This window comes from Nocardioides sp. NPDC047086 (assembly GCF_040643685.1).
In the GTDB taxonomy this organism is placed as follows: domain Bacteria; phylum Actinomycetota; class Actinomycetes; order Propionibacteriales; family Nocardioidaceae; genus Nocardioides.
This window is the reverse complement of sequence record NZ_JBEYUV010000030.1, coordinates 1-56,514: the sequence shown is the minus strand read 5'-3', so window position 1 is coordinate 56,514 and position 56,514 is coordinate 1. Positions and strand designations below refer to the sequence as shown.

Below are 56,514 nucleotides of genomic sequence, written 5' to 3'. Positions count from 1 at the left end.
CGGCGCCGGACGACGTCGTAGCGGTGTCCGAGGAAGACCTCGAGCAGCTCCTTGAGGCCGAGCGTGCGCGGCTGCCCGTCGACGAGCGCGACGTTGTTGATGCCGAAGGAGTCCTCCAGCGGCGTCATCTTGTAGAGCTGCTCGAGGACGGCCTCGGGCACGAACCCGTTCTTGACCTCGATGACGAGGCGGGTGCCGTGCTCGCGGTCGGTGAGGTCCTTGAGGTCGGCGATGCCCTGGATCTTCTTGGACTGCACCAGCGTCTTGACACGCTCGATGATCTTCTCGGTGCCGATGTTGAACGGCAGCTCGGTGATCACGATGCCCTTGCGGCGCCCGAACGGCTCGATCCGCGTGGTCGCGCGGATCTTGAAGGAGCCACGGCCGGTCTCGTACGCATCCCGGATCCCGTCGAGGCCGACGATGGTGCCGCCGGTGGGGAGGTCGGGGCCGGGGATGAACTTCATCAGCGTGTCGAGCTCGGCGCCGGGGTGCTTGATCAGGTGGCGGGCGGCGGCGATGACCTCGACCAGGTTGTGCGGGGCCATGTTGGTGGCCATGCCGACCGCGATGCCCGTGGCGCCGTTGACCAGCAGGTTGGGGATCGCCGCGGGGAGCACGCTCGGCTCCATCTCCCGCGAGTCGTAGTTGGGCCGGAAGTCGACCGTGTCTTCCTTGATGTCATCGGTCATCGCCTGCGCCGCCGGGCCCATCCGGGCCTCGGTGTAACGCATGGCGGCGGCCGGGTCGTCACCGCCGGGGGAGCCGAAGTTGCCGTGCCCGTCGATCATCGGCAGCCGCATCGCCCACGGCTGCGCCATCCGGACCAGGGCGTCGTAGATCGCGCCGTCGCCGTGTGGGTGCAGCTTGCCCATCACCTCACCGACGATGCGGGCACACTTCACGTGGCCGCGGTCGGGACGTACGCCCATGTCGTTCATCGTGTAGAGGATCCGCCGCTGCACGGGCTTGAGACCGTCGCGGGCGTCGGGCAGTGCCCGGGAGTAGATGACGGAGTAGGAGTACTCCAGGAATGAGGACCGCATCTCGTCCCCGATGTCGGTGTCGAGGATGTGCTCCTCGAAGTCGTCGGGTACGTCCTGCTTGGTCTTGCCGCGTGCCATAAGGGGCATTGTCTCGAATCCCTGTGCGAACCCGACATCGGGCTCGCCGATCGGACCCGAATCGGTCGAGGGATCGCCCCCGCACGCCAGACGGCCCACCGGGTCTCCCCGGCGGGCCGTCGTGCTGCTGCGGTCAGCCGATCAGTCGACCTCGCTGCCAGGAAGCGCCGCGCCGGGCACCTCCTCGGGCAGGTAGATCTTCTTGTCGCCCGGGTAGGGCAGCTGCCAGTGGTGGGCGTCGTACCAGGTGAAGCGGTTCATCTGCTCGGGGTTGGCGTAGTCGGGCTCGGCCGAGCGGCTTCCCTTCGTGGTCAGCCGCTGCTTGCTCGCCCACTTCTGCCACTCCTCGGAGTAGGAGACGTACGCCTCGGGGGTGCTCCGCGTGGCCACGGCCTGCGGGCCGGTGGGCTCGTCGAGACCGCACTCGGGCGGTGTCTTGATGCCCTCGGTCAGCGAGATCCGGTTCGGGAGCGCCTTGAAGGGGGTGAGGTCCGGCTTGACCTGGAACGCGTCGAACATCGGGGTCGCCGCGGCGACCTTCTGGTTCAGCGGCTCGGCGCCGAGGATCTGCTCGATGGTGCGAACCATGTTGATCTGCGAGTAGTAGGTCGAGACCGTCTTGCCGTGGGCGGCGTACGGGCTGATCACCTGGATCGGGGCCCGGTGGCCGTCGACGTGGTCGGCGCCGTTCTGGGAGTCGTCCTGGACCACGAAGATCGCGGAGTTCTTCCAGTACTTGCTGTGCGAGATCTCCTCGACGATCCGGCCGACGGCGAGGTCACCGCTGGCCACGTTCGACCGGGACGAGACCGGGCCGCCGGTGTGGTCGTCGGAGAGCCAGATCATGTTGAGGTCGGACGGGCCGTTCTTGCGGAAGTCCTGCTTCCAGATCTCGGCGCGGTACAGATCGGGGATCTGCATGTCGAACGGCGGCGCAGTCGGCACCGTGATGTCGTTGAGCGAGGGGATCGGCGAGCCGTAGTTCCCCTTGAGCTCCGGGCTGGTCAGCTGGGCGGGGTCGCCACCCTCCTGGACCGACTTGGTCGCGCAGTAGTACTGCTGCCAGGTGCCGGACGGCTTGCCGGTGGTGTAGATGAACTCGCCGAAGTTGCGCGCCGAGTGGCCGGCGTCCTGGATCGCGGTCCACAGGAAGCCCGAGCGCTGGTGGCCCAGGACGTCTTCCTCGGTGTCGTAGCTGCGGACGTACTCGCCGGCGCTCGACTCGGTGTACTCGGGGTTGTCGCCCTGCATGATCCAGTTGTGACCCTCGGCCGAGTTGGTGCCGATGTCGTAGGTGTTGTCGTAGAGGCCGAACTGGCGAGACAGCGCATGGATGTTGGGGGTGACGTCCTCGCCGAACTGGGCGAGCGAGGGGTCGCCGTTGCCTTCCGGCTGGTCGCCGTGGATCTGGTCGTAGGTGCGGTTCTCCTTGACCAGCATGAAGACGTGCTTGATCGTCGAGGGGTCACCGATCCGCTTGGGCACCGCGACCGGCGCGGCGGCGCGGCCAGCGACGGAGTGCTTGACGTCGGAGTCGGCGCCTCCCCAGCCGTTCTGCTGGTAGACCCTGGGGGTGTAGGTGTCCTTGATCTCGGCGTCGCCGGGCAGCTCGAAGCGGGTCAGCGAGGCGGTGGTCCCGTGGGTGCCGTGACCCTTGACGACGGGGACCTCGGGGCCCTTGTTGAAGGTGATCTCCGGGCCGCGGGCATCGATGCCGCGGCGGTTCGCGACCACGATCCTGCCGTCGACCGGGAAGACGTCCTCGGGGTAGTAGTCGGTCGGGATCAGACCCACGTAGCCGACGGGGTCGAGTGCGCTCCGGCCCAGCTTGTAGACCGCGATCGCGTTCGTGCGGCCCAGGCTGACCAGCAGGCGTCCGTCCTGGACGGCGATGGCGTTGGGCTCGTAGCCCACCTTCGAGCTCTGCCAGACCCGGGTGGAGATCGTCTGGACGACCTTGTCGGTCGTCGTGTCGACGACGGAGATCGTGTCGTCGTTCGTGTTCGCGACGTAGAGGGTCTTGCCCTCCAAGTGCAGGTCGGTCGGGTGCAGGCCGACCTCGATCTGCTCGACGGGCGTGCCGGTGTCGGCGGTGTCGATGACGCTGAGCACACCGGTCGTCGAGGTGCCCTTGTGCGGATCGGCCGGCACGTCGGTGCCGTAGGAGTCGATGGTGTCCTCGCCCGGCTTGGCCTGGAGGCCACCCTCGTCGCTGACGTACAGCCTGGTGCCGACAAACCTCAGCTGGCGCGGGGCGATGCCGACGGGCCAGGTCCGACCGACCGTGCCGTCGGCCGGGTCGATCGCGACGACCTTGTTCTGACCGTTGGCCGCGGCGTAGAGCGTGGACCCGTCGGGGGAGAAGGTCATCCCGGCGGTCAGTGCCTGTTTGCCGTCGACATCGGGGAGCGCGATCTTGGTGCCGGTGCCGGGCTTGCCGTCCGCGTTCACCGGGAACCTGGTGATGCCCTTGGCGTTCGGCATGAACAGGAACTTGCCGTCGGGGGAGTAGAGCGGGCCCTCCTGGCCGACGGTGTTGTCCGAGAGCCTCGCATCGACACCGGAAGCGGTGCCGCCGCGCCAGATCAGCTCGTACGTCTGCAGGTCGAAGATCTGCAGCGAGACCGAGCGGTCGTTGGCGGTGGCCGCCAGGAACCGCCCGTCGGGGCTGACCGTCGAGCCCATGAACTTGCCGTACTCGGTCGTCAGCCGCTCACCGAGGGGCTTGAGGATCTGGTTGGACGAGATCTGCAGGCCGTCGGGGTACTCCTGGCCGACCAGGTTCTCGCCGAACCCGGCGGTCGTTCCGTACGCCACGCCGCCGGTGACCGCGAGCGCGAGACCGCTCGCGAGTGCGGCGACGGCACGGCTTCGTGACGGGAGCCGCCGAGACGGCTTCACAACGCGGTTGCGCGTGATGTTCATTCCTGTCCTTTCGCTTCAGCAAGCAGGTCGACGAGCCCGTCGAACTGCCACAACGGGTTCGGTGCGTCGCCCGTGGGGGTGCGAACCTGGAAGAACCCGTTGACTTCCTTGGGGCCGTCTCCGTCGGCGGTGAACCGGCCGTCGGGCAGCACGTCGAGCTGGTAGATCGCGTTGGCCTGCGAGGTCGCGCCCGGAAGGGTCCAGGTCACGACGCAGCGCCAGTCGGCGCCCGGGCCGGAGTCCTCCACCCGCTCCCCGCCCTTGTCGCAGGCCGCGGTGGCGTCGAGCTCGTCCTCGGTGACGGCGGGTCGGTGCAGCCGCTCGGTCTGCAGGACGTACAGGTGCGAGAAGGAGGTGGAGAGGGCCGACTCCAGCTTCTGGCGTTCGACGCCGTTGCCGACGGCGCCGGTCGCCGCGGCGATGACGCAGGCCGAGACCAGCGCCAGGGTGACCAGCGGAGCGAGGCCGACCAGCGCGAAGCGCCTCGTGTTGCCGTCGAAGGCGATGTTGGTGAAGTCGCGGCGGGTGAAGATCCGGTAGGCCAGGTACGTCGCCAGGACCGTCCAGGCCAGGCTGACCACGACCCCGATCCACATCGCCGAGAGCTGCTCGGGCTCGGTGGTCAGACCGCGGTAGGAGAGGAAGGCGTTGATCGGCAGGGCCATCCGCAGGCTCACCGGGATGGGGAGCAGCTGGATGCCTTCGAGCACCAGGGCGACGGCGACCGGCATGAGCAGCCCCAGCGGTGAGCGGCCGAGCGCCACCGAGCCCAGCAGGCCGACGGCCGAGAACGCCAGCGTCGGGGGGAGCACGCTGAGCCAGGCCAGCGTGACGGTGCGTGCCAGCGTCGCCGAGGAGAGCTGGTGTCCGTCGAGGCCGGGCAGCGGGTGGGCGCCGACCGAGAGTACGCCACCGACCACCGAGGAGACGGCCAGCGCTCCGATCAGCACCAGGGTGACGGTGAGCGCCGCGAGCGTCTTGGCCAGGAAGATCCGCCGCGGCGAGCGTACGGCGATGAGCAGGTGGCGCCAGGTGCCGAGCCGGTCCTCGGCCGCGAAGATGTCACCGGCGACGACGGAGGTGAGCAGCGGCAGCGCGAGCGTACCCATGAAGACCAGGATCGTGAGCGAGCCGGCCCAGCCGGACTGGTTCATCAGCCGGCCGTAGACGGCGTCGGCGGGCAGGGTCGTCTGCCGGCTCACCACCGCGGTGTAGATCGTCGGGGCCAGCAGGCAGGCGAGGAACACCACGCGCAGGCGCCACTGGGACAGCAGCTTCACCATCTCGAAGCGGTAGCCGCGCCGGAGGCTGACCGGCTCGGCCAGGCGTGGCCCGTCGAGGGTGGCGGTGGTCATCGGGCGATCTCCTGATCCTGGGAGCGGGTGCCGGCGTGGGTGTCGGTGTCGGCACCGGTGAGAGCGAGGAACGCGGCCTCCAGCGGAGGCACGACCGGGCCTAGCTCGCGGATGGCCGTGCCGGCGCCGACCAGGCGCCGGACCAGGTCGTCGATCGCGGACTCGTGGCCCCGTACGACCAGGGCGGCCTGGTCACCGACCGCCTTGCGGCCCGTGACGAGGGTGAGGCCCGTCTCATCCTCGGCGATCCTGCGGGCCTCGGTCGGGTCGCTGGTGACCAGGCGGTAGTCGAGCTCGCCGCTCTCGGCCTCGAGCTTGGAGACCGGGCCGGAGAACACCACCCGGCCGGTGGACAGCAGGGTCACCTCGTCGCACAGCGCGGCCAGGTCGTCCATGCGATGGCTCGACAGGACGACCGTGGCGCCCGAGTCGGCGAGGTCGGTGAGGACCTGGTGGACCAGACGCTTGCCGACGGGGTCCAGGCCGTTGGCCGGCTCGTCGAGGATCAGCAGCTGCGGCCTGCCGAGCAGGGCTGCGGCGAGGCCGAGGCGCTGGCGCATGCCGAGGGAGAAGCCGCGTACGTTGTCGTCGGCGACCTCGCCGAGACCGACGCGGTCCAGCAGGTCGTCGATGCCCGAGGCGCCGTACCGCTCGCCGCGCAGCGATGCCAGCGAGGTGAGGTTCTGACGGGCGGTGAGACCGGGGTAGGAGCCGGGGGAGTCGACGAAACCGGCGACCCCGTGGGCGACCGAGAGGACGTCCCCGCTGGTCACCCCGAGAATGTCGAGCGTCCCCCTGTCGGCCACCGACAGGCCGAGCAGCAGACCGAGCAGCGTGGTCTTTCCCGCCCCGTTGGGGCCGACCAGACCGTGGATCTGTCCCGTCGGCACATCGAGATCCACGTCCTCGAGGGCGATGACGTCGCCGAAGATCTTGGTGAGGCTGCGCGCCCGCACGGCGGCACGAGATGGCATCGGGGCTCCCTGAGACGACAAGACCACGCGCCGCGTGTGCGGAGCGTCTGAGCATTTCCCGAGGCGTCGAAGCTATGAGGGGCGGGTGACATGGTCGCCCGAGTTGGGCGAACGGTCAGGAAATGAGGGGTGGCAGCTGGCGTGCCCCTTCCGTACGCCGCACTTCCGCGTACATTGGCTGTATAGGTCAATCCGTCCAGGAGTCACCGGTTCAACGCACATGGAGGTGCTTGGAGATGGCTGTCACCCAGATCGAGCTCGACAACGAGCTGCTCGCGGAGATCCAGCGGATCTCCGGCGCGACCACGCCCCAGGAGGCGGTGGAGTTCGCCGTGCGTGAACTCGTCATCCGCAACCATGAGGGCGACGCTCCCAAGCACGCCCAGAAGTTGGCGCGGAACTGGGACTACGACGGCTGGCGCGTGCTCAACGAGCGCGACCGCGCCAACGTCGTACGCCACTGACGGCGGCTGCTGCGCGCGAGACGCTGGCCTCTCCCGCTAGATTTCTCTCGTGACCGCGCAGCAGACCCCGCCGTACCCCTCCCACTGGGAGGCGGACGTGCTGCTGCGCGACGGGCGGACGGCCCACATCCGGCCGATCCGCTCGGCGGACAAGGACCTGCTGGTCGACTTCTACGACCACCGGGTCAGCGACGAGTCGAAGTACTACCGGTTCTTCTCGCCGATGCCGCACCTGTCCGCACGCGACGTCGCGCGCTTCACCGAGGTCGACCACAAGGACCGGGTCGCCTTCATCCTCACGCTCAGAGGCCGGATGATCGCGGTCGGGCGCTACGACGTGGTCAGGCCCGGGGAGGCCGAGGTCGCCTTCCTCGTCGAGGACGACTACCAGGGCCGCGGGATCGCGCAGATCCTGCTCGAGCACCTCGCCCAGGCGGGGCGTGAGCGCGGGGTCACCAAGTTCACCGCCGACGTGCTCCCCGACAACGCGCGGATGATCCAGACCTTCCGCGACGCGGGCTACAAGGTGGCCAGCGTCTACGAGGACGGTGTCATCTCGTTGCAGTTCGGGATCGACGTCACCGACACCGCGGTCGGCCGGCTCGCCCTGCGTGAGCACGAGGCCGAGTCCGCCTCGATCCACCGCTTCTTCAACCCGCGCTCGGTCGCGGTCATCGGCGCCAGCCGGAGGCAGGAGACCGTCGGCCAGGCGCTGGTCCGCAACCTGGTGATCGGTGACTTCACCGGCCGGGTCTACATGGTCAACCCGAGCTCCACCGCGGTCAGCGGCATGCCGGCGTACAAGAGCGTCCAGGACATCCCCGACGACGTCGATGTGGCGATCGTCGCGGTGCCCGCCGACGCCGTCCAGGACGTCGTGCTCGACTGCGCCGCCAAGGGCGTGCACGGGCTCGTGGTCATCTCCAGCGGCTTCGCCGAGACCGGTGAGGAGGGCCGCCAGCGACAGCGGCGGCTGGTCAACCTGTCCCGCTCCTACGGCCTGCGGCTGATCGGGCCCAACGCGCTCGGCGTCATCAACACCGATCCGCAGGTCAAGATCAACGCCAGCCTCGCCCCGACGATGCCGCCGCGTGGCCGCGCGGGCTTCTTCTGCCAGTCCGGCGCGCTCGGCTCGGCGATCCTGGAGAAGGTCAACAACCGGGGCCTGGGCCTGTCCACCTTCGTCAGCGCCGGAAACCGAGCCGACGTCTCCGGCAACGACCTCCTGCAGTACTGGGAGGAGGACGTCTCGACCGAGGTCGTGATGATGTACCTGGAGTCGATCGGTAACCCGCGGAAGTTCTCCCGCATCGCCCGCCGCGTCTCGCTGCGCAAGCCGATCGTCGCGGTCCGCTCGGGCCGCACCACCCAGGGCGTGCCGATGGGTCATGCGGTCCGCAAGATCAGCGCTCCGCCGGCGGCTGTCGACGCGATGTTCCGCCAGGCCGGGATCATCCAGGTCGACACCCTCGACGAGATGTTCGACGTCGCCCAGCTCCTCGCCCACCAGCCGCTCCCGCGTGGCCGGCGGGTGGCCATCGTCGGCAACTCCGACGCCCTGGGTCTGCTGGCCGCCGACGCCGCCGTCTCGGCCGGTCTCCAGGTCAACAAGCAGGTCCCGCTCCCCACCGAGCCGAGCGCCGAGGACTTCGAGGACGCGCTCGACGCAGCCATCGACGATCCCGAGGTCGACGCGGTGATCTCGGTCTACATCCCGCCGCTCAACGTCTCCGGCGAGGAGATCGCCAACGTGCTCGCCGCGGTGGGGGAGCAGTCCGACAAGCCGCTGGTCACCAGCTTCCTGGGCGCCGAGGGTGTCCCCGAGCTGCTGCGTGTCCCCGACGTGGCGGGCTCGACCGCCGGTCGCGGATCGGTGCCGTCCTACTCCTCGGTCGAGTCGGCCGTACGCGCCCTGGCCAAGGTCGTGGAGTACGCCGTGTGGCTGCGCTCCGCCGACGGCGAGACCCCGTGGCTCAGCACCGAGGAGTGCGACCCGCGCACGGCACGCAAGATCGTCACCGACGTGCTCGCCGCGCGCCCGGCGGGCGGCGATCTGAGCCGCGAGGACCTGCGCATGGTGCTGGCCGCCTACGGGATCAAGCTGTGGAACACCCACAGCGTCAGCACCCTCGAGGAGGCGATCGCCGCCGCGGAGGACCTCGGCTGGGGCGTCGTCCTCAAGGCGACCGTCGAGAGCGTCCGGGAGCGGCCCGACCAGGCCCATGTCGTACGCAACATCGACGACGTCGACGAGATGACCGAGGCCTGGGAGCTGATCACCAGCCGGATCCCGCCCGAGACCGGCGGGTTCACCGTGCAGAGGACGGCGCCCCCGGGGGTCCCGGTCGCGATCCGCTCGATGGAGGACCCGCTGTTCGGCCCCGTGGTCTCCTTCGGCATCGCCGGCCCGATCACCGAGCTGGTGGCCGACAAGGCCTACCGGATCCCGCCGCTGTCCGAGCGCGACGCCGCCTCGATGGTGCGCGAGATCAAGGCCGCGCCGATGCTCTTCGGCTACCGCGGCGGTGACATGGTCGACGTCGACGAGATCGAACGGCTCGTCCTCAGGGTCGCCCAGCTGCAGAACGACCTGCCCCAGATCTCCTCCCTCGACCTCTCGCTGGTCCTCGTCGGGCTCGAAGGATCCGCCGTCCTCACCGCCGGTGCCAGGGTCGACCTGGTCGCCGATCCGCGGTCGGACTGGTTCGTACGCCGCCTCAACCCTGCGGTGGGCGACACCCTTCCTGGCTAGGCGGCCCGTGGCGGCGCGTGGAAGGATGGGGGTCATGAGCACCCGCACAGATGATCTCGACCGCGCCGACGCCCTGCGCGCCGAGATCGACCGCACCGGCTACTACCCCGAGGTGGTGGCCGACTGTGTCGCCTCCGCCGTGGCGGGGGAGAAGGTGTCCTCCTTCTTCCTGCACCACGAGCCGACGTTCGACCGTGACGAGGTGCGCCGCCACCTCTCCGTGCTGGTGCTGACCCCGACGCGGCTGATCCTGGCCCACACCGACGAGCACGCCGGCGACGACCTGCTGCCCGAGCCCTACACCTCCACCTCGACCGAGGCGGTGCGCATCGACTCGGTCAACTCCGTGGTCGTGACCCGAATGATCACCAACCCGACCAAGGGGTCGAGCAAGCCTGCCGAGGTGGTCATGACCATCGGCTGGGGCGGCGTCAACCGGGTCGACCTGGAGCCCGCGGGCTGCTCCGATCCCAACTGCGACGCCGACCACGGCTACACCGGCGTGCTCACCCCTGACGACTTCTCGCTGCGCGTCTCGGCTGCCGCCGACGGTCACGACTCGGTCGCCCGCCTGCTCTCCTTCGCGGAATCGCTCTCGGCTCGCACCCACAACCGGTAGGACTCGGTGACCGGGTTTCTCGCCCCCGCCTACGGGGAGCGCTCACTGGGTGATGTCCTGCCGGCGGTCGCCGCTGCCATGGACGTCCCGCTGGGCACGCCCGACGGGCGACTCGGTCTCGAGCTGCCCTCGGCGGCTGCGTACGTCGTCTTCCTGGTCGACGGGATGGGCACCAACCTGCTGCGGCGCTATGCGCACGCGGCTCCGTTCCTGTCCTCGCTGAGCGAGGACCAGGCGCCCGGCACGGCCGGGGTGCCGTCGACGACGGCGACGAGCCTGACCTCGTTCGGCACCGGGCTGACGCCGGGCGGGCACGGGCTGGTCGGCTACACCTCCCGGATCCCCGGCACCGAGCACCTGCTCAACGCGTTGCAGTGGCGCAAGGACGTCGACCCGGTCGAGTGGCAGCCCAACCAGACCGTCTTCCAGCGGCTGGGCGAGGCCGGGGTGCCGGTCACCGTGATCAACAAGCGGGCCTTCGGCGGCTCCGGGTTGACCATCGCTGCCCACCGGGGCGCCGAGTTCGTCGGCGCCGACCGGGTCGGCGAACGGATCGCCTCGGCGGTCGCGCTCTCGCGGGTGCCGGGGTCGCTGACCTACCTCTACGACGGCGACCTCGACTGGACCGGCCACAAGTACGGCGTCGCCTCCTCGCCGTGGCTGCAGCAGCTCTCGATGATCGACGCCGAGGCCGAGCAGCTGCGTGACGCCCTGGACCCGTCTGTACGCCTGCTGGTGCTCGCCGACCACGGCATGGTCGACTCGCCGGCCACCTCCCGCACCGACATCGACGACTTCCCCGAGCTGCGCCACGGTGTCGCCCTGGTCGGTGGCGAGGCCCGCTTCCGGCATCTCTACTGCTCGCGCGGCGCGGTCGAGGACGTGGTCGCGACCTGGTCGGAGACGCTGGGGGACAAGGCCGAGGTGATGACCCGGGAGACCGCGATACGGCGCGGCTGGTTCGGACCGGTCACCCCGTCGGTGCTGCCGCGGCTCGGCGACGTCATCGTCGCCTCCCACGGCGAGCACGCGGTGGTCTCGACGAGCCTGTTCAACTACGAGACGACGTTGGTCGGGCTGCACGGATCACTGACGCCCGACGAGATGCTCATCCCGCTGCTGGTCTCCTAGGGGAATGAACCTCGCCTCTAATGGTTACAACCTGCGTATCCATTAGTGACACGTAGGTGTCCGGCGGAAGGGTTTGTCATGGGTCAGCACAGGGTCGAGGTCCGGCGATGACCAGGCACTACGGGGAGGTCGCGTTCACGCCGCTGGTGGCGGAGCATCAGGCGATCCACGGGAGCGCCGCCGCGTACGCACGCATGATCGAGGGCGAGAGCGTGCCGGACCGGATCGGCAGGGGAGAGGCCACGTTCATCACCTCGCGGGACAGCTTCTTCCTGGCCACGGTCAGCGAGACGCGGTGGCCCTACATCCAGCACCGCGGCGGGCCGGCCGGGTTCTTGAAGGTGATCGACGAGACCACGCTGGGGTTCGCCGACTTCCGGGGCAACCGTCAGTACATCACCCGCGGGAACCTCGACCACGAAGACCGCGTCTCGCTGTTCCTGATCGACTACCAGCTGCAGGCCAGGATGAAGATCTTCGGTCGCGCACGGGTCGTCGAGCCCGACGACGATCCCGAGCTGGTCGCCTCGCTCGCTCCGGTCGGCCATCCCGCGCGGGTCGAGCGCGGGATCCTGATCGACGTCGAGGCCTTCGACTGGAACTGCAAGCAGCACATCCCGCAGTTGGTGCCCCTGCAGGCAGCCCGGCACACCGTCGCCGAGCTGACCGAGCGCATCAGCGAGCTCGAGGCCCAGCTGGCTATCGCCCGCGGGGGCGTTGCAACGGCTGAACCCTAGACTGACCGTTAGAACGATGGAGGAGGAGACGGCTGTGGAGCTGCAGGTGCCGGTGCTGTATCCGACCCAGCCCCGGGCCGTACGCCTCATGAACACGATCTGGGCCGACCGCACGGCCGTGCACGACTCCCTGGAGAGCGTGGCGCACCTGCGGGCCTGGGCCGAGGAGGCAGGGCTCGGCCGCCACCAGGACCTGGACGAGCACGATCTGGGCCGGGCCCGGGCGCTGCGGGACGCCCTGCGCCGGTTGGCCGCCGAGGTGACCGGCGACGGCCGGCCGCACAGCGTCTCGGAGGGGCTCAGCACCGACGCGGCGCTCTCGGTGCTCAACGAGTTCGCGTCCCACTGCGCGCCGGCCCTGCGTCATGGCCCGCAGGGCGGCTTCGTACGCCACTGGCTCTCCGACGGATCCGGTCTGCAGCGGGAGCTGAACCTGGTCGCGCTGGAAGGCTCCGAGGTGTTGGCTCAGGACGCGCCCCAGGAGCTGAAGGCGTGCGGCGGCCCCGGCTGCGTCCTCTACTTCGTCCGCGACCACCCGCGTCGTGAGTGGTGCTCCGAGGGCTGCGGCAACCGGGCACGGGTCGCGCGCCACTACCGACGGAATCGGTCCGGCCACGAGGGTCCTGCCACGGGCCGGGGCGCAGCCCACTAGGCTTCCGCGAGTGGCTGAGCTGACCTTCTGGACCGGGACGATGGACGCGGGGAAGTCGACCCTCGCGCTGCAGACCAACCACAATCACGCTGCACGCGGCAGAGTGGGGCTGATCTTCACCGCTCACGACCGCTCCGGCGAGGCGGTAGTCACTTCGCGGCTGGGCCTGACCCACGACGCGATCGAGGTCACCGACGACTTCGACTTCTGGCGCCACGCCGTCGACGCGCTGACCCACGGCGCCCGGATCGACTACCTCATCTGTGACGAAGCGCAGTTCTACACACCCGAGCAGATCGAGGCGCTGGCCAAGATCACCGACGAGCTGCAGATCGACGTCTTCTGCTTCGGCATCCTCACCGACTTCCGCACCCGGCTCTTCCCCGGCGCCGCCCGTCTGGTCGAGCTCGCCGACCGTACGGAGGTGCTGCAGGTCGAGGCGCTGTGCTGGTGCGGCAAGCGCGCCACCCACAACGCCCGGGTCGAGGACGGCGTCATGGTCACCGAGGGCGACCAGGTCCTCGTGGGCGACACCGACGAGGCCCCCAGCGCGGTCTCCTACGAGGTCCTCTGCCGCCAGCACCACCGGCGCCGTCTGACCGCGGCCCGGGCCCAGTCGGTCTCCCTGGTGCCCGAGCCGCTGCCGTTCGGCTGATCGTTCCGCTGGTCGAGCCGCGAGGCCGCCTGCGGCCGAGCGTGTCGAGACCAACACGGTCCCGTCGGTGCTCGATAGGACTGTGTTGGTCTCGACACCGCTCGCTGGCGCTCGCGGGCTCGACCAGCGGTGGCGGTGGTGGGCTCGACCGGCGGTGGCGGTGGTGGGCTCGACCAGCGGTGGCCTCGCGGTTCGACCAGCGGGGTCAGTGGTTGAGCGTCGGCATGGGCACGTCGGCGTACCTGGTTCCGACGGGGGTGCCCTTGGTGTCGAGCTGGACGCCGGGACGGCCGTTCTCGACGACGTAGGTCGCGCGGGTGGAGATCGGGGCGCCCGGGCGCTGGACGTACGGCACCACCCGGAAGTCGCTGGAGAGCACCTCGGGCGTGACCGTGACGCGGACGTAGCCGCGCTGGCTGTTGAAGAACTTCAGGTGGTCGTTGGCGCGGAGCAGGCTCTCGCCGCCGGTGGTCATGTCGGCGCCGTCGCCGCCGCTGGCGATGGAGGTGCCGACGAACTCGCTGCCGACGACGGCCGACTCGGGGTCGTCGTAGTCGGCCAGCAGGTTGCTGGCGTAGTTGTGGTGCCGGTCGCCGGTGATGACGACCAGGTTCTCGACGCCGCTGGTGCGGGCGCCCTCGAGTAGCCGGTTGCGGTTGGCGACGTAGCCGTCCCACGGGTCCATGTAGAGGGTCTTGGCCTCGGTCTCGTCGAGGTCGGTCTCGGCCATCGGTGCCTGGTTGGCGAGCACCTGCCAGCGGGCGGTGGACTGCCGCCAGCTGCGCTGGAGCCACCGCTCCTGCTCGAAGCCCATCATCGAGCGTGACGGGTCATAGATGTCCGGCGTCAGCTCCGGGCTCGCCGGGTCGCTGCCGTCACCGTAGGCCTGGTCGTCGCGGTACTGGCGGGTGTCGAGCACGTTGAAGTCGACCAGGTCGCCGTAGCGCAGGCTCCGGTAGATCTGCATGTCCGGGCCGTCCGGCAGCGAGCCGGCCCGGAACGGCAGGTGCTCGTAGTAGGCCTGGAAGGCAGCCGTACGCCGCGGCATCCACAGCGCGCCCTGGGACTGGCTGCGCTCCTCGGGGGTCTCGTCGGCCCAGTTGTTCTCGACCTCGTGGTCGTCGGGTGCGACCACGAACGCGTGGGACTGGTGGGCGGCCATCAGGTCCGGGTCGGACTTGTAGAGGCCGTACTGCAGGCGGTAGCGCGCAAGGTCGAGCGTCTCGCCGGCCACGGCGGGGGAGACCTGGGTGTTGCGCCAGTTGTTCTCGGGCGTGACGCCGGACTCGTACAGGTAGTCGCCCAGGTGGAAGACGACGTCGACGTCCTCGTCCGCCAGGTGCCGGTAGGCGGTGTAGAAGCCGTGGCTGTAGAGCGCGCAGGAGGCGAAGGCGAAGCTCATCCGCGAGAGCGAGGAGCCGTACGCAGGGGCGGTCCGGGTGTGGCCGGTCTGGCTGACCTCGCCGGCGGCCAGGAAGCGGTACCAGTAGTCGCGACCGGGACGCAGGCCCCAGACCTCGGGGTGGACCGAGTGGCCGAAGTTCGGGGTGGCCGTCACGGTGCCGGACTTCACCACCTTGCGGAAGAGCGGGTCCTCGGCGATCTGCCAGCGGACCTTGACCGGCTCCTGCGGCATGCCACCGAGACCGTCCGGGGCGAGCGGTTCGGGGGCGAGCCGGGTCCAGAGGACGACGGAGTTGGGGAGCGGGTCGCCGGAGGCGACGCCCAGGGTGAACGGGTAGCCGGAGAGCGTCGTGGCGCCCTTGACGGATACCGCGTCGGCGGGAATGGCACCGGTGCCGAGCAGCATGGCGGCGGATGCGGCGAAGCCGGTGGTGGCTGTGGTGGAGAGGAGGGAGCGTCGGCTCAGCGAGTCGGGCAGGGGCATCGGGGGCCTCCGAGAAGGGTGGAAGTGCTTGCCTCCACTCACTTCATCGGGGGCGCGTGAACTGCGCCCGACCCGCTACCGACTCTGTCGGGTCGGGTCGCCGACGTAACACGAACCGGCCGATGGCCGGTCCGTGAACGGGTTCACACCAGTCGGTTCACTCCGACTTGCCGCCACCGAACATGATCTCGTCCCAGCTCGGGACCGAGGCGCGCTTGCGCCGCGCGGACGACTTCTTGGCGGGCTTCGGCTGAGCCTCTTCGGGCTGCTCGGACTCGGCAGGAGCCTCGGCGGCCGCGGGCTCGACGACCGTCGGCTCGAGCTCGGGTTCGGCGGGGACCGGCGCCTGCTTGTCGGTCGGGGCCTCGTCGCCCAGGAACGCCTCGAGCGGGGTGTCGACGTCGACCTGTGCGGTCTTGGCCGGCCTGGCCTCCTTGACCGGCTTGGCGGCCGGGGGAGGAGTGGCCGGAGCGGGCGCCGTCGGGGCCCGAGCGGCCGGGCTCGACGGGGTCGAGCTCTGGGCGCGGCGCCGCCGGGCGGCGAGCATGTCGTCGGTGATCGGCTCCGGCTCGGGCGCCGGGGCCTCGAGCTTCTCGCCGGTCAGCCAGCGGGCGTCGTCGTTGTCGAGCTCGACGAAGTTGCCGGGGGCGTCGTAGGTCAGCTCGGCGATGCCGGAGCGCTCGGGCGTCTCGTACTCACCGGTGAGCTTCCAGCGCCCGTCGGGACGCCGGTAGGAGTCCCAGTTGACCGACTCGGGGTCGACGTACATCGTCTGGAAGTGGGCGCTGACCGCCTCGCCCAGGGTGCGGGCGGTGCTGGCGGCCTCACCGGGCCGACGGCGCACGGAAGCCTGCTGGGCGCGCTGTGCCATGTGCTCGCGCTCGGCGAGGACGGGACCGGCGAAGGCCAAGATCTTCTCGACCGTGGTGCCGGCGACAGCGGCGACCTCCTCGGCACTCTCGCCCGAACGGATACGGGTCTGAATGTCACGGGGCCGCAGGCTGCTGCTCGGGGTCTTGTTCACGGTTTGCTCCGATCGGCGGGTCGACACAGCCTCGAGTGCTGCACGGAGACGGTCGTCGATGTCGGCGGTGTATTCACGGTCCTCGTCATCGACGAGAAGCATGCGTAAACCATCGTCACTGACCGAGATGAGCCGCAGAAGGACGGGTCCAGCCTCATCCGGTGCCTGCTCTTCGAGCTGGCCCGGAGTCAGGGGCAATCCTTCGGCTGACATCCTCTTCTCAATTCTAGATACGGTTGTGACGACCCTACGCCACAGACCTGCATCGTATTGGGTGCCCGTGCGGCGTGGTCGTGGCATTTGGGGTTTTTGGGGCGAACGAGGCGACCATTTGGCGGTGGAACAGACGCTGACCCTCCTCGTGCTCGACCTGGTCGGGTGCTTCGTCTTCGCGCTCTCCGGCGGCCTGATGGCGGTCCGCAAGGAGCTCGACATCTTCGGCGTGATCGTGCTCGCCTGCGTCACCGGCCTCGGCGGCGGCTTCCTGCGGGACATGGCCATCGGCGCGACGCCGGTCGCCGCGCTCTCCGACTGGCGCTATCTCGTGGTGCCGATGGCGGCCGGTCTGCTGACCTTCTACTTCCATCCCGCGCTGGGCCGGCTCGGGCCGATGATCAACGTCTTCGACGCCCTGGGTCTGGGGCTGTTCGTCATCGCCGGCGCCGTCAAGGCGCTCGACTTCGGGCTCTCCCCGCTCGCTGCCGCGATCATGGGGCTGGCCACCGGCGTGGGCGGCGGGGTGATCCGCGACGTGCTCGCCGGTCAGGTGCCGATCATCCTGCGCCGCAGCGTGTTCTACGCCATCCCCGCCTTCGCCGGTGCGGCGATCGTGGCCTTCGGTCTGTTCCTCACGCTGCCGCAGTCGCTGGTGATGACCGCCGCCTTCCTCGTCTGCGCCGGCTGGCGGCTGATGGCGATGTGGCGCCACTGGGAGGCTCCGCTCCCGCGCGGCTCCGCGTCGGTCTGAACCTCAGTGGTTCGAGCAGCAGGGGATCTGGTGGCGGACCTCGAACGGCACCAGACCGGCGGCAGCGCGCTGCACCAGGAGTACGCAGCGCCCCTCGCGCCACACCGGCCGCGCGAAACCGGTGAGATGGAGGGTGTCGGTCGGGTCGAGCGAGATCCCCGCCAGTCCCTCGACGACGTCGACGACGCTGTCCGCCTCGACCGCGGCGACCGTGGTCACGGTCTCGATCCTGGTGCGTCCCGGGTAGCGGGCCAGCCGCCCGGAGTTGCGGGCGACGGCCTCGTCGATCGCGGGGGAGTCGGGGGTGACGTACGCCTGGGGGAGCCGGTCGGACAGGAGCGCGGTCAGCTCCTCGACGGCCGGCCCGCCGGGCCAGTCCAGGACGGCGACGAAGCGGGCGGTCGGCTCGCGCACGACATGGGTGCTGATGACGTACGCATCCTCGGGCCGCTCCGCGCCGAGCACCTCGTCCAGACGGTGGACGAGGTGCTCGGCGGCGGCGAGGTCCCGGGCGTCGGCGTCGACAGCCAGGGGTCGGGTGGTCATCGAGTCGGGACGACCCAGACCGGGTTGGTGTAGAACCACAGGTCGACCCACGGGTCGGCGTCGCCGACGACGTCGATGGCGGGACCGGCCGGGTCGATGCCCGCGCCGAGGTAGCCGGGCTGGGACCGGTGGGCGTCGGTGCCGCGGACACGCACGTAGAACGCCTCCTCGACCCGGCCGAGGTCGTAGCGCAGCTGAAAGGTGCCGGTGCGGCCCGAGGTGTCGGTCTGCTCGATCACCTTCGTGTCGGGCGCCTTCCAGGCGTCGCGGTCGGAGACGTACGTCGGGTCGACCGCGCCCCGGATCACGTCGACCCGGTTGAGGCTCGGCACGAACTGCGACCAGTTCGGGACGTCCTGGGCGGCGATGGTGACGACCAGCGAGACCCGGCTGCCCTTCTTCGCCTTCAGGGTGCCGCCGAGGCTCTCCGAGCCACCGTCGGACGAGACGACACGGACGTCGACCGACTTCACCAGCGCGCCGTGGTCGACCCAGACCCGGCCGTTGCGCAGGCCCTTCATGACCGCGCCGTAGCTGCGCTCGGAGGCGCCGACGTGGGTGCGGCTGTAGTAGCCCGGCCAGAAGTCACCGGCGGTGGTGTTGAGGGAGCCGGCGTAGACCGGGTCGCCGTAGCGGCCGTTGGCATTGAAGGAGGCCGAGTCGGAGCCGTCGGGACGGCGCGAGGTGGTGCCCCAGTTGACGTGGGAGTCGGAGTTGGCGCTGATCGACCAGGGCTTGCCCTCGGCGAGCAGCGAGTCCCACAGACCGCCGACGGTCGAGGTGAACCAGTCGAAGCCGCCCCAGGAGCGGTAGGACTCGGCGGGGTAGCCGGGGAAGGAGTTCGGGCCGGCAGAGTTGCCGTAGTAGCCGCGGGCGCTGCCGGGGCCGTAGCCGGCAGGCAGTCCTGCGGCCTGGTGACCGGGCGCGCCCTCCCAGCCGATCGCGATCCGCGGGTCGGCGTCGCGCCAGCCGCGCACCTCGTGGGGGCTGTCGATACCGTTGCGGGCGGGGTGGTTGGCCAGGAAGAGCGCGTCCGCGACGCGGCGCTTGTCGACCTGCTTGCCGAGCCACTGGATGCCGGCGACGGCGAGCGCCTCGTTCTCCGGGGAGTTGCCGCTGGCGCCCTTGACCGAGCCGTCGTAGTCGTTCTCGAACTGCTTGAGCACCGCGACCTCGTTGGCGCCCGGGGCGACGAAGACGGTGCCGTGCTCGGCGGCCGGGATGTTCCACTCCAGGCCCTGGAAGATCAGGGTGTCCCGGAGCACCTTGCGTGCGGCCACGATGTCGGGGTTGACCAGGTCGACGCCGAGCTTCGCGTGGGTCGCGCCGCCGTGGTCGGTGATGACCAGCCAGTCCAGGCCGTACGCGGCGCCGTGCTGCGCCTGGTCGATGACCCGGTACATCGCATCCGAGCTGTGCTGGGTGTGGATGTGGTGGTCGCCGGCGAGCCAGTGCCGGATCGTGTCCCGGTTGCCGGTGCGCGCGGTCGCGGTGGTGGCGGTCTCGGCCATCGCCGGGGTCACGCCGGTCATCCCGGCCATCCCGGCGGTCACGGCGCCGGCGATGCCGGCGGCGCGCAGCAGGTTGCGCCGGGAGACCTCGGCGGGACGCAGGTCGCTGTCGGACGCGTCCGAGGAGGCGGCGAGGGTGATCTCGTCGACCTCGTGGGAGTGAGTGTGGGGGTGAGTATGGCCGTGGTCGTGGTGGTGATGCTCGTGTGACACGTTGGAACCTCCGCGTGAGATAAGGCGTCTCCGCGTGCCCGAGCAGCGGCGCTCAGAGCAAAGCGGCACCGGATGGCCGGGGTACGTCCGCGGGTTGCCCTCTCGGTGAACACTGCCGAGGCGTCACTCCCGTCGGCTGAGGCGTCACCCCCGTCGCCCGAGAAGTCAGTTACGCAGACCGAGACGTCACGCGCCTTTGCAAGTAAGGCTAGCCTTACTCGCGTGACGACCACCGACCGCCGCAACGAAGACGCCGAGACCCTCGCCGACCTCCTGGGAGGCGCGCGGGGCGCGATCGACGCGACCGTCCCGCCCGTCGCGTTCGTGGCCGGCTGGCTGGTCAGCGGGGAGCTGTGGATCGCGACCGTGGTGGCGCTCGGGCTGGCCGCGATCGTAGCGGTCTGGCAGTGGCGCAAGGGCCGCAAGCCCCGCGCGGTGCTGCTGGGTGTGGCGGGGGTCGCGGTCGCGGCGATGATCGCGCTGCGTACGGGCCGGGCGGAGGACTTCTTCGTGGTCCAGCTCGCCGCCAACGCGGCCAGCGCACTGGTCTGGGTGGTCAGCATCGCGTTCCGCTGGCCGCTGCTGGGGGTCGTCGTGGGCCTGATCCTGCGTCAGCGCGGCGCCTGGCGGCGCGACCCGGCGCTGCTGCGCGGCTACTCGCTGGCGAGCTGGGTCTGGGTCTGTCAGTACGTCATCCGGGTCGCCGTCTTCGGCCCGCTGTGGTGGTCCGGCGACGTGGTCGCCCTGGCGATCGCCCGGGTCGCGCTCAGCTGGCCGCTGGTCGCGCTGTGCCTGCTGGTGAGCTGGTTCGTGCTGCGGGGCTCGCTGCCCGAGGACCATCCCGGGCTGCGCCACCCTCAGGTCAGCCCGGCCTGAAGCAGGTCGTAGAGCCGCCGGGTGGCGCGCTGCTGGTCGCCCTCGCGGATCACTAGCGCGAGCCCCGCGCGCACCTCCGCGTCCACGATCGGCGTCGCGACCAGGTCGGTCCCGGCCGCCATCGACTCGGCCAGCACGCAGATGCCCAGCCCGCGGGCCGTCAGCCCGAGCAGCGTCTCCGGGTTGGACCCCGACAGATCGACCCTCGGCGCCACGCCCGCCCGCGCGCACGACTGCTCCAGAGCGGTCCGTACGCCCGTGCCCGGCGGGATGCACAGCACCGTCTCCTCGTGGAGGTCGGCGAGCCGAGGTCGTGCGCCGGCGAGGCGATGGCCGGCCGGGGTGATCACCGCCAGCCGCTCATCGCTGACGGAGTCCGTGGCCAGGCCGGCGATGACCGGACCTGCGTGCGAGATCAGCGCCAGGTCGAGCTCCCCGGCGAGCGTACGTCGCTGGAGGCGGTCGGAGGCGTCCTCGACGAGCTCGACGCTGACGCCGGGATGCTGCCGGTGGAAGGTGGCGACGGCGTCGAGGAAGCCGGGGATCGTGCAGCCGGCGATCATCCCTAGGTGTACCTGGCCGTGGATGAGGCTGCTCAGCTCGTCGGCGCTCTGCCGCACGCCCTCGATCGCCCGGACCGCCGCCCACGCCTGCCTGCGGTGCCCGATGCCATGGAGCAGGAGCAGCGGCTCCCCGCTGCCGGTCCGTTCGTACGCGAGCATCGCCGCTCCTTCGGGTTGCCTCTGGGGATCGTGCCGATGCCTGGGAGCCTACGTCCCACGTATCCCCGAATGTGGGTCCGGCGAGCGCATGCGCTAATGTTTCACCCGCAACGCGTGATTGGCGCAGTGGTAGCGCACTTCGTTCACACCGAAGGGGTCGCTGGTTCGAACCCAGCATCACGCACAACTGAGAACAGCCGCTGACCAGGGTTTTTACCCGGTCAGCGGCTGTTCTCGTGTGGCCTCGTCCTCAGTGTTCTCGGTGCCGCCTGACGAAGTGCCTGATGACACGTCCGCTGAAGGTCGATTCGGGATTCGGGGTCGGTCGGCCGACGCCACGCGTCGAGCCGTCAGTCCACAGACGCGTCACGCGGGACCTCCGAGCGTCGAGACCAGCGTGCTGAGAGCCTGGGTCTCGGAATGCTGATCGGGGTTCGAGGCGCGCACCGCGCTCAAGGCGGCGTCGATCTCCTGGTCGAGGTAGGTCCACGTCACGCAGTCCTTGGCCACGAGGCGCGACTCGGCGTCGTCCCAGGCGGTCTCGAGGTCGGTGATCCTCGAGGCCGCGCCGGACTGGTCGCCGGCCTGAACGAGAGCCAGGGTGTCTTGGGAGATCGAGCGGAAGCGGCTGACGTCACCGGCCGGGAAGGCAGACGCGGTCTGCTGCTGTGCCTCGGTCGGGCTGAGCGAGGATGTGCTGCCCGAGCAGGACGGAGCTTTGCCATCCTCCGCGTCGAGCGCGCTCGCGTGCGGTTGGCTGTTGGCGTAGGCCAGGATGGCGCAGGTCGCGATGGCGACCGCTCCGAGTGTGGCCAGCGAGATGCGCTCGCGCCGCGGGCTGTCCGGCGCGGGTGTCCGTTGTCCGCCGGTCACGGTGTGCTCGCCGCGTCCTTCGATCACGTCGGCGCGGGAGAGCGAGAGGTAGATGACGGTGGCCAGGATCGCGGCCAGGAAGATCAGGCTGGTCACCATGGTGCCCAGGCCGAGGCCCTTCTCGCTGGTCGGGGTCACGAACCAGTCTCCGATGTTCGCTCCGAGCGGACGGGTCAGGATGTAGGCGAGCCAGAAGCTGAGCACCGAGTTGGCGCCGTAGCGCCACAGGGCGGTGATGATCACGATCAGCGCCAACGGAAGGAGGACGGACTTGCCGGGGCCCCAGCCGGTGAGCTCGAGCGTCCAGTCGCCGGTGGCGGTCCCGAGCGCGAAGGTGACCAGCACGGTGAGCCAGTAGAAGGACTCACGGGGCGTGGTGACGATGCTGTGGATGGAGAGGGTGCGCTCGCGGGCGTACCAGATGCCGAACACCGCAGCGAGGAGCGTCGAGAACACGGTGGTGCTGAGCCACAGCGGCACGGCGTACTTGTCGGTGAGGATGTCGGTGTAGAGCGTCCCGGTGACGCTGACCACGACGACGGTGAGCCAGTAGATCGCCGGCACGTAGCGCCGTAGCCGCATCTGGATCGTCAGCACGACGGCGAAGGCCACCGTGAAGATGACCGCTGTCGGCACCAGGCCCACGCCGAGGGTCTCGTTGATGTAGTCGGCGAAGCTCTCCCCGACCGTGGTGCACAGGATCTTGATCACCCAGAACCACAAGGTGACCTCCGGCACCTTGTTGAGCATCTGGCGCGCGCTTGGTCGTGCGTCTATGGCTTGCGTCGAAGAAGACATGGACAGAGCATCGGTGGCTCCGCCTGACACGAACCTGAACAGGTCATCAAGGGGGAGAGACAGTCACGCTACGGGGAGGGTGATGACGAGCCGTGTCGCCAGCGGGCCGTCGGCCACGCGTACGTCTCCACCCATGCTGCGCGCGACCCGGCGCGAGAGTGCGAGCCCGAGACCGGCACCGTCACCGGTCGTGCGACCCGGTTCGAAGACCAGCTCGCGCTGACTCGCCGGTATGCCCGGCCCGTCGTCGTCGACGTACAGGTCCACGTAGCCGGGGCGCGCCGGGGCGGAGGAGATGTCGATCCTTCGGGCCAGGCGGCGAGCGTTCGCCACGATCGGCGAGATCGCTCGCACGGCGAGCGCCTGGGGCAGCAGCACGCTGACGGCCGGGTCGACAGCGATGTCGATGCTCGTGTCATCGGTCGGGCCGACAGTCTCGATGACCGCGTCCAGCAGGCCGCACGATCCGGGCAGCCCCTGGCCGGTGTGGGTGCGCGCGAGCTCCAGGAGGCCCTCGATCGTCGCGCCCATCTGCCTTGCCGCTGCCGCGATCTCCTCGAGGCTGTCTCGCGCTGAAGCGGGGCTGAGGTCGCGGCTGAGGGTCAGGTCGGCGTTGGCCCGGATGGTCGCGAGCGGCGTACGTAGCTCGTGGGCGAGCTCGGAGGTGAGCCGTTGCTCGGAGCGGATGGCGATCGCGACGCGTTCGAGGAGCCGGTCGAGGGTGCGCCCGAGGCCGGCGATCTCGTTGCTTCCCGGGCCGAGGTCGAACCGGTGGGTGAGGTCGTGCTCGCTCCAGTCGTCGGCTGCACGGGTCATCTCGGCGACCGGTGCCAGTGCGCGTCTGCTGACCCACTGGGCGAGCCCGGCGGCCAGGGCGATCATCAAGAGGCCGGCGCCGACGGATACCAGGAGCGCCTGGCGCTCGGCGCGTTCATAGGGCGAGAGTCGCTCGGTGACCACCACGACACCGGATGCGCCGTCGCCGGTGGTGAAGGGCTCGGCCAGCACCCGGCTCTCGCCGGATCCGGCGTGATCGACGGTGCGACGATGGCGGACCGTGGCGAGGTCGGCGTAGATGGTGCGCTCGGAGCGAGGGATGCTGCCGGCCGCCAGCCGCCCGTCAGCGCCGTAGACGGCGACGCCCGCGTCGAGCAGGTCGTCCGGTACGAGGAGACCGCCGTCGGGCGCCGTCGAGATCGAGCTGATGACCGTCTCGGTGCGGTCCTCGAGCACCGTGTCGAGACTGTGCTCGGTCGATCGGGCGAGCACCAGTTGCACCAGAATGGTCAGAGCGACGACACCGATGGCGGTGACGGCGGCGGTCAGGGCGACGAGCTGGCGGCGAAAGGACCCTCGTGGGTCGAAGATCGGCATCGGATCGCTCCCTCAGCGACGATCGTCGGGCTCGATGGGATGCAGGCGAAAGCCGATGCCCCGGAGGGTCTGGATCTCCACCGGGGCGTCGACCTCGGTCAGCTTGCCTCGCAACCGCCGCATGAGGGAGTCGACGGTGTTGTCGCTGACCATCGCACCGTCCGGCCAGGCGGCGGCGATGACCGCGTGTCGCCTGATCGCCTCCCCGGATCGGGCCGCGATCGCGGCGAGCATCCGGAACTCCGTCGGCGAGAGCAGCACCTCGCCGGCATCGGTACGCAACGAGTGCGTGGCGGGGTCGAGGATCAGGCCCGTGTGGTTCGTGCCGTTGGTGAGCTGCCGACCGCGTCGTCCCAGAACCGCGACTCGCGCGAGCAGCTCCTTGATGTCGAAGGGCTTGGCGACGTAGTCGTCGCCACCCGAGCTGAACCCGGACAACCTCTCATGGACCGCGCCGAGGGCGGTCAGGAACAGGACGGGAGCCTCTTGGCCCGCGGTCTTCAGCGCCTGGCACACGTCTCGGCCGTCGGCGTCGGGGAGCCCGATGTCCATGACGACGACGTCGAGCCCGGCGTCGCTCGCGAAGAGCTTGAGCGCCTCGCCGCCGGTGTGCGCCATGACGACGTCGTGACCCGCCAGATCGAGTGCCTGACGCAGGACTCGACGCAGCGAGGGGTCGTCTTCGCAGATACCGACGGTGAGTCTCACTCGACCGATGGTGCCAGGCACGGGATCAAGGTGCGACGGCACAGGCGCAGGTGAGGGCCTGTGCCGAGGCTTCATGGTTGCTTCATGTGGCGCTGCCTACGGTTCGTCGGACGCGGGCCCAACCGTCTGCGGAACGGAGGACGAACGGTGCTGGGACATACGTCGGTGAGAGCGTTGCTGCTCGCCCCTGCCCCGAGGGCCGTGTGATGACCGGGCTGCCTTGCGGGTCGAGACGACCGACGAGACCGCCGCTGCCGATGTGGTCGATGCCGGGCATCGCGGGCAGCGAGACCCGACGGCCTTGACAGCTCCTTCGTCCAAGGCCTCTTAGCGTCTCGATTGGACGTCCTCGGTCGCGCTGGCCCGCTACTGCCGCCTCAGCCCCGACACCCGATCGCACGCGCCCGGTTCACAGAAGCTCGTCGGGCGATGCGAGGCCGTGGGTGATGGCCCAGCTGACCGCCTGGCTGCGGGTGGTGACCCTGATCTTTCGGTAGACCTGCCGGATGTGGGTCTTGAGCGTGTTCACGCTCACCGAGAGCTTCTCGGCGATGTCCTGGTTGGACAGCCCTTGGGCGATCAGCTTGAGAACCTCGATCTCGCGGGTGGTGAGCCCGGCTCCCGTGCCCTGCCGGTCGCTCTGGGGCTCCCTGGTCGGCTCGCCGGCAGCGGTGAGCTCGATGCTGCGTACGAGGTCGTCGGCGTGCGCGCCCATCGAGATCCAGGCTGTGGCGCCCAGTGAGTAGGCCAGGGCATGTAGGTCGGGGCGCAGGTCTCGGCTGAGGATCAGCACCTTCGCGTCCGTCTCGTGCAGCAGGTGGGTGAGCTCTTGCCCGTCGGCAAGGTAGAGGTTGAACGTGTCGTACAGGATCACGTCGACGCCGTCCGCGTGGCCATGGGTGGATGGAAGTGTCGCCACGACCACACGGTCGGGATAGTCGTCGAGCATCGTGATCATTCCGCGCATGACGACTTCCTGCGGGCTGACCACCGCGACGCGTACCACCCCTGACCCCACCACAACCTCGACCTTCTCAGAACGGTGCGGGGATTGGTAGAGCCCTTGGTCGGAGCCCGCCCAGCGCCGGGTACGGCGTCTACGTCTGCCTTCGTCAGGCAGCTTCCCCGCGTGACGTGAGGTGATCGGCGGGCAGCGCGGAGCCGGGCATCGAGGTCGGCTCGCAGTCGCATCCGCCATCGCAGGTCAGGTAGATGTGTGCCGGGTGGCCGCACCGCGGGCACGGCAGGTCGTGCGACAGATGAAGAGTGTTGATCTGGGTGACGTCCCACATGGGCCGTTCCTCCTCTCTGGTCTCTCAGGTACCCAAACCCGCCGCAGGTCACCCGCGGCCGGTTCATCCGCAGCGGGTGAATCATCGGTGCGGACATGGTCCTACGGTCGGAGGGCTGGCGTCGGTCCAGCTGGATACCCGGGTCGTCCGGTGTGCCGTGGGCGAGTCGGGGGGAACCTGGAGGTACCTGTGACCACATCGGACGTCGGCGCCCCGCAGCCTGGGTTGAGAGTCGGACCGACGAGCGAGTTCAGCCTGTTCTTCCGGGTCAAACCCGGTGCGGCGCAGCCTCTGCGCGAAGCGCTGTCGGCGCTCCAGGACACGCCCGGGTACCGGCCGGGCGACTACGGGATGGCGATCCAGACCATCCACGAGGCGCGGTTCGTGCTGTTCGACGACGACACCCGGCTGGCCTTCATCACCAGCTTCGACGGTCCGTGGGACGCCTACATGGAGGACTTCTTCACCTCGGGGCCGACGCTGTCCCTCTTCGACGTGATCTTCAGCCACGTCGAGGGGTACGACGGGTTGCCGGACGTCGCGGCCGTACGCTCCTTCGTCCTGGGAGCCGAGCAGCGGGCTGCGGCGTACGCCCGCAACTACGGCGGCACGGTCAAGGAGATCCGCAAGGCGCAACGTGTCAACAGCGCCTTCCAGCAGGTCCTCGACCACCCGCAGGCCGCGGAGATCCTCGAGCACCCCGCGATGCGGCCCTTGCTCGACGAGGCCGCCGACTAGCCGCGCGGGCAGGACGAGGAGCAGCGATGTCCGACCACATCTCCGGCCCGCGCGCCCTTGCCGACCCGATCGCTGACATCACCGACTTCTACGCGTTCCCGAGCCCCGACTCCCCGGGACGCCTCGTTCTGGTGATGAACACGCTGCCGATGGCCGGACCCACCGACCTGTTCTCGGCGGGTCTGCTCTACCGCTTCCGATTGCGGCCGCTGACCGTGTCCGTCGCCGGGTCGACCGGCGCGCCGTTCGTCCCGGGCGAGGACGAAGTGGTCCTCGACTGCGTCTTCGACCGGCCGGAGCTCGCGGCGAACCTGGATACCGGTGGAGCGAAGCAGCACGGCAGCTGCCTGACGCCGAGCGGCGAAGAGGTCACCTTCCGCGTCAACGACGAGGCCGGCGGCGCCGGCGGCGGTCTACGCGTCTTCGCCGGGGTGCGCTGGGACCCGTTCATCATGGACGCCCGCGCCGCGCTGGCCACGATCGCGACCCGGAAGCTCGCCTTCACCGAAGAGGGCTCGATCTTTCTGGACGGCAAGAACGTGCTGAGCATCGTGGTCGAGATCGACTCCGGCCTCCTGCCTGGCAGGGGACTCCTCGGCGTGGTGGCCGAGACGCTGACCCGCGGCGAGCTCAACGTACGCATCGAACGGGTCGGCCGGCCCGAGGTGAAGAACATGATGCTGGCCCCGAAGGACTTCGACCGGGTCAACCGGGATCTGGAGATCCGTGACCTCTACAACATGGAGGACGCGTTCCACCTCGGCGAGTCCTACTGCGGGGCCTACCGGGCGCGCCTGGATGCCAACCTGGCGTTCTGGGACGGCCTCGACAGCAGGCAGGACTGGCCGGTCGGGGAGGACGGGCGCCACCCGCTCACCGACCTCGTCCTCGCCGACTACCTGGTCGTCGACCCCACCCTGCCGTACGCCGAGCAGGGGTCCTTCCTCGAGATCGAGCTGGCCGCCCGGCGTGGTGAGCCGCATCGGACGTGCGGGGGCCGGGCCCTGAACGACGACGTGATGGACGCGCTCTTCACCCAGCTCGTCAATGCCGGTCAAGGGCCCACGATCCGTGACGGCGTCGACTCCGCCACTCGCCCGGCCACCACCACGTTCCCCTATCTGGCCGCGGCGAACCCGGACCCGCCCGAACCCCCGGAGCATCACTGACATGGACGAGGTGACCCTCGAGCTGGACGACATCCAGTCCGGTGCGCTGTTCGAGCGCCCCTCGCCGTACGTGGGCGTCTACCTGCTGCTCAGCATCCGCGATCGCCACGACGGCCGCGAGCTGGTCCGGCGGCTGCACCGGCTCCTCACCGACGAGGGCGAGGCCAGCGAGATGGGGGAGACCTCGCTGACGGTTGCGTTCACCTATCGAGGGCTGGAGGCGCTCGGCGTGCCGCAGGCGTCCCTCGACAGTTTCGCCCCCGAGTTCCGGCAGGGCATGGCGGCTCGGGCCGAGATCCTGGGTGACGTCGGTGAGAGTGCTCCCGAGCACTGGGAGAAACCCCTCGGCAGCACCGACGTGCATGTCGCCGTCTCGGTGCTCGCCCCGGACGAGGACCGGCTCGACAGGGTTGCCGAGAAGGCCCGCCGAGCCCATGCCGAGCTGCCCGGGATCGAGCTCGTCTGGCGCCAGGACTGCTACCAGCTCGCGACGGGACGGACCTCGTTCGGCTTCAAGGACGGCATCGGTCAACCAGCTGTCGAAGGAAGCGGCCGGCCGGCCACGGACTCGCACGAGCCCCCGCTCAAGGCGGGAGAGATCGTCCTCGGCTACCCCGACGAGACCGGCGAGCTCGCGCCGATGCCGTCGCCCGAGGTGCTGGGCCGCAACGGTACCTACGTCGTGTTCCGCAAGCTGCACACCAAGGTGGCGGCGTACCGGTCCTATCTGCGTGCGCGGGCGGCGTCGCGGGCGGAGGAGGAGCTTCTCGGCGCGAAGATGGTCGGCCGCTGGCCCAGCGGCGCCCCGCTCGCACTCGCGCCTGAACGCGACGACCCCGAGCTCGGGAGCGACCCGACCCGCAACAACGACTTCGCCTACGGCGACGACCCGCGCGGCTTCAAGTGCCCGGCCGGTGCCCATGCGCGCCGCGCCAACCCTCGCGACGCCCTGGACCAGGAAGGCAGCGTCGACGTACGCCTCCACCGCATGATCCGGCGCGGCACCAGCTACGGCCCGGCACTGCCCGAGGGCGTGCTCGAGGACGACGGAGCCGAGCGCGGCATCATCTTCGTGTTCGCCGGGGCACACCTGAAGCGGCAGTTCGAGTTCGTGAAGACCCAGTGGCTCAACGACGGGATCTTCATCGGCGCCCCGCTCGAGTCGGACCCGCTCGTCGGCCCCCGCGAGGAGGCCGGAAGGTTCACGATCCCGCAACAACCGATCCGGCGCCGGCTCCAGGACCTGCCGCCGTTCGTGGTCACCCGCGGTGGCGAGTACTGCTTCGCCCCGAGCCTGAGCGCGCTGCGCTGGCTCGCGGACCTGGAACCCGACGACTCCACCACGCAGGCCACTACGCAGGGAGGCAGCAGATGAGCACCTCGAGCACCGATCGCTGGGCAGCACTCGATTTCGCCCCGCCTGACCCCGACATCGAGGAGACCGAACCGCCGGTCCTCCTCGACTACCTCTCCGACGGCAGGGTCGCCCGGGTCACGCTCAACCGTCCCCATGCCGACAACGCGATCTCGACCGAGATGGGCACCTTGCTGACCGAGGTCGTCGAGGAGGTCGCGGTGCGGACCGGCGTCCGGGTCGTCATCCTGACGGGCGCCGGGGAGCGCGCGTTCTCGGTCGGCAGCGACCTGCGACAGCGCAAGGCGATGACCAAGGAGGACTGGCTGCGCCAGCGGCAGGCCTTCGACCGCACGCTGTACACGGTGCGCCAGCTGCGCAAGCCGATCTTCGCCGCCGTCAACGGGATCGCGTACGGCGGCGGCTGTGAGCTGGCTCAGAGCACCGACTTCATCATCGCCTCGACGACCGCGACGTTCGGCCAGCCCGAGGCGATGCTCGGCCTGGCGGCCGGCGGCGGCTCGCCGGCGCTGCTGCCTCGGCTGCTGCCGCGGGGCAAGGCGCTGCAGATGCTGCTGACCGGCGACCCGGTCCCGGCGGCGGAGGCCTACCGGCTGGGCATGGTCAACGAGCTGCACGAACCCGGCGACCTCGCCTCGGCGGCGCAGCGGATCGCCCACAAGATCGCCGGCAACTCGCCGACCGCGGTCCAGGCGGTGAAGCGGGCCGTGCACCTGGGGGAGGGGCAGCCGATTGAGGAGGCCATCGCGATCATGATGGACGCCCACTGGCGCTCCGCGGTCCACCCCGACCGCGTCGAGGGCATCGGCGCCTTCAACGACGGCCGCGAGCCCACCTTCGTCGACTCCGACTTCTGACCCGACACGTCACCGCCCCAAGGAGGCTGAACCAGCATGACCGTTGATGAAGAGCTCGAGGCGGCCCGTGCGGCGCTGGTGATGATCAACCCCGCGCCGTACAACGCCGAGGCGCCACCGGCTGCCCTGGCCGGGGACGTCACCCCGGTCGAGCTGCACTACGTACGCAGCAACTTCGCCGTGCCCGACCACGACGGCACCCTGGAGATCGGCGGCGCCGTCGGCACGCCCACGACCCTGACGCTCGAGGACCTGCGCGCGATGCCGGCCCACCACCGCACGGTCACCCTCGAGTGCGCCGGCAACGGCCGCCTGGAGATGCGGCCGCTGCCGACCGGCGAGCCCTGGGGCGACTTCGCGGTCTCCACGGCACGGTGGACCGGAGCCCTGCTCCATGAGGTTCTCGCGAAGGTCGAGCCGGCGAGCGACGGGGTCGAACTGCTCGCCACCGGCGCCGACCACGGGCCGTACCACCTGCAGGCGGTCCTTCCCGAGACCGACCAGGACGATCTCACCTTCACCCGCGCGCTGCCGCTGTCGCTGGCCACCGACCCGGAGTCGGGGATCCTCATCGCCTACGAGATGAACGGCCGGCCCCTCGAGCGTGACCACGGCGCCCCGTTCCGGCTGATCGTCCCGCACTGGTACGCCGTCGCGTCGGTGAAGTGGCTCGAACGACTCGACGTCCTCACCGAGCCGTACTCCGGAGAGTTCCAGACCGGTCACTACATCTACGAGTGGCCCGACAAGCCGCACGAGCCCGTCACGCTCATGCGGGTCCGTGCCCGCATCACCGAGCCGGAACCCGGCTCGGTGCTCACCCAGGAGACCTGCACCGTCCGTGGGAAGGCCTGGTCAGGCACCGGTCCGGTCACGAAGGTCGAGGTCAGTCTCACCGGGGAGGGCGACTGGCTGCCGGCGCAGCTGGAGCCGGTCGCCGCGGGCGACGTCGGGTGGCAGGACTGGAGCTTCACCTGGGACGGGATCGGCGTCGGCCGGCACACCCTTCGAGCCAGGGCGACCGACGCTGCCGGGAACGTGCAGCCCGACGTACCGCCGTGGAACCGCCTGGGCTACGGGAACAACGCCATCGAGGTCATCTACGTCGACCGGCGCTAGCGCTGCAGGCCGGCGCCGAAGGCCCAGCCCGGTTCGCGCGAGGAGGCGGCTCGGGTCTGACCCGCCGGGCCCGGGATCTCGTGGAAACCACGATCCCGGGCCCGATGGCGTACTGTTCAAAGCGTTGAAGGGACGGCTCTGTAAGCCGTCCTGGCCGTACACCACGTTGCGGCTTGTATCTTTTATCTGGTTTTCGGTTCGCTGGACATCAGCACAGATGGATGTCTTCAGCGGCTCGGGGCACAGTGCCCCGGCACCGAACAAAGGAAAAGATCATGGCTCAGGGCACCGTCAAGTGGTTCAACGCTGACAAGGGCTTCGGCTTCATCGCGCAGGACGGCGGCGGCGAGGACGTGTTCGTTCACTTCTCCGCCATCCAGACCAGCGGTTACAAGTCGCTCGACGAGAACCAGAAGGTCGAGTTCGACGTCACCGCCGGCCCCAAGGGCCCGCAGGCCGAGAACGTCCGCGTCGCCTGATTTTCAACGAAGGGCCCCGACCGCAACCGCGGTCGGGGCCCTTCGTGCGTACGCCGCCGGATCGTCCGTAGGGTGGAGCCGAGGAGGCTGACATGGGCGATCGCGATCGAAACGAGCAGGGACGGGCACAACAGGCTCGGCCGCGCGACGCGCTCGGCCGACCGCTGCCGTACGGCGAGGTCGGGGTCGAGCCGATCTCCGAGGAGCCGCTCCCGCCGGAGGAGACCCTGGCGTACGCGCGCAGCCTGCTCGAGGACGGGCGTCCGTTCGCGGCCCACGAGGCGCTCGAGGTTCGCTGGAAGTCGGGGCCGGAGGAGGAGCGCGAGCTGTGGCAGGGTCTGGCCCAGCTGTGCGTGGGCCTGACCCACCACGAGCGCGGCAACTCCGTCGGTGCCTCCCGGCTGATCGAGCGCGCGGCAGGGCGGCTGGAGACGTACGAGACGGGCGGCGGCCCCACCTACGGTCTCGATCTCGGCGCGCTCGTCGGGTGTGCCCAGGACCGCGTACGGAGCGACTGACCGCTCGTGACTAGGGCTGGTCGGTGTCCGCCTTGAAGTCCTCGGACTCGACCGCGAGGGACACGAGGACTCCGCCGAGCAGTGCCCAGAGCGGGGCGGAGATGTTGAGGATGGTCACGTCGCTCATGGCGATCACGAGCGCGGCGAACGCGCCGGTCTGGAACCTGGTGCCGCCGAACGCGCCGCGGAGGGCCGAGACCAGAACCCCGATCATCGCCAGCCCGGCCACGGCGGCGATCAATGTCGTGGGCAGGATCGAGACCAGGGCGACCGCCACACCGGCGAAGACGCCGAAGAGGGCGAACAGGATGCCGTTGACCACGGTCGCGACATAGCGGCCGTCCCGGTTCTCGCCGGCCTGCTCCGAGGAGCAGATGGCGGTCATCGGGCCCGCGATGTTCGCGTTGTGGCCACCGAAGAGCGAGGTCAAGATGCCCCCGACGCCACTGATCAGGGTCATCGCGTTGACCGGAGGCCGGTACTTCTCCGCCATCAGTACGCCGGTGGCCTGGGCGTTCTCGGCACCGATGACCAGCACCGCGAGCGGGATGGCGACGGCCAGGATGGCGTTGAGGTCGAACGTGGGCGCCACGAGCTGCGGGGCGGAGAGCGTGAAGTCGACGTCCGTGGACCCGAAGGCCCCGGTGGCCAGCGAGGCGACGATGCCGAAGACCAGCGCACCGACCACGCCGGGCACGGACCTGATGAAGCGGGTGAGCAGCAGGTAGCCGACCGCCGCGGAGATCACGATCACCGGTGTGCTGACGCCTGCGTGCACCACGCCGGTGCCGAAGCGGATCAGCGCGCCGGCGATCATCGCCATCACGATCGGCACCGGGAGCCACGCGGCCAGGCGGGGGAGCAGCCCGGTGAGACCCAGTGCGAGCACGAGCACCCCGGCGGCCAGGAAGGCCCCGACCATCTCGCTGAACTCGAAGTCCGCGAGGGCGCCGACCACGAGCACCGCACCGGGGATGCTCCAGGCGCCGGTGATGGGCATTTTGTAGTAGAGCCCGAGGACCAGCGAGATGAGGCCGCCGAAGACGTAGATGCCGAAAATCCACGAGGTGACGAGCTCATCGGACAGCCCTGCCTCGTTGGCCCCGTTGATGATGATCAGGGCGGGACCGGTGCACCCGAAGATGGCGGCGACCAGGCCGGCGCTGACCGGGGCGACACCCAGGTGTTGTCGGAGGTCGCGAAGGCCTGACCTGAATCCGGACCCCGGCTCGATCAGGGAGCGGTTGGTGCGAACCTCTGGGGGAGTGGGCTGGCTGGTGGAGCCAGTGGCGGGGCTGGTCATGGGGCCACCTCGATGACAAACGACGTACGGTCTGGAAAGGACCGTCTGGTTTGGACTATCGAAACCTAGGGGTGTCGCAAGAGTGCTGTCAAGGGTGGCTGTTCGGGTGCCCGGCTAGCTGCGTTCCTTCTCGAGCTTCTCCCAGAAGTCGAGGGCGGCATGCTCCATCGCAAGGCCGAGCCCGAGGGGAACCATGCGGTCGGCCACGTCCTCGCGGTCCTTGAACATCTCCTGCATCCCTGTGTAGACCTTGATCCGCTCGCGGTGCTGCTCGATCTGTTCCCGCGCCAGCTGCAGGACGTCCTCGGCCTTGGCGAACTCGGCGAAGAAGAGCTTGAGCTCGGCGACGTCGCGCACCTGCATCTGCTCGGTCGTGGGCTCGCTCAGCCATGACTTGAGGGCGTCGAGGCCTGCAGGGGTGGCCGAGTACAGCTGGCGCCGCCGGCCGACCTCCTCCTGATGCACCTCGAGGAGGCCCAGGTCGACGAGTCGCTTCGGCTCGGAGTACAGCTGCGCGTGGGGGAAGGGCCAGAAGTAGCCGACGGAGCGGTTGACGGCGCGCTTGAGGTCGTACGACGTCGATGGTCCTCGCATCGACACCATGCCCAGCACGACGTAGGAGGTAGGGGTCAGTTTCGGTGTTGACACGGTCTGAAGCGTATCGTAGGGTCCTGAACGTCCAAAACAGACGATACGAACTGTACGGTAGGAGTCGGCATGATGGACCTTGCGACAGCCCTGCGGTGGACCACCGAGAGATATCCGCACCGCCGCGCGGTCGGCGGCTCCGCGCCGATGTCGTACGCCGCCTGGGACGAGCGCACCGAGCGCTGCGCCCACGCCTTGCACGAGCTCGGAGCGGCCGAAGGCAGCCGCGCGATCTTCATGCTCCAAGGAGGCGAGCCGCTGGCGACGCTGCACCTGGCTGCCCAGAAGGCCCGGGTGACGTCCCTGCCGCTCTCGACCCGCATCGGCATGGAGGAGCTCGCCTACTGCATCGGCGACTGTGATCCCGCACTCATCGCGGTGGACGAGCACACCCACGACCTCGTCCTCGGAGCCTTGGAGATGGTCGAGAAACCTCCGCCGTTGGTGTGGGCGGGTCATCGAGACCACGCACCCGCCGGCGTTCCCTCGCTCGCGCGAGTCGCCGAGCGGGCGCCTAGCACGGTCGTGCCGGCCAGACCGCAGAGCGACGACATCAGCGTCATGTTGTACACCTCCGGGACGACCGGAAAGCCCAAGGGCGTTCCGCGCACCCACAGTGCCGAGCACTACGCCGCGCTGGCGCATCTGGTCCAGACCGGCCACGGTCCCGGTGAGGCGACCCTCGGCGTCATGCCGCTGTTCCACACGATGGGTCTGCGTACGCTGCTCGCGAGCGTCGTGTCCGCGGGCACCTGGGTGCCGCAGGCCAGGTTCGACGCCGATGAGGCGCTCGAGCTGATCGTCGCCGAAGAGGTCAGCTCGTTGTACCTCGTCCCGACGATGTACTGGACCCTGATGCAGGGCGACCGGCTCGGCGAGGCACCGTCGGTGCGCAACCTGGCCTACGCCGGCGCCTCCATGACCCCGACCCTCGCGCGACGGCTCGTGGACGCGGTCGATCCCGCGCGCTTCGTGAACCACTACGGCAGCACCGAGATCTACACGTTCACCATCGGCCCCGAGAACATCGCCAAGCCCGGCTGCGCCGGCCGGGCCGGCCTGTTCTCCAGGATCAGGCTCGTCGACCCCGATCCCGGGGCGAGCCCCGACCAGATCGTGGCGGACGGTGAGCGCGGGCAGGTGATCGCCTCTCTGGACAGCCCCGAGGCGTTCGCCGGCTACTGGAACCGGCCCGATGCCGACGCCAAGGCCATCCGGGACGGCTGGTACTACACCAACGATCTCGCCGTCGCCGACGAGGACGGTGACCTGTGGGTCTCGGGACGCGTCGACGACATGATCAACTCGGGTGGCGAGAACATCTACCCCGAGGAGATCGAGAACGCGCTCGCCGCCTGCCCGGACCTGCAGGAGGTCATCGTCGCGGCGACCCCGCACGACAAGTGGGGCCAGGCAGTCACCGCGTTCATCGTGGGACGCCCCGAGGACTCCTCCGAGACCACGCTCTCGAAGGTCGAGCAGTTCGCCCGGGAAGGATCGGGCCTGCCGTCGCTGAAGCGTCCCAAGCGGTACGTCGTGGTGGACCAGATCCCCAAGTCCGCCGTGGGCAAGATCCTGCGCCGCCGCCTCGCCGCAGGTGAGTTCGAGACCCTTGCCGACACCGAGGAAGGTGCTCCCGCGTGACCCGGCTCGCTCGTGTCGAGGACGCAGCGCTACTGACTGGTCAGGGGCGCTTCCTCGATGACCTGGACCCGCTTCCGGGGACCCTCGTGGCGGCGGTGGTCCGCAGCCCCCACGCGCACGCCCGGATCCGGTCGATCAACCTCGACAAGGCCCGTCGGATGCCTGGCGTGGCGGCGGTGATCGGCCCCGAGGAGGTGCTGGCGACGCTCAAGCCGTTCCCGCTGTCGGTGAAGACGCCTCACCCCTACTACCCGACCGCCACCGACAAGACCCGCTTCGTGGGCGAGCCCGTCGCGGTCGTCGTGGCCTCCGACCGTTATCTGGCCGAGGACGCCGCGGAACTGGTCGAGATCGAGTACGAGCCGCTTCCCGTCGTCGTCCGTACGGATCAGGCCCTTCTGCCAGACGCCCCGTTGCTGCACGAGGAGTCCGACAGCAACGTCGCGACCGACCGTGAGTTCACCTTCGGTGGCGTCGAGGCCGCCTTCGCCGAGGCGGCGCATGTCGTCTCTCGTAGCTACTCCTTCCCTCGCTACTCGTCGACGCCGATGGAGTGCTACGTCGTCGTCGCTGACTGGCGCGAGGGCCCCGACGGCCCCGAGATCACCGCCCACGCCAACTTCCACGGCCCGTTCTCGATGGCACCCGTGGTGGCCGGGGCGCTCGGGATCCCCACCTCGTCGCTGCGCCTGGTGGTCCCCGCAGACATCGGCGGCAGCTTCGGCATCAAGTCCGGCGTCTACCCGTACATCGCACTGATGGCTCTGGCCAGCAAGCATGCGGGCCGGCCGGTGCGGTGGACCGAGGACCGGCTCGAGCACCTCCTGGCGAGCTCGGCCGGCTCCGACCGGATGATGACGTTCGAGGCCGCGGTGGACGACGACGCGGTGATCAGTGCGCTGCGGGTCGATCTCGTCGACAACGTGGGCGCCTACATGAGGCCTCCGGAGCCGAGCACGCTCTACCGCTGCTTCGGCAACATCACCGGCGCCTACAAGATCGACGCCGTGGGGATCCGGGCACGCGCCGTGGTCACGAACAAGGCGCCCACCGGGCTCAACCGTGGATTCGGCGGGCAGCAGCTGTACTTCGGTCTGGAGCGGCTCATCGACGACATCGCCCGCGAGCGCGGGCTCGACCCCGCGGAGGTCCGCCGTCGCAACCTGGTCTCGGCCGACGCCTTCCCGTACGCCACCCCGAGCGGCGGCATCTACGACTCCGGGGACTACCAGCGAGCCCTCGAGCTCGCCCTCGACAACGTCGGCTACCAGCGACTCCGCAAGGAGCAGGCGGTCGCCCGCGAGAACGGTGAGTGGATCGGGATCGGGCTCGCGACGGTCGTCGATCCGTCGGCGACGAACATCGGGTACGTCGGACTGGCCACCCCTGTCCAGGACAGGACCGCCAAGCGTGGCAAGTCGGGGTCCACCGAGCACGTTCGCGTCACGGTCGACCCCCAGGGGATCGTCAGCGTGCTCCTCGGAACGGTCCCGCAGGGGCAGGGGCATGCCACGGTCGCCCGGGACATCGTCGCAGAACACCTCGGCCTGCCGAGCGACCAGGTCCGACCACGGGTGGAGATGGACACCGCCACCACGCCGTGGACGATCAGCTCGGGAAGCTACTCGTCGAGGTTCTCCCCGCTCCTGACGAGCGCGCTGCTCGAGGCGACCGACCGGATCGCGGACTCCATCAAGGTGGCCGCCTCCGTGCTCCTCGAGGTCGAGCCCGAGCGGCTCGAGCTCGCCGACGGGACGGTCCGGGTCGTCGACGACCACGAGCGGTCGGTCGCGTTCCGGCACGCGGCCGGGCTGATCCACTGGGACCCCGGCTCCCTGCCGGACGGCTTCTCGGCCCGGCTCTACGAGGAGGCGGCGTACACGCCCCCGCAGTCGAAGGCGGCCTCCCGCACCGACCAGATCAACTCCAGCCTCTGCTACGGCTTCGTCGCCGACGTCGTGGTCGTGCGGATCGACCGGGAGACGCTGACGGTGAGGATCGAGGATCTCTCCACCGTTCACGACGCCGGCACGATCTTGAACAAGACGCTCCTGGAGGGCCAGGTGCACGGGGCGATCACCCAGGCGCTGGGTGGGGCGCTCTACGAGGAGATGACCTACTCCGACGCGGGCCAGCCCACCGCGGGCACCTTCATGGACTACCTGTGCCCGACCTCGGCGGAGTCGGTCTTCCCGCTGACCAGCGACCACCTGGAGACGCCCTCACCCCTGACCAGGCTCGGCGCCAAGGGCTGCGGCGAAGGCAGCTCGATGAGCCTCCCGGTGGCGATCGCCAACGCCGTCGCCGACGCACTTCGCGACGAGGGCGTCACGGTCGACTCGCTGCCGCTGCACGGAAACGTACTGCACGAACTGCTCACCACATCGAAGGGAAACTGACATGCCACTCACCGGAGGCGAGATCCGGCTCGAGCACACCCACGAGGGGCGCGTTGCCCACCTGGTGCTCGACCACGGGCGCTACAACATCATCACGATGGAGACCCGTCGGGTGATGGCGCAGCGCTTCGCCGAGATCGACGCAGACGATCGTGTCCAGGTCGTGGTGATCCGGGCCGAGGGGGAGCACTTCACCTCGGGCGGTGACATCGCCGGGTTCATGGAGGTCGAGCCCGTCGACCTCACCGACCTCGGGCAGGACGTCACGGCGGCGGCCCGAAGCCCCAAGCCGGTCATCGTCGCCATCGACGGGTACTGCTTCGGCGTCGGGCTGGAGCTCGCGCTGTCGGCCGACATCCGCATCGCGACGGACCGCTCCCGGTTCGCGCTGCCGGAGATGAAGCTCGGGATGATTCCGGGCAGCGGCGGGACCCAGCGTCTTGCTCGGCTCATCGGGCTCTCCCGTGCCAAGTACCACATCCTGACGGGCGAGCGGATCACCGGCCAGCAGGCACTCGACTGGGGCCTGACGTCGCACAACTGCGCTGACGAGCAGGAGCTGGAGAAGGCCGTCGACGAGGTCGTGGGCAAGCTCCTCAGCTACTCGCCGATGGCGATGCGGACCGCGAAGGAGGTGCTCGACCGAGGGGTCGACGGGCCGCTCTACACCGGGATCGAGCTCGAGCGGAAGGCGTACTCGATGCTGAGGGCCAGCCACGACTTCGCCGAAGGGGTCGCCGCCTTCGGGGAGAAGCGTCCTCCCCGATTCGAGGGCCGGTGATCGCGTGAAGGCCGCGCCGTTCGCGTACGTACGCCCCGGCACCGTCGCCGATGTGGTGGCCGAGCTGTCCCGTGACGGGTCCAAGGTCATCGCCGGCGGACAGTCGTTGGTGCCGGTGCTCGCGATGCGTCTGGGGCGGCCGGCTCAGCTGATCGACATCAACGCGGTGCCGGAGCTGAGCGGGCTCTCCCGGGACGACGGGTCCCTTCGGGTCGGCGCTACCGTTCGCCAGCGGCAGCTGCAGCGCGACCAGGTCGCCGCGGCCGTTCCGCTGATCCGGCTGGCCCTGCCCTGGGTCGGCCACCGCGAGGTACGCAGCCGGGGGACCGTGTGCGGCAGCATCGCGCACGCGGACCCGTCGGCAGAGCTGCCCGCCGTGGCCGCCTGCCTGGAGGCGACGATGGTGCTGAGGAGTGCTCGCGGCACCCGGCGCGTGCCCGCCGCCGACTTCTTCACCGGTGCGCTGTCGACGGTGATCGAGCCGGACGAGCTCCTCGCGGAGGTGGTCTTCCCGGTCGCGAAGCCCGACGAGGGGTTCGGCTTCGGGGAGTTCGCCCGCCGGCACGGTGACTTCGCCCTGGCGGGCGTGGCCGTGCGGGTCCGCGCATCGGCGGAGTCGGTGGACGCACGGTTGACCTGTTTCGGTGTCTCGGACGTACCGGTCACCGTGGATGTCTCGCCGCAGCTTCGTGCCGCGCTCGAGAGGACCGGCCCGGATCCGTCACGGGCGGACCTGCTGTCCGCGCTGGCCGAGCACATGCCGGACGTCGCTGACGATGTCGTCGACACCACGGGCGACAGCCACGCCAGTCCCGCCTACCGCCGCCAGCTGATCAGCGCTCTTGCTGCCCGCGAGGTGAGCCGCGCCTACGTGTCAGCCAGAGACTCCGAATCCGAGGAACGCTCCCGATGAATCTGCCGCAGCCGTACGCCCGCACCGAGGCCGACCAGGCCGTCGACGTGAATCTGACCATCAACGGCACCGAGGTCACGCTCTCGTTGCCGGCCCGCGTCACCCTGTCCGATGCCTTACGCGATCACCTGGGCCTCACCGGCACCCACGTCGGCTGCGAGCACGGGATCTGTGGCATGTGCACGGTGCTCGTCGACGGCGATGCGGCGCGGGCCTGCCTCCTGTTCGCGGTCCAGCTGGACGGCGCCGAGATCACCACGGTCGAGGGGCTGGGCCGGCCGGACGACCTCCATCCTCTCCAGGAGTCGTTCGGGCGTCACCACGGCCTGCAGTGCGGCTTCTGCACGCCGGGCTTCCTGATGAGCTCGTACGACCTGCTGACCCATGAGCCCGAGGTGGAGCGCGACGAGCTCCCCACCGAGCTCTCCGGGGTCCTGTGCCGGTGCACGGGATACCGCAACATCATCGACGCCGTCGACGAGGTGGCTCAGGGCCATCGCGGGGCTCTTCCCGGTCCGGGGAACTGCGGTCAGCGCACCCTCGTCGGACGTACGAGTGCGATCAGCCCGGGAGCCGGCGCGGCCGAGACCACCTTCGAGGAGGAGCCGGCCGAGCGCCCCCAGGAGATCGAGATCCCCGCCGGCGACCCCACCATCCAGATCGATGTCGTCAGCCGGTTGGCCTCCGGGCCGGACGAGGTGGCGCGCGTCTTCGACGACATCCGGCTGCTGGCGCGCTGCCTGCCGGGTGCGGAGCTGACCGACGACCTCGGCGCCGGCTGGTACCGGGGCCGGGCGCGCATCGCCCTCGGCCCGATGCGGATGGCCTTCAACGGGATCGCGCACATCGAGGAGCAGTCCGCCGATCGCATCGTGATGAGAGCGCAGGGCAAGGACACCGGCGGCGGGGCGCAGGCCCGGATCGTCATGACGGCCGCCGAGGTCGACGGCGGCGGGACCGCCTTGCAGGCCGAAGCCAGCGTCTTCCTGACCGGACGCATCGCCGGCTTCGGCCGGTCGCTCGCCGGTGACGTGAGCCGACGGATGTTCGAGGAGTTCGCGCGCGCCGTGGACCGGGCCGCCGCGGGGGAGGAGGAGCCGACCGCGGGTACGCGTCCGCCCGGCGCCGTCTCCCTGCTGCTGGCCACCATCGTCGACCGGGTCCGGCAGCTCTTTCGCCGACTGACCTCCCGGGGCCGGGGTGCCTGAGACGTACCCCGTCTGTGGCATTGCCTCGGCCGGCTGTTGACCACCAACGCCCTCGGCGTGCTTGGGTGGATCCATGAGTCGCACGGTCGATGTCGACTACCTGGTGGTGGGTGCCGGAGCCATGGGGATGGCGTTCACCGACGCTCTGACCGAGCATGCCGACGTGCGGGTGGCGCTGGTCGACCGCCGCCACGGGGTCAGCGGGCACTGGCTGGAGGCGTACCCGTTCGTGCGTCTGCATCAGGCCTCCGCCTTCTACGGCGTCGCCTCGACCCTGCTCGGCGGCGGGCAGCTGCAGCAGCGCGGACCGGAGAAGGGTCTTCAGGAGCGGGCCACCCAGGCGGAGATCTGCGCCTACTACGCCCGGATCCTCGACCGGATGGTGGAGTCGGGCAAGGTCCAGTTCTTCCCGAACAGCGAGTACGTCGGTGACAGCACCGTCGTCTCGCACATCTCGGGGGAGCGCCTCGAGATGCCCGGCGCCCGGATCGTCGACGCCCGCTACCTGGCTCCGAGCATCCCCGCGGAGAAGCCGCCGCCGTTCGGCGTCGCCGAGGGCGCCCGGGTGCTGCCCGTCAACGAGCTCGCGCGCCTGGAGGACGCGCCGAGCCAGTACGTCGTCGTCGGGTCCGGCAAGACCGCGACCGATGCGTGCATCTGGCTGCTCTCGCGCGGCGTCGACCCCGACGCGATCTGCTGGGTGCGGCCGCGGGACCCGTGGATGTTCAACCGGGCCGTGGTCCAACCCGACCCCGCGATCTTCCTCGGGATGGCGGCCAACACGATGCAGGCCGCCGAGCAGTCGACCTCGCCCGAGGATCTGTTCCTCCGGCTCGAGGAGGCCGGCATCATGCTCCGCATCGACCGCTCGGTCATGCCGACGATGGCCAAGGCGCCGACGCTGGCGATGTGGGAGCTCGAGCAGCTGCGTACGCTCGAGAACGTCGTACGCCGCGGCCACATCCAGCACGTCGACCGCGGCTCCCTCGCCTTCGCCGACGGAATCGTCACCGTGGCCGAGGACGCCCTGGTCGTGCACTGCGCCGCCGACGGCCTGAAGTATCCGGCCCTGGTCCCGGTCTGGGGTCCCGAGGCGATCACGCTGCAGCCGATCCGGGCCGGCTTCCCCTGCTTCGGCGCCGCAGTGACGGGCTACGTGGAGGCGACCCGCGACTCCGACGCCGAGAAGAACAGGCTCTGCCCGCCCAGCCCGTTCCCCGACACGATGGCGACCTGGGCGCGGATGAACGTCCTGGGCACCCAGGCCGCCATGTCGTTCTCGGCCGAGCCCGACATCAAGGCATGGTCGGACGGGGTCGCGCTCAACCCCGCCCGGGTCGCGCCGGGCCGTCCCGGTTCCGCAGCCCTGGACGACGCGCGCGAGCGCCTGGCGAAGCACACCAAGCCCGGGCTCGCCCGGCTCGCCGAGCTGGCCGGACCGATCTGAGTGTCACCTCATCAGCTGTAGCTCCTCGACCCGCAGCGCCGATCCTTCCCGCAGCGGCTCCCACACGCCGGTCGACTCGAAGCCGTGGGCGACATAGAGCCGGCGTGCGACTTGGTTGCCCTCGGTCACGTGCAGACGTACGCCGAGATCGCGGTCGCGGCACCAGCTCACCAGATCGGTGAGGAGCCCGGCGGCGTACCCACGGCCGCGTGCCTCGGGCGCCGTCCACATGCCCCAGACGTAGGCGACCGCGCTGTCCGGGGGAGCGAAGACGCCACCCATCGCGACACCTCGGCCGTCCTCCAGCACCACCAGGATCGGTGCTGACCCCTCGGCCCGCTGCCGCCAGAAGTCCTCGGTGAGCGCCTGGGTCTCGGCGAGCGTCCTTCTGAAGGCGTCGGGTGAGTCGGCCAGCGCCCGCAGGCTGACGTTGCGGAGGAGAGACCAGTCATCAGCGGTGATGGTGCGTACCTCGACGTCCATGGCACCGACATTGACACCAACCGGTCGACACTGCCACCCAGTTTGCGACCCGTCGCCCGTCGAGCTCGAACGGAAAGACCTGACGTCGCGACGCTGCCATGCGCCGCTGACATCCTCCTACCGATGGTTGCGCCCTGCGCCAGCAGGCAGCGGGCGAGTACCTGTGAAGGCAGGTGCGGCGATCTCCGTGTCCGGCGGGGGACAAGCCGCGATGCCGGCCTCGAGCAGAGCGCCCAGCCGTGCGTCACAGTCGGGGCTGGCGCTCGCCACGACCCCCTCGACGGCGCACCGGACCATCGTCGGCGCGCAACGCTTGGCGAAGATGTGTGCGTCGATCCGGCCTCGGATCCCCAGCCGATCGACCCAGGCAACCGCGCCAGGAACCATCCCGAGCGCGAACTGGGCCTCCCGCCGGGTGGCCGCCAGATCGGGCTCGGCATCCGCGCACAAGCGCTCGGCTTGAAGCAGGCCAGCTGCCAGCGCGTGCTGCGTCCCTTCGGGGACGTCGAGGATGGTCTGCGCCGCTACCGCCACCGCGACCGTGTGCCACGTGCGGTCGTTCCCGCGCCGGCCCACGACCGAGGGGACGAGTGGCACCAGCTGCTGGCGTCCGTCGTCACTGGTGTGATCGTTCACCAGCCTTGCCAGATACCCGAGCAAGGGATGGGTGCAAGAGGGATGATCGCTCCACCGCTCACCGGCGAGGACCGAGGCGAGCTCCATGAAGCATGCGCCGCGTCGTGGCGTTCGATGCCGGCCATGTGACAGAACCGGGATGCCGTCGGGAATGCGTGAGGGTTTCATCGCAACCTCCTACTCCGAGGATGCGCCGATGAGCTGCCGCGATCAACCTTTCAGCGGGGAGACGTTTGCCGGTCCGCGATCGCGCAGCTGAGGTCGTGGTCAGGTTGTGCCAGACCCAGCGGCGCCCCGTGTCAGCGACTGCTGGACCTGCCATGCAGCGAAGGCGACGAGCAGGCCCCCGGCAATGCCGACCCACCCGGCGGAACGCACCTCGCCTTCCTCGCCGATCGCCTGCCAGGCCGCGATGACGACGCCGACGTAGTGGACTGCGGTGAGGGCACCGGCAGAGATCAGGACGGCGGTGGCGAACCGACGCCGGGAGGAAAGAGACAGGATGCCGAGGGCCAGGCAACCGAGTGCTGCCGCTGGCTCGAAGATGTACTCGGCGCTCACGCCTTCCTCGACCTCCGTCCAGAGCGAGCTGAAGCCGTCGTAGGGGAGGAACAGCGCGAGGGCGGCCAGTCCAGCGCCCGCCATGGCGGATACGAGCCAGACAGGCTCGACTGGACCGAGGTCGTGGTCCCGCGACGACACGCTCGAGCACGCCCGGCCTGCCACGAGAGCCCCCACTCCGCCGCACACGACAAGAAGACTCAGAGCAACACCGATGCCGCGGATGTCCTCGAGGGAGAACTTCACCAGTCCGATGCCGGCGGCGCTCATGAGGACCCCGACCACGACGAACAGTCCTGCTGCGGTGGCGGTGGCCAGCTGGTGACGGCGGAGCCGGCCCGCCGCGAGGAGGAGAGCAAGGGCGGCAAGCGCTACCTCGAACGGCGTGACGACAGCGAACGAGTTCCAGGACGTCGTGGTCTCGGCCAGCAACGGCAACGGAACCGCGGCCAGGAGCCCCACGGCAGCCATCGATGCGACGGCCGGTACCCACGCGGGGGCCTGAGGTTCGGTAGCCGCCACCGGCCGCGGGTCGTGCTCGGGATCGCGCGCGACAGCGGCTTCGGCCGCCGGCGGGGGTGTGTCAGCCAGGGGTGGCACGGCCGTCGGCTGCTCCGGCGCTGCCGGCGGCGGTGGCGGCGGTGGCGAGGCCTCGGCGGGCCTGCGAGCTCGTTCGGCCGACGCTCGGACGACACGCTGGGTGTCGTGCTCGGCGATATCGTCCAGCGCCGTGCGAGCCGCGGCGGCGCGAGCGGAGTCCGCGTCGTCGAGCAGCGCGGCCAGCTCCTCCACCGCACCGAGACGTACGTTGGTGAACGGACTCGAGACGGCGGCACGCAGGTCGGCCAGCAGGTCCACCGGTTCGGGTGGGCGGTTGCTGCGGGCGATGTAGAAGTCTCCCTGCACGTCGAAGACCCACTTGCCCGGAGTCTGTGACGGGGTGACGGCCCGCACCCGGTCGAAGGCGAACTCGTACAGCTCGTCGACCGACACGAAACCGTCACGATCCCGGTCCGCCTCCCCGGTGGCCAGACCCTCGACCAGGGCCGAGGTGAACACCGACGGCTTGCCCTGGCCGGCGAGCTGGTCGCCCTCGAACGAGTACTCCATCGCGCTCGACGCCGTCAGCACGATCCGCCCGCGACCATCGAAACGCTCCATGATGTCCATGCGCTCATCGCCGCGGTTCATCATCCCGCGCGCGAACGCGCCGCTGTAGCAGCAGTCCAGGAGCAGCACGATGCGCCGGGATCGACTCCTCGTCATCTGTCTGTTCACGTAGTCCGCGGGCAGTGACGTGGCGTCCAGGTGGTCGACCTCGGTGTCCGGCGTAGCGAAGTAGAGCCGCCCGTCCTCGTCCTTCACCCCGTGACACGAAAGATGCAGCAGGAGGAGATCGTCGAGCCCGCGGTCATCGAAGAAGCTCGAGACCTTGCGGCGGACCACGTGCTCCGGTTCGTTCAGTGACACCTCGACCTCGAAGCCCCCGATCTCGGCGTTCCGAAGGACGCCTGCCAGCTGCTCGGCGTCGGTGGCGGGCGCACGAAGCCTGCTCAACCGCTGGTCGTGGTAGGTGTCGTTCGCCACCACCAGTGCGCTGCGCCGACCCGTGGTCATGGCACGGGCGAGGAAGCAGGTGGCTCGGCTTCCCCTGAGCCGTGCAGGGCTGCGACGAACTCGTCGATGAGTCGATCCTGCTGCTCCCGTGACGCGGAGTCGATCTTGAGTGTCTGGTCGCCGATGGTGAGCTCGACCGCCTGGGCCCCGCGAGCAGAGGACATCCATCCCCGTATCGCCCCCACGATGGCGGTCACTGCGACCAGCGGCTCCTGGAAGGCCACGAGCAGGACCCCGATCGCTGCGACGTCGACGCCACGGGTGCCGGGTGGCGCCTCGCCCGCGCTCGCGCGTTCGACATCATCGACGCCGAGGTCCAGAAGCTCCCGGCGCAAGACGGAGCTGAGCTCGTCGAGACGATCCACGTCAGGATCGTGGATCGTGATGGTCATCTGGCGACTCATCCTCGGCACCTCCCTTGGCCCTGATCGAGCAGGCGTTGGGGGATGTGGAGACCGGGGAACCCGGACGCGCCCGTGAGCATGACAACGCTCATGAACCGCACTGTAGGGCCGTCCTGGACGCGCGGGCATCGCTCATCCAGGGGATCGATCGACAGGTGGAGGCCGGATCCGGTCAGGCGAGTACTGCCTTCAACCGCGCGGCGAAGGACTCCGGATGGTCCACGAAACCCGTGTGGTCACCGGGGAACCGGAGGGCGCTCAGGCCGAGCCGCGCGGCGAGCGCCTCGGTCGTACGCTCGCACAGCTGTCCGGCCGACTCCTCGCCGATGCCGAGCACGATCCGCGGACCGCGTCGCAGCGCGTCCACGTCCGGCTCCCACCGCACGGTCGCCGGCAGCTCGTCGGCGTACCAGAACGCCTCCTCGGCCAGAGCGCTCGAGCTGCGCTTGCCGCCGAACATGGCTTCGAGCATGCCGCTCGGCACGGCGATGCCTGCCTGATCGAAGAACATGCCCCACGCGCCGATTACGTCGCCGTCGGCGTGACGACGCCGCATTCTGTCGGTCAGCGTGCGCTGCTCCTCCCGGTCCGCGAGGAGCTCCAGCAGCGGCGGCTCATGTGCCACGATCGTCGTAGCGAGCTCGGGATGACGCTGGGCGAAGGCGAGCGCCGTCACGGCACCGCCGCTGGACCCGAGGATCGCGACGGGTCCGAGGTCCGTGCGACGTACGAGCTCGGCGAGATCGTCCGCGCGCTGCTCCGGTGTGGAGCCGACGGACCGATCGGCCAGGACGCTCGCGCCGTGGCCGCGTGGGTCATGGGTGAGGACGGTGTGGTCGGCCGCGAGCACATCGGAGAAGGGGGCGAACTCCTCGGCGGTCATCGGCGACCCGACGAGCGCGACAGCGGGCCCGGATCCGCGCAGCTCGTAGTGCAAACGCGTCTCGGGCAGGTCGATCAGGGCGGTGGTCGGGTCGGTGAGCACGATCCTGGATTCGGACATGGGCATTCCTGTTCGTTCGGTGCGGTCAATCCGCACGGGTGGTCGAGTGGGTGAGCAGGGGCGGGTCGAACGCGACGGCGGGGGCACGGGGCGGCGCCAGGCGCAGGAGCCGCGAGACGAGGGGCGGTGCGGTCGCAGCCAGCACGACCGTCAGCGCCGCGGGTAGCACCATCGCGCCGGCCAGGCCCACTCCTGCGGCGAGCCCGCCGATGAGAGCGGGCCCGACGAACCCGCCGAGATAGCCGATCGTGGTGACGAGCGAGAGCCGCCGGGCATCGATCCGGGCGGCGCCCAGGCTGCCGATCACGATCGGCCAGACGAGGGCCGTGCCCGCGCCGGCGAGCGCCCACCCGCCGGTGGCGACCGCGACCTGGGCGACGTCGGGGACGACGGGGGAGAGGAGGACGAGTACGAACCCGAGCGTCGTCGTCGCGGCGGCCGACGCCACGAGGGTCGGCGCGAGGACGGTGCTGCGCAGACGGTCTCCGGCGAAGCGGACGGCGGTCATCGCGGCGAAGAAGACGGCGTACATCGTCGCTCCTGCGGCGGGTTCGGCGCCGAGGACGCGTGTGGTGTGGATGCCCGCCCAGTCGGTCGCGGCACCCTCGACCACGAAGGCGGCGGCCGCCACGGCACCTGCGCCGAGGAGCACGGGGCTCATCGCGCGGGTCGGTCCCTGAGAAGCGGTTGCGTTCGGATCCCTCGCAGCGACCGGGTCGGTGTCGGTGTGACCGGCCGGGAGCCGTAGCGCCAGCAGGGTGAGCAGGGCGCCGACGCTCAGCGCGGAGGCAGGCAGGAGCAGGAGGCCGTCGCCGCCGGCGCGGAGCGCCGCTGCCAGTGCCGAGGACCCGAGGACGGCGCCGAGCGTCCAGCATCCGTGCATCCGGGCGATCACGGGTCGTCCCGCCGCGCGTTCGGCGGCCGTCGCCTGCGAGGTGAGCCCGACGTTGATGCCACCGCAGCAGAGCCCGAAGACGGCAGCGAGCGCGATCATCGGCTCGGCTGTGGGCATCGCGCCGATCGTGGCGAGCACGAGCCCGGCCGTGGGGAGGGCGACGCGCAGCACGGCGGCGTCGCCCCAGCGGTGGGCGAGGAGTCCCGCCAGCGGCATCGCCACCGCCGCGCCCAGCGCGAGGGTGAGGAGCAGGATCCCGAGGCGCGTGGGGCCGAGATCGGCTCGGGCGTCGAGGACCGGAAGCCCCGCGCCCCAGACCGCGGTGAGCATGCCGACGCTTCCGTGCAGCGCGGTGACATTGCGCAGGGATCGGAGCGAGGAGGACATGCCCCCAGGTTCCTCGCGGCCTCGGATGTACGTCCAACACCGGTGAAGCACCGATCGACGCACTTCTGTTGTCGATCCGCTGTCGCCCGCCTCGCCCACGGGACACAATGAGCCCGTGGCAGGCGACCTCGAGATCAGGCTCCCGCCGCTTCGTGGCGGTCGCGGAGGAGCTGCACTTCGGGCGTGCGGCCGACCGGCTCTTCATCGCCCAGCAGGCGCTCAGCCGGGACGTCCGCCGGCTCGAGGACGTGGTGGGCGTCCGTCTCCTCGACCGCTCCTCGCGCCGCGTCGCGCTCACGTCGGAGGGCCGGCGTCTCGTGGACCGGGCGCGGGAGCTCATCGCGCTGCACGACCGCGCCCTGCGCGCAGCCCCCGACATCGAGTTCATCGTCCGCTACGGCGGCGGATCGGCGGACACGCTGGTCGCGGCCGACATCGGCTTCGGCGCCACCCCGCATGGCGCCTCGACCCCGCGTCAGCAGGCCGTACGTCACGAGCGGGTCATCGTGCTCCTCCCCGACGACCACGAGCTCACCGCGCTCGATGCCGTACCGCTCGAGGCGCTCCTGACGGCTCGCGTGTGCACGCGCTCGGGCGACCACGTGACTCCCGCATGGACCCACGCGATGGGCCAGCTCCTCGCTCCGTACGGTGTCGACCCGACCGACGGGCATCCCCATGTCCTCGGCGGCGCCGAGCTCGGCGCGCACCTGCGGTTGCACGGTGCGCCGGGGTTGGCCCTGGAGAGCCAGCCGCCGCTCGAGGGCCTCGTGACGCGCCCGCTCATCGAACCCGTCGCGCTGTTCCCCTGGACGATGCGCTGGCGTGCGGATCTCGACCACCCCGGTCTCGACGTGCTCAGACGCAGCGCGCGCAGGCTGTCCGACGCGCAGGGCTGGATGGCGGTGCCCGACGGCGCCCTGCTCCTCAGCACCTGATCGACCAGCACGTCGCGGAGGTCGCATCGGGGCGATGACGGTCAGGTCGGCGAGCGGTATCATGGGCGCGCAGCCGTACCTCCTTGTTCTCGGGAGGTGTTGATCATGTGGATGAGTCGTTCACTCCTCGCTGTCATCGCCAGCGCACTGCTGCTTCTCGCCGCCTGCGGTTCGGCCGACGAAGGGTCGGAGGTGGACCCGACCGATGCGAGCTCCGCGACGAGCGGGCAGGTGGATCCTGATCCTGATGACCCGACCGATCCCGACGAGCCGGTGGTGGCCGTGCCGACGCTCCCGATCGGCGGCGGGTCGTACCCGCTCGACGGCGCGCCCGGCGTGGTCTGCGGCGACGTCAGCTGGCTGTGGCCGAGCGGCAACGATCCGTCGATGCCCGAGGGTGTCTCCGTCCGGGTCACCGACTACGCCGTCGATCCGGCGGTCTTCGAGCCGGCGGACGCGGCCTGCGACGGTGAGTCCTGCCTGGACGGCTTCGTCTTCACCGCCGACTCGCTGAACTGCAAGGTCGCGATGCTCTCCCTGGTTCCGTGGACCGACGAGCAGGAGGGCGAGGACGCCGTGCTCCGGCTCAGCGGTGAGATGACCTGCCCGGCCGAGCCCTGCGAGCTCGAGGACATCGAGGGCGGCGACACCGAGGTGACCTTGGATGCGCCGGAGGTCGACACCGAGTCGGCGGACCCGACCGACCCTTTGGAGTCGGAGGAGTCGGAGGACTCGGAGGACGCCACGGATACGACCGAGTCCGGCTGATGTCATGCCGGAGACACCGTCGTCGGGGATCGACCGCTGGGTGAGCCTGGCGACGAGCTTCGTCGCGCCGGTGACCGTGATCAGCGCCGTCCTGTTCTACTTCGGGTACGTCGCCGCCCGCGCCCAGTACGACTACTTCGGCCTCGACGTCGACGTCATCGGGCTCAGCACCCGCGCGTACGTCATGCGCAGTCCGCAGCCGCTGCTGACCCCGATGCTGGTCCTGACGTTCGGTGGCGTCGCGGTGGTGGCCTTCCACCACTGGGTCCGCCGACATGCCACCAAGAGCTGGTTCGGTCGGGTGGTCACGGCCGTCCTCGGCACCGGGCTGGTCCTCCTGGCGGCCGGAACGCTGCTGCTGGCGGGGTTCTCCTTCGTCGGTGGCTGGGCCTACTACTCTCTGGTGGCGCCGGTCCTGCTCGGCGGTGGCGCGGCGCTGGTGGCGTACGCACTGCGGCTTCGCGGCCCGCTCGAGCCTCGCATCGTGCTGCTCTGGGTGGGCGTGGCCGCCTGTGTGGTGTGGGCGACGGCCACGACCGCGCAGTGGACCGGCCGTGGCCTGGCGATGGAGCAGGCCCGTAACCTGCGCAGCCTGCCCAGCGTCGTCCTCGACACCCGGGAGCGGCTCTACATCCCGGCCAGTGCGGGAGTCGAGGAGGCCGCACGCCCTGATACCGGTGAGGACGGCTACCGCTACCGCTACTGGCGGCTGAGGCTGCTGATCCAGGGCGATGACCGGATGTTCCTGGTGCCCGAGACCTGGAGCCCCGGTGGCACCACGATCCTGGTCCGGCTCGACGACGACGTGCAGGTCCAGTTCCAGTTCCGGAACTCCCCACCGGGTCCGCGTACCGGATCTTGAGTAGTCGGCTCGCGCTACCGACCCGCCGGGCGGGGTTCTGTCTACACCTGTTGCATGCGGTCGCGCGGGTCCGTGCCGACCGGGGTCCTTCCTGTAGAGGGGATGTCGATGGCTCAGGGCGATGGCACCGAGACCGGGAGCGAGGACTGGGGTCGTACGAAGGTCTACCTGCGCAGCGACCCGACCAAGTGGAACAGCCTCTCCTGGGTCACCGCACGCTCCCTGATCGACTCGGTCAACGACATCTTGGGCAGAGGTACGCAGGGGCTCGTCGAGAACCTGCGTGCGCACTGGACGAAGAAGGACGACGACCTGACGATCCGCCGCCCGGGGGTCTCGAGGTTCCTGGTCATCGGCGACACCGGCGAGCAGGACCCGTCCCAGTACGTCGTCGCGCCCGCTCTGGCGCGAGCCGCGGCCGAGCACCTGGACCGGAATGGGCACGTGGAACAGCGACAAGCCGGCTTCGTGCTCGTTCTGAGCGACGTGATCTACCCGTCGGGCAACGTCAACGACTACGTGGACGGCTTCTACAAGCCGTACCGGTCGAACCGGGTGGAGGGACTCAGGGCGCCCGTCGACGTACGGGACAGGTTCGCGCTTCCCGAGAGCGTCCCGGTCTACGCGATCCCGGGCAACCACGACTGGTACGACGGTCTCTACGGCTTCGCCCACCAGTTCTTGTACGCGGCGGAGGAGCCGCCGACCTGGCCCAGCGATCTCCTGGCGCCGTCGTTCGACGACACGCTCGGGCGACGGCAGCTGATCGGGGACCGTTTCGGGCGCAGCATGTGGCGTACCCCCAGCGAACCGGCCGGCACCACCGCGCCGGCGCGGTGGGGAGAGCCGGCCGACGACGGCCGGCCGGCACCAGAGGCTCGGCTGCAGCCAGGGCCGTACTTCGTCATTCAGACCGAGCACGTGGACCTGGTGTGCATCGACACCGGCATCGACGGGACCATCGACGGCCCGCAGTTCGACTGGCTGAGCTCGCTGCCTGGCGAGATACCGAAGATCCTGATGACCGGCAAGCCGCTGCTCGTCAACGGTGAGCGCCGCAAGGGTGAGGTGTCCGGACGACCCGGCAAGACCGTCTACGACCTCGTGGCCGAGCGCAAGCGCCGCTACGTCGCGACGCTGGGCGGTGACACGCACAACTTCCAGGTGTACGACCCGCAGAGCCCGGGCAGCTCGCGCGACCGCCTGTGGCACATCGTCAGCGGTGGTGGCGGCGCGTACACCCATGCCACCCATCCCATCCGTACGGCCACCTCGGACGCGCGAGCCGACATGGACTTTCGGCCGACCAAGCTCTTCCCGGGGTCGGCCGAGTCGCTCTCGTACTTCGCCCAGCAGCTGGTCCCCAGCATCTGGCGGCTGCTGCTGACCGTCGTGCTGTTCGGCGGGGGAGTGGTCCTGGGCCGGTGGCTCGCGACCACCGGGTGGAGCCGCGAGCTCCAGCTGGGGGACCAGATCGTGCGCGTCGGTCCCGCGGGTGTGGCCATCGCCGCGATGATGGTGATGGTGCTGCTGCACCAGCTGCCGCAGCCTCCCGGGCACAGCCTCTTCGGACGCCGCCTCCTCCTGCGTCTCGAAGGGCTGGTCGCGGGGGCGCTGGCGACGTTGTTCCTGCACCACTACCTGCCTGATGCGGCCGGAGCACTGCTCGTGCTGTTCGGGTCGAGCACGCTGTGGATCTGCCTCAACGCCTGGTGCCTGCGCTGGTCGAGATGGTGGAACCCGGTCGAGCAGGTTCCCGGGTGGCATCACGTCGCGTTCGCATGCGTGCTGGTGGCTCTCGCGGCTCTGGCCCTGGTGCCCTGGGCCTTGGCCGAGCGCGGCTCGGACGACGGACGTATGGTGCCCTGGTTCCTTGTCGTCGCGGTCGGCTTGTACGCCGTCGTGGCGACCGTCGGGTGGCGGCGACGGATCGTCGACGACGTCGACGGCGACAGCGCCGCGCGCTGGCTCGAGCGCTCGGTCGTGTGGGCCTCGCTCGCGCAGGCGGCCGTCGTCTCGGGCGAGATGGTGCGGGTGCTGAGCCGAGAGGGCTGGACCGTGCTGTTCGTCGGTGGCCTGATCGGGCTCGTCCTGCTGGCGGCGATCGCGGCAGTGCTTCTTGCGGTGCCGCTGGCCCCGGATGCTCTCACCCGCCACCTGCGCAACGAGCCCGTACGCCGGGCGCGGGCGTGGCTCGGCTGGCGGCGTTGGCTGGTTCAGCCTCTCGTGTTCCTGGCGGCGCCCGTGATGCTGGCGCTCTGGTGGTGGGTCGCCGACGCCGTCGACTCGGATTCCATGCGTACCGCCTTCGCCCTGCCGGCGCTCATCGCGATCACCGCGATCGGTTTGCTGGTCCTCGACTGGCTGCGACGCGAGCACGAGCTGCTGTACATGCCGCTGGTGGTCATCGCCATCCTGGTCGTCGGTGGTCTCCTGCTGGGGTCGGCTGCGCCCGGTCTGCTCGACGTACCGGGCCTCGACTCGCCCGGTGATCTCGTGAACGAGCTCATGACGTGGTGGCCCGTCGTGGCCGTGGGCGCGGCCCTCGTCACCGCCGTCGCGGTCGGCGCCGCGCTCGTCCTCGCCCATCTGGTGTTCCTCGGTGCCCACTCGCTGATCGTGGACCCCGGGGCGTGGATGCGTCCCCGTTACCGCCAGGGCGGCCCGACGCACTACGACTTCATCAGCGAGGCTGACGCGACCTCCATCATCGAGGCCGAGCAGAAGCGGACCGGTGGCCGACCCGCAGTGGTCGAGGGCGTCGGTTGGCGGACCAAGCGTCGCGCCCAGATCGCCTTCCCCGGCCTGAACCCGCCGTTCGGGCCGATCCAGAGGTTCGTCTCCGAGATCTACTCGCTGGACGAGCCGCCGTTCTTCAAGCACTTCCTCGAGTTCGAGACCTCACCCACCGAGGTCGTCGTCAAGATCCATCGCGTACGTGGCGACCAGCCGGTCGAGATCGACGAGGTGGCGAGGATCAGCCTCACGGACCCTGCCCCACAGACGCCATCACGCCAAACGTTCAGGAGGTCGACGTGAACCGACGCGACAGCGTATGCGATCCCATCTTGTTGTCTCCAGATGCGCCGGGCATGCCGCGGTTCCAGTTCGTCGCACTCGGCGAGTACGAACCGCGGGGCGATGTCACCCGCATCGAAGGTGGCATCAACCTGCATTCATTCCCCTGGTTCGCTGAGATCGTCGGCCGCTGCTCCGACCGCGAAGGCCACCCGATCGACTCCTGGTGGTGCATCAACCGCATGCCGGTCGTCGGCACGGATTTCGAGCTGCTGGCGGCATGTATCGACGGCGCCCCGGAGTCCCTGTTCCACGTACTGTCGGGTCGCGACCACGGCGATGCCCTCGCCGGCGTTCTGAGGAGAGACTGGCCCGACATCTACGGAATGCTCGAAGCCAGTACGTCGGGCGATCTCAGCCGCAGGCTCCTGCTCACGGTCGACGCAGGCGGCGGCCGGCAGTGGATGGTCGCGGACGTCGTGGTCGGTGAAGCTCGGCACAACATCGCGCCCGCGCAGGTCGAAGACCTGATCATCACAGCGCTCTCCGTCGCCCTGCGCGCCAACGACTGGGTCACCCAGCTCCCGGGCATCCTCGAGCTCGGCCCCGACCTCACCACGCGCCGGCTCCGAGGGATGGCCGGAATCCTCGGCGGAGTCGCAGACATGGGAGGAGGGCTCCAGGCGCTCGCGCAGGGCAATCTCAAGCCGCATGAGCTCGCGTCCGCGGTAGAAGCCGCTCGTGGGCTACCCGACCACGTTCGATCGGTCTTCCGCTAGCAAACGGCACCGGCAGGACGACTTGCATCTGAGGGCCGCTTCGGGACTGACGCCGAAGTCGGCCGCGCCAGCAGGGGCGTATGTGACTCTCATGGCTGACGCGCCGGGACGCCGACTGTACGAATCGATGGGATTCGTGGAGACGGCGCCCAAGTCGTTGGGCATGCGCCTGGCGCACTGATCAACCGTCGAACGCCTCTGCCAGGTCAGCCGGGGCGGCCGCCAGCCAGGCGTCGATCAGCAGGTCCCGGAGGTCTCCTGCCTCGATGACGCTGAGCTCGATGAGCACGGCGGGGTAGTTGTCGAAATGAGGGATCGTGAAGACCCCGTCGATGCCGGCGGCGAGGACGCCTTCCTTCTCGTGCAGATCGGCGGTGTTGACCGCGAGGATCGGCTGGGCGGGCGGGGTCTGGTCGCCGAATCGCTTGAGGTCTGCCTTGCTGAACTGGCGCAGCCAGGCGAACCCTTTGCCGCGTACGGACCAGGTCGGGTGTCCGTGGCGCTCGCCCTCGGCGACCTCGGGCAGCTCACCGATGATCCGGGCGACGTCTTGGAGCGTTGCCATTCCTGGAGCGTAGCTCGTGGCGCTGCTCGATTGGCTGGCATCACAGGAATGGCCGTACGCCTCGTCAGGCGGCGAGGGTGAGGGGTGGGTCGAGGTCGTTGCTGATGTCGATGGTGCCGGTCGGGCTGACCAGGTATTGGTAGCCGTGGGGGCTGTGCCACCGGTAGGTGGCGGCTCGGATGCGGTGGTAGGTCCAGCCGTGGTGGGTCTTCATCCGGTGGTGTTGTCGGCACAGCGGGGTGAGGTTGTGGCTGCTGGTCTTGCCGCCGTCGGCGTGGGCGGTTCGGTGGTCGAGGTCGCAGCGTTCGGCGCGGGCTTGGCAGTAGGGGAAGGAGCACTTGTGGTGGAGCAGTGCGGCTTGGCGGCGCTGGCGGGTGGTCGGGACGTAGCCGGCGGTCTCGATGTCCTCGGTCAGGTCGACCACGATGATCGGGTTGATGATGGTGCCGGGGGTGGTGGCCCATTGTTCGAGGCGTTCGATGCTGACCAGGCCACGGGTGTTCGCGAGGCGTGCCAGGCCGGTGCCGGCCAGGTCGCGGGTGTCGGTGTGGATGACCAGCTCGACGACTCGGGCGATCCCGGGGACGCCGTCGAGGGATCCTGAGGTGTAGGCGCGGGCGAGGATCCCGAGCGCGGCCGCTCGGCGCACGTCGAGGCTCGCATCGGCGTAGCCGTCCTGGTCGAGGAGTCCGTGCGCGATCGCAGCGACGGCTTGTTCGAGGTCTAGGGCGTCGGCGGCGTCGAGGACCCCGTCGAGGTAGCCCAGCGCGAGCACGGCTTGGCCTTCTTCGGCACCCGCACCGACGAACGGGGTCGTCTG

The 56,514-nt window shown here is 69.9% G+C and carries 51 protein-coding genes and 1 tRNA gene (1 of these 52 only partly in view); 28 read left to right on the top strand and 24 right to left on the bottom strand.

The annotated features are described in order from the left end of the window. The 4 genes from ABZ796_RS20310 to ABZ796_RS20295 all read right to left on the bottom strand — a co-directional run. Positions 1-1,124 carry the 5' end (the start) of a DNA topoisomerase IV subunit A gene (locus ABZ796_RS20310; protein ID WP_357339307.1) on the bottom strand. Its footprint begins 1,357 nt before the window's first position, so 1,124 of the gene's 2,481 nt are visible here — the first part of the coding sequence; it begins with the start codon at positions 1,122-1,124; the stop codon falls past the left edge of the window. A 141-nt stretch (positions 1,125-1,265) separates the two neighbouring features. Further along, positions 1,266-4,049, bottom strand: coding sequence for an alkaline phosphatase family protein (locus ABZ796_RS20305; RefSeq protein ID WP_357339305.1), 2,784 nt, complete (start codon positions 4,047-4,049; stop codon positions 1,266-1,268). Beyond that, positions 4,046-5,404: an ABC transporter permease gene (locus ABZ796_RS20300; RefSeq protein ID WP_357339304.1), complete on the bottom strand. Its 1,359-nt coding sequence runs from the start codon at positions 5,402-5,404 to the stop codon at positions 4,046-4,048. The genes ABZ796_RS20305 and ABZ796_RS20300 overlap by 4 nt, the downstream gene beginning before the upstream one ends. After that, positions 5,401-6,378, bottom strand: a complete 978-nt coding sequence (locus ABZ796_RS20295) for an ABC transporter ATP-binding protein (protein ID WP_357339302.1) — start codon at positions 6,376-6,378, stop codon at positions 5,401-5,403. The genes ABZ796_RS20300 and ABZ796_RS20295 overlap by 4 nt, the downstream gene beginning before the upstream one ends. 236 nt (positions 6,379-6,614) lie before the next feature. Between ABZ796_RS20295 and ABZ796_RS20290 the strand changes: the two genes are divergently transcribed. The 7 genes from ABZ796_RS20290 to ABZ796_RS20260 all read left to right on the top strand — a co-directional run bounded on the left by ABZ796_RS20290 (position 6,615) and on the right by ABZ796_RS20260 (position 13,388). Further along, positions 6,615-6,842 carry a type II toxin-antitoxin system VapB family antitoxin gene (locus ABZ796_RS20290; protein WP_357339301.1) on the top strand — a complete coding sequence of 76 codons (228 nt, stop codon included), beginning with the start codon at positions 6,615-6,617 and terminating at the stop codon, positions 6,840-6,842. Between the two features lie 49 nt (positions 6,843-6,891). Beyond that, entirely contained in the window at positions 6,892-9,594 is a 2,703-nt protein-coding gene (locus tag ABZ796_RS20285) for a GNAT family N-acetyltransferase (protein WP_357339300.1), read from the top strand. 34 nt (positions 9,595-9,628) lie between these two features. Beyond that, positions 9,629-10,213 (top strand): DUF5998 family protein, encoded by a 585-nt coding sequence (locus ABZ796_RS20280; protein ID WP_357339299.1) that lies wholly within the window; start codon positions 9,629-9,631, stop codon positions 10,211-10,213. 6 nt (positions 10,214-10,219) lie between these two features. Next, the gene (locus tag ABZ796_RS20275; protein WP_357339298.1) at positions 10,220-11,344 is read left to right on the top strand and encodes a nucleotide pyrophosphatase/phosphodiesterase family protein; all 1,125 of its coding nucleotides are present in this window, start codon (positions 10,220-10,222) and stop codon (positions 11,342-11,344) included. A gap of 107 nt (positions 11,345-11,451) precedes the next feature. After that, entirely contained in the window at positions 11,452-12,081 is a 630-nt protein-coding gene (locus ABZ796_RS20270) for a pyridoxamine 5'-phosphate oxidase family protein (protein ID WP_357339296.1), read from the top strand. A 16-nt stretch (positions 12,082-12,097) separates the two neighbouring features. Beyond that, on the top strand, positions 12,098-12,733 hold the full coding sequence (locus tag ABZ796_RS20265; RefSeq protein ID WP_357339294.1) for an ABATE domain-containing protein: 636 nt from the start codon (positions 12,098-12,100) through the stop codon (positions 12,731-12,733). A 10-nt stretch (positions 12,734-12,743) separates the two neighbouring features. Next, positions 12,744-13,388, top strand: a complete 645-nt coding sequence (locus ABZ796_RS20260; RefSeq protein WP_357339292.1) for a thymidine kinase — start codon at positions 12,744-12,746, stop codon at positions 13,386-13,388. Positions 13,389-13,593: 205 nt separating this feature from the next. Here the strand turns inward: ABZ796_RS20260 and ABZ796_RS20255 are convergent, their stop codons facing one another. Both ABZ796_RS20255 and sepH read right to left on the bottom strand, forming a co-directional pair. Continuing rightward, on the bottom strand, positions 13,594-15,276 hold the full coding sequence (locus tag ABZ796_RS20255; RefSeq protein ID WP_357339290.1) for an alkaline phosphatase D family protein: 1,683 nt from the start codon (positions 15,274-15,276) through the stop codon (positions 13,594-13,596). A 157-nt stretch (positions 15,277-15,433) separates the two neighbouring features. Beyond that, positions 15,434-16,513, bottom strand: a complete 1,080-nt coding sequence (sepH, locus tag ABZ796_RS20250) for a septation protein SepH (protein ID WP_357339288.1) — start codon at positions 16,511-16,513, stop codon at positions 15,434-15,436. Positions 16,514-16,637: 124 nt separating this feature from the next. On the opposite strand from sepH, the gene ABZ796_RS20245 reads away from it, so the two are divergent. Further along, on the top strand, positions 16,638-17,267 hold the full coding sequence (locus ABZ796_RS20245; protein WP_357339286.1) for a trimeric intracellular cation channel family protein: 630 nt from the start codon (positions 16,638-16,640) through the stop codon (positions 17,265-17,267). 3 nt (positions 17,268-17,270) lie between these two features. Here ABZ796_RS20245 and ABZ796_RS20240 read toward each other — a convergent pair whose 3' ends face one another. Both ABZ796_RS20240 and ABZ796_RS20235 read right to left on the bottom strand, forming a co-directional pair. Continuing rightward, positions 17,271-17,813: a hypothetical protein gene (locus ABZ796_RS20240; protein ID WP_357339284.1), complete on the bottom strand. Its 543-nt coding sequence runs from the start codon at positions 17,811-17,813 to the stop codon at positions 17,271-17,273. Then, positions 17,810-19,537 (bottom strand): histidinol-phosphatase, encoded by a 1,728-nt coding sequence (locus tag ABZ796_RS20235; RefSeq protein WP_357339282.1) that lies wholly within the window; start codon positions 19,535-19,537, stop codon positions 17,810-17,812. The genes ABZ796_RS20240 and ABZ796_RS20235 overlap by 4 nt, the downstream gene beginning before the upstream one ends. Positions 19,538-19,759: 222 nt before the next feature. Between ABZ796_RS20235 and ABZ796_RS20230 the strand changes: the two genes are divergently transcribed. After that, a complete protein-coding gene (locus tag ABZ796_RS20230) occupies positions 19,760-20,413 on the top strand; it encodes a DUF3159 domain-containing protein (protein WP_357339280.1) in 654 nt (217 codons plus the stop codon). On the opposite strand, the gene ABZ796_RS20225 is transcribed toward ABZ796_RS20230, so the two are convergent. Continuing rightward, the gene (locus tag ABZ796_RS20225) at positions 20,395-21,135 is read right to left on the bottom strand and encodes a LysR substrate-binding domain-containing protein (RefSeq protein WP_357339278.1); all 741 of its coding nucleotides are present in this window, start codon (positions 21,133-21,135) and stop codon (positions 20,395-20,397) included. The genes ABZ796_RS20230 and ABZ796_RS20225 overlap by 19 nt on opposite strands. A gap of 112 nt (positions 21,136-21,247) precedes the next feature. On the opposite strand from ABZ796_RS20225, the gene ABZ796_RS20220 reads away from it, so the two are divergent. Then, positions 21,248-21,319 (top strand) — tRNA-Val (locus ABZ796_RS20220). A 182-nt stretch (positions 21,320-21,501) separates the two neighbouring features. On the opposite strand, the gene ABZ796_RS20215 is transcribed toward ABZ796_RS20220, so the two are convergent. From ABZ796_RS20215 to ABZ796_RS20195, 5 genes are all read right to left on the bottom strand, one after another. After that, positions 21,502-22,758: a hypothetical protein gene (locus ABZ796_RS20215; protein ID WP_357339276.1), complete on the bottom strand. Its 1,257-nt coding sequence runs from the start codon at positions 22,756-22,758 to the stop codon at positions 21,502-21,504. A gap of 111 nt (positions 22,759-22,869) precedes the next feature. Continuing rightward, positions 22,870-24,180, bottom strand: a complete 1,311-nt coding sequence (locus tag ABZ796_RS20210; RefSeq protein ID WP_357339274.1) for a HAMP domain-containing sensor histidine kinase — start codon at positions 24,178-24,180, stop codon at positions 22,870-22,872. A gap of 12 nt (positions 24,181-24,192) precedes the next feature. Continuing rightward, the gene (locus ABZ796_RS20205; protein WP_357339272.1) at positions 24,193-24,888 is read right to left on the bottom strand and encodes a response regulator transcription factor; all 696 of its coding nucleotides are present in this window, start codon (positions 24,886-24,888) and stop codon (positions 24,193-24,195) included. A 409-nt stretch (positions 24,889-25,297) separates the two neighbouring features. After that, on the bottom strand, positions 25,298-25,855 hold the full coding sequence (locus ABZ796_RS20200) for a response regulator transcription factor (RefSeq protein ID WP_357339270.1): 558 nt from the start codon (positions 25,853-25,855) through the stop codon (positions 25,298-25,300). 145 nt (positions 25,856-26,000) lie between these two features. Continuing rightward, the gene (locus tag ABZ796_RS20195; protein ID WP_357339268.1) at positions 26,001-26,180 is read right to left on the bottom strand and encodes a hypothetical protein; all 180 of its coding nucleotides are present in this window, start codon (positions 26,178-26,180) and stop codon (positions 26,001-26,003) included. A gap of 189 nt (positions 26,181-26,369) precedes the next feature. Here ABZ796_RS20195 and ABZ796_RS20190 point away from each other — a divergent pair, with 189 nt between their 5' ends. The 7 genes from ABZ796_RS20190 to ABZ796_RS20160 all read left to right on the top strand — a co-directional run bounded on the left by ABZ796_RS20190 (position 26,370) and on the right by ABZ796_RS20160 (position 32,435). Further along, positions 26,370-26,918, top strand: a complete 549-nt coding sequence (locus ABZ796_RS20190; RefSeq protein WP_357339266.1) for a hypothetical protein — start codon at positions 26,370-26,372, stop codon at positions 26,916-26,918. Between the two features lie 26 nt (positions 26,919-26,944). Beyond that, positions 26,945-28,087, top strand: coding sequence for a DUF4331 family protein (locus tag ABZ796_RS20185; protein WP_357339264.1), 1,143 nt, complete (start codon positions 26,945-26,947; stop codon positions 28,085-28,087). Between the two features lies 1 nt (position 28,088). Continuing rightward, on the top strand, positions 28,089-29,462 hold the full coding sequence (locus tag ABZ796_RS20180) for a Dyp-type peroxidase (protein WP_357339262.1): 1,374 nt from the start codon (positions 28,089-28,091) through the stop codon (positions 29,460-29,462). Further along, positions 29,459-30,319, top strand: coding sequence for an enoyl-CoA hydratase-related protein (locus ABZ796_RS20175; RefSeq protein ID WP_357339260.1), 861 nt, complete (start codon positions 29,459-29,461; stop codon positions 30,317-30,319). Before ABZ796_RS20180 ends, ABZ796_RS20175 begins: the two co-directional genes overlap by 4 nt. A 36-nt stretch (positions 30,320-30,355) precedes the next feature. After that, entirely contained in the window at positions 30,356-31,438 is a 1,083-nt protein-coding gene (locus tag ABZ796_RS20170) for a sulfite oxidase (RefSeq protein WP_357339258.1), read from the top strand. Positions 31,439-31,713: 275 nt separating this feature from the next. Continuing rightward, the gene (locus ABZ796_RS20165) at positions 31,714-31,917 is read left to right on the top strand and encodes a cold-shock protein (protein WP_141804077.1); all 204 of its coding nucleotides are present in this window, start codon (positions 31,714-31,716) and stop codon (positions 31,915-31,917) included. A gap of 92 nt (positions 31,918-32,009) precedes the next feature. Then, positions 32,010-32,435 (top strand): DUF309 domain-containing protein, encoded by a 426-nt coding sequence (locus ABZ796_RS20160; RefSeq protein WP_357339256.1) that lies wholly within the window; start codon positions 32,010-32,012, stop codon positions 32,433-32,435. Positions 32,436-32,445: 10 nt separating this feature from the next. On the opposite strand, the gene ABZ796_RS20155 is transcribed toward ABZ796_RS20160, so the two are convergent. Both ABZ796_RS20155 and ABZ796_RS20150 read right to left on the bottom strand, forming a co-directional pair. Beyond that, entirely contained in the window at positions 32,446-33,738 is a 1,293-nt protein-coding gene (locus ABZ796_RS20155) for a benzoate/H(+) symporter BenE family transporter (RefSeq protein ID WP_357339254.1), read from the bottom strand. Between the two features lie 114 nt (positions 33,739-33,852). Then, entirely contained in the window at positions 33,853-34,386 is a 534-nt protein-coding gene (locus ABZ796_RS20150) for a PadR family transcriptional regulator (protein ID WP_357339252.1), read from the bottom strand. A gap of 72 nt (positions 34,387-34,458) precedes the next feature. Between ABZ796_RS20150 and ABZ796_RS20145 the strand changes: the two genes are divergently transcribed. From ABZ796_RS20145 to ABZ796_RS20120, 6 genes are all read left to right on the top strand, one after another. Then, entirely contained in the window at positions 34,459-36,030 is a 1,572-nt protein-coding gene (locus ABZ796_RS20145; RefSeq protein WP_357339251.1) for an AMP-binding protein, read from the top strand. After that, complete coding sequence (locus tag ABZ796_RS20140) at positions 36,027-38,429, top strand: xanthine dehydrogenase family protein molybdopterin-binding subunit (RefSeq protein ID WP_357339249.1); 2,403 nt, start codon at positions 36,027-36,029, stop codon at positions 38,427-38,429. Before ABZ796_RS20145 ends, ABZ796_RS20140 begins: the two co-directional genes overlap by 4 nt. A 1-nt stretch (position 38,430) precedes the next feature. Then, positions 38,431-39,210 carry an enoyl-CoA hydratase/isomerase family protein gene (locus ABZ796_RS20135; RefSeq protein WP_357339247.1) on the top strand — a complete coding sequence of 260 codons (780 nt, stop codon included), beginning with the start codon at positions 38,431-38,433 and terminating at the stop codon, positions 39,208-39,210. 4 nt (positions 39,211-39,214) lie between these two features. Beyond that, positions 39,215-40,123, top strand: a complete 909-nt coding sequence (locus tag ABZ796_RS20130) for an FAD binding domain-containing protein (RefSeq protein WP_357339245.1) — start codon at positions 39,215-39,217, stop codon at positions 40,121-40,123. After that, on the top strand, positions 40,120-41,331 hold the full coding sequence (locus ABZ796_RS20125) for a 2Fe-2S iron-sulfur cluster-binding protein (protein ID WP_357339243.1): 1,212 nt from the start codon (positions 40,120-40,122) through the stop codon (positions 41,329-41,331). The genes ABZ796_RS20130 and ABZ796_RS20125 overlap by 4 nt, the downstream gene beginning before the upstream one ends. A 73-nt stretch (positions 41,332-41,404) precedes the next feature. Next, a complete protein-coding gene (locus ABZ796_RS20120) occupies positions 41,405-42,778 on the top strand; it encodes an NAD(P)-binding protein (RefSeq protein ID WP_357339241.1) in 1,374 nt (457 codons plus the stop codon). A 3-nt stretch (positions 42,779-42,781) separates the two neighbouring features. Here the strand turns inward: ABZ796_RS20120 and ABZ796_RS20115 are convergent, their stop codons facing one another. The 6 genes from ABZ796_RS20115 to ABZ796_RS20090 form a co-directional block, all read right to left on the bottom strand. Next, entirely contained in the window at positions 42,782-43,261 is a 480-nt protein-coding gene (locus ABZ796_RS20115; RefSeq protein ID WP_357339239.1) for a GNAT family N-acetyltransferase, read from the bottom strand. Between the two features lie 117 nt (positions 43,262-43,378). After that, positions 43,379-44,065 carry a hypothetical protein gene (locus ABZ796_RS20110; RefSeq protein WP_357339238.1) on the bottom strand — a complete coding sequence of 229 codons (687 nt, stop codon included), beginning with the start codon at positions 44,063-44,065 and terminating at the stop codon, positions 43,379-43,381. Between the two features lie 99 nt (positions 44,066-44,164). Beyond that, a complete protein-coding gene (locus ABZ796_RS20105) occupies positions 44,165-46,075 on the bottom strand; it encodes a caspase family protein (protein WP_357339237.1) in 1,911 nt (636 codons plus the stop codon). Then, positions 46,072-46,479, bottom strand: a complete 408-nt coding sequence (locus tag ABZ796_RS20100) for a hypothetical protein (RefSeq protein WP_357339236.1) — start codon at positions 46,477-46,479, stop codon at positions 46,072-46,074. The genes ABZ796_RS20105 and ABZ796_RS20100 overlap by 4 nt, the downstream gene beginning before the upstream one ends. Positions 46,480-46,651: 172 nt before the next feature. Next, positions 46,652-47,482, bottom strand: a complete 831-nt coding sequence (locus tag ABZ796_RS20095) for an alpha/beta hydrolase (protein WP_357339235.1) — start codon at positions 47,480-47,482, stop codon at positions 46,652-46,654. A gap of 25 nt (positions 47,483-47,507) precedes the next feature. Continuing rightward, positions 47,508-48,764: an MFS transporter gene (locus ABZ796_RS20090; RefSeq protein WP_357339233.1), complete on the bottom strand. Its 1,257-nt coding sequence runs from the start codon at positions 48,762-48,764 to the stop codon at positions 47,508-47,510. A 107-nt stretch (positions 48,765-48,871) separates the two neighbouring features. Between ABZ796_RS20090 and ABZ796_RS20085 the strand changes: the two genes are divergently transcribed. The 5 genes from ABZ796_RS20085 to ABZ796_RS20065 all read left to right on the top strand — a co-directional run bounded on the left by ABZ796_RS20085 (position 48,872) and on the right by ABZ796_RS20065 (position 55,129). Beyond that, entirely contained in the window at positions 48,872-49,702 is an 831-nt protein-coding gene (locus tag ABZ796_RS20085; protein WP_357339232.1) for a LysR family transcriptional regulator, read from the top strand. 111 nt (positions 49,703-49,813) lie between these two features. Next, the gene (locus tag ABZ796_RS20080; RefSeq protein WP_357339231.1) at positions 49,814-50,470 is read left to right on the top strand and encodes a hypothetical protein; all 657 of its coding nucleotides are present in this window, start codon (positions 49,814-49,816) and stop codon (positions 50,468-50,470) included. Between the two features lie 4 nt (positions 50,471-50,474). Continuing rightward, entirely contained in the window at positions 50,475-51,332 is an 858-nt protein-coding gene (locus ABZ796_RS20075) for a hypothetical protein (protein WP_357339229.1), read from the top strand. A 108-nt stretch (positions 51,333-51,440) separates the two neighbouring features. After that, on the top strand, positions 51,441-54,371 hold the full coding sequence (locus ABZ796_RS20070) for a metallophosphoesterase (protein ID WP_357339227.1): 2,931 nt from the start codon (positions 51,441-51,443) through the stop codon (positions 54,369-54,371). Further along, complete coding sequence (locus ABZ796_RS20065; RefSeq protein WP_357339225.1) at positions 54,368-55,129, top strand: hypothetical protein; 762 nt, start codon at positions 54,368-54,370, stop codon at positions 55,127-55,129. The genes ABZ796_RS20070 and ABZ796_RS20065 overlap by 4 nt, the downstream gene beginning before the upstream one ends. A 181-nt stretch (positions 55,130-55,310) precedes the next feature. Here the strand turns inward: ABZ796_RS20065 and ABZ796_RS20060 are convergent, their stop codons facing one another. Then, positions 55,311-55,694 carry a hypothetical protein gene (locus ABZ796_RS20060; protein WP_357339223.1) on the bottom strand — a complete coding sequence of 128 codons (384 nt, stop codon included), beginning with the start codon at positions 55,692-55,694 and terminating at the stop codon, positions 55,311-55,313. 64 nt (positions 55,695-55,758) lie between these two features. Further along, the coding region (locus ABZ796_RS20055; protein WP_357339221.1) for an HNH endonuclease signature motif containing protein at positions 55,759-56,514 on the bottom strand (756 nt) is incomplete at its 5' end.

What these genes read in the sequence shown, in the direction of transcription:
- ABZ796_RS20305 (WP_357339305.1), bottom strand. Translation starts at nt 4,049, where the DNA reads ATGAACATCACGCGCAACCGCGTTGTGAAGCCGTCTCGGCGGCTCCCG.
- ABZ796_RS20300 (WP_357339304.1), bottom strand. Translation starts at nt 5,404, where the DNA reads ATGACCACCGCCACCCTCGACGGGCCACGCCTGGCCGAGCCGGTCAGC.
- ABZ796_RS20295 (WP_357339302.1), bottom strand. Translation starts at nt 6,378, where the DNA reads ATGCCATCTCGTGCCGCCGTGCGGGCGCGCAGCCTCACCAAGATCTTC.
- ABZ796_RS20290 (WP_357339301.1), top strand. Translation starts at nt 6,615, where the DNA reads ATGGCTGTCACCCAGATCGAGCTCGACAACGAGCTGCTCGCGGAGATC.
- ABZ796_RS20280 (WP_357339299.1), top strand. Translation starts at nt 9,629, where the DNA reads ATGAGCACCCGCACAGATGATCTCGACCGCGCCGACGCCCTGCGCGCC.
- ABZ796_RS20270 (WP_357339296.1), top strand. Translation starts at nt 11,452, where the DNA reads ATGACCAGGCACTACGGGGAGGTCGCGTTCACGCCGCTGGTGGCGGAG.
- ABZ796_RS20265 (WP_357339294.1), top strand. Translation starts at nt 12,098, where the DNA reads ATGGAGGAGGAGACGGCTGTGGAGCTGCAGGTGCCGGTGCTGTATCCG.
- ABZ796_RS20255 (WP_357339290.1), bottom strand. Translation starts at nt 15,276, where the DNA reads ATGCCCCTGCCCGACTCGCTGAGCCGACGCTCCCTCCTCTCCACCACA.
- sepH (WP_357339288.1), bottom strand. Translation starts at nt 16,513, where the DNA reads ATGTCAGCCGAAGGATTGCCCCTGACTCCGGGCCAGCTCGAAGAGCAG.
- ABZ796_RS20240 (WP_357339284.1), bottom strand. Translation starts at nt 17,813, where the DNA reads ATGACCACCCGACCCCTGGCTGTCGACGCCGACGCCCGGGACCTCGCC.
- ABZ796_RS20225 (WP_357339278.1), bottom strand. Translation starts at nt 21,135, where the DNA reads ATGCTCGCGTACGAACGGACCGGCAGCGGGGAGCCGCTGCTCCTGCTC.
- ABZ796_RS20215 (WP_357339276.1), bottom strand. Translation starts at nt 22,758, where the DNA reads ATGCTCAACAAGGTGCCGGAGGTCACCTTGTGGTTCTGGGTGATCAAG.
- ABZ796_RS20210 (WP_357339274.1), bottom strand. Translation starts at nt 24,180, where the DNA reads ATGCCGATCTTCGACCCACGAGGGTCCTTTCGCCGCCAGCTCGTCGCC.
- ABZ796_RS20200 (WP_357339270.1), bottom strand. Translation starts at nt 25,855, where the DNA reads ATGCGCGGAATGATCACGATGCTCGACGACTATCCCGACCGTGTGGTC.
- ABZ796_RS20195 (WP_357339268.1), bottom strand. Translation starts at nt 26,180, where the DNA reads ATGTGGGACGTCACCCAGATCAACACTCTTCATCTGTCGCACGACCTG.
- ABZ796_RS20185 (WP_357339264.1), top strand. Translation starts at nt 26,945, where the DNA reads ATGTCCGACCACATCTCCGGCCCGCGCGCCCTTGCCGACCCGATCGCT.
- ABZ796_RS20180 (WP_357339262.1), top strand. Translation starts at nt 28,089, where the DNA reads ATGGACGAGGTGACCCTCGAGCTGGACGACATCCAGTCCGGTGCGCTG.
- ABZ796_RS20175 (WP_357339260.1), top strand. Translation starts at nt 29,459, where the DNA reads ATGAGCACCTCGAGCACCGATCGCTGGGCAGCACTCGATTTCGCCCCG.
- ABZ796_RS20170 (WP_357339258.1), top strand. Translation starts at nt 30,356, where the DNA reads ATGACCGTTGATGAAGAGCTCGAGGCGGCCCGTGCGGCGCTGGTGATG.
- ABZ796_RS20165 (WP_141804077.1), top strand. Translation starts at nt 31,714, where the DNA reads ATGGCTCAGGGCACCGTCAAGTGGTTCAACGCTGACAAGGGCTTCGGC.
- ABZ796_RS20160 (WP_357339256.1), top strand. Translation starts at nt 32,010, where the DNA reads ATGGGCGATCGCGATCGAAACGAGCAGGGACGGGCACAACAGGCTCGG.
- ABZ796_RS20155 (WP_357339254.1), bottom strand. Translation starts at nt 33,738, where the DNA reads ATGACCAGCCCCGCCACTGGCTCCACCAGCCAGCCCACTCCCCCAGAG.
- ABZ796_RS20145 (WP_357339251.1), top strand. Translation starts at nt 34,459, where the DNA reads ATGGACCTTGCGACAGCCCTGCGGTGGACCACCGAGAGATATCCGCAC.
- ABZ796_RS20135 (WP_357339247.1), top strand. Translation starts at nt 38,431, where the DNA reads ATGCCACTCACCGGAGGCGAGATCCGGCTCGAGCACACCCACGAGGGG.
- ABZ796_RS20125 (WP_357339243.1), top strand. Translation starts at nt 40,120, where the DNA reads ATGAATCTGCCGCAGCCGTACGCCCGCACCGAGGCCGACCAGGCCGTC.
- ABZ796_RS20120 (WP_357339241.1), top strand. Translation starts at nt 41,405, where the DNA reads ATGAGTCGCACGGTCGATGTCGACTACCTGGTGGTGGGTGCCGGAGCC.
- ABZ796_RS20115 (WP_357339239.1), bottom strand. Translation starts at nt 43,261, where the DNA reads ATGGACGTCGAGGTACGCACCATCACCGCTGATGACTGGTCTCTCCTC.
- ABZ796_RS20110 (WP_357339238.1), bottom strand. Translation starts at nt 44,065, where the DNA reads ATGAAACCCTCACGCATTCCCGACGGCATCCCGGTTCTGTCACATGGC.
- ABZ796_RS20105 (WP_357339237.1), bottom strand. Translation starts at nt 46,075, where the DNA reads ATGACCACGGGTCGGCGCAGCGCACTGGTGGTGGCGAACGACACCTAC.
- ABZ796_RS20100 (WP_357339236.1), bottom strand. Translation starts at nt 46,479, where the DNA reads ATGAGTCGCCAGATGACCATCACGATCCACGATCCTGACGTGGATCGT.
- ABZ796_RS20095 (WP_357339235.1), bottom strand. Translation starts at nt 47,482, where the DNA reads ATGTCCGAATCCAGGATCGTGCTCACCGACCCGACCACCGCCCTGATC.
- ABZ796_RS20090 (WP_357339233.1), bottom strand. Translation starts at nt 48,764, where the DNA reads ATGTCCTCCTCGCTCCGATCCCTGCGCAATGTCACCGCGCTGCACGGA.
- ABZ796_RS20085 (WP_357339232.1), top strand. Translation starts at nt 48,872, where the DNA reads ATGAGCCCGTGGCAGGCGACCTCGAGATCAGGCTCCCGCCGCTTCGTG.
- ABZ796_RS20080 (WP_357339231.1), top strand. Translation starts at nt 49,814, where the DNA reads ATGAGTCGTTCACTCCTCGCTGTCATCGCCAGCGCACTGCTGCTTCTC.
- ABZ796_RS20075 (WP_357339229.1), top strand. Translation starts at nt 50,475, where the DNA reads ATGCCGGAGACACCGTCGTCGGGGATCGACCGCTGGGTGAGCCTGGCG.
- ABZ796_RS20070 (WP_357339227.1), top strand. Translation starts at nt 51,441, where the DNA reads ATGGCTCAGGGCGATGGCACCGAGACCGGGAGCGAGGACTGGGGTCGT.
- ABZ796_RS20060 (WP_357339223.1), bottom strand. Translation starts at nt 55,694, where the DNA reads ATGGCAACGCTCCAAGACGTCGCCCGGATCATCGGTGAGCTGCCCGAG.